Origin of the sequence: Paraburkholderia sp. CNPSo 3274, assembly GCF_024206475.1 — a bacterium.
In the GTDB taxonomy this organism is placed as follows: domain Bacteria; phylum Pseudomonadota; class Gammaproteobacteria; order Burkholderiales; family Burkholderiaceae; genus Paraburkholderia.
This window is the reverse complement of the sequence record NZ_JAMBPR010000020.1, coordinates 57672-115342: the sequence shown is the minus strand read 5'-3', so window position 1 is coordinate 115342 and position 57671 is coordinate 57672. Positions and strand designations below refer to the sequence as shown.

Annotated in this window: 44 protein-coding genes and 2 pseudogenes (2 of these 46 cut by a window edge); 19 read left to right on the top strand and 27 right to left on the bottom strand. The window is 65.6% G+C overall.

The window, feature by feature from the left end:
- The 4 genes from sdhA to M3I54_RS16145 all read right to left on the bottom strand — a co-directional run.
- Positions 1 to 1735, bottom strand: the 5' portion of a protein-coding gene (gene sdhA, locus M3I54_RS16160) for a succinate dehydrogenase flavoprotein subunit (protein WP_254337509.1). 41 nt of this gene lie to the left of the window's left edge; 1735 of the gene's 1776 nt are visible here — the first part of the coding sequence; it begins with the start codon at positions 1733 to 1735; its stop codon lies beyond the left edge, outside the window.
- Between the two features lie 4 nt (positions 1736 to 1739).
- On the bottom strand, positions 1740 to 2108 hold the full coding sequence (sdhD, locus tag M3I54_RS16155; protein WP_254337507.1) for a succinate dehydrogenase, hydrophobic membrane anchor protein: 369 nt from the start codon (positions 2106 to 2108) through the stop codon (positions 1740 to 1742).
- Between the two features lie 3 nt (positions 2109 to 2111).
- Positions 2112 to 2528, bottom strand: a complete 417-nt coding sequence (gene sdhC, locus M3I54_RS16150) for a succinate dehydrogenase, cytochrome b556 subunit (protein WP_254337505.1) — start codon at positions 2526 to 2528, stop codon at positions 2112 to 2114.
- Positions 2529 to 2678: 150 nt separating this feature from the next.
- Complete coding sequence (locus tag M3I54_RS16145; protein WP_254337503.1) at positions 2679 to 3476, bottom strand: GntR family transcriptional regulator; 798 nt, start codon at positions 3474 to 3476, stop codon at positions 2679 to 2681.
- A 602-nt stretch (positions 3477 to 4078) separates the two neighbouring features.
- Between M3I54_RS16145 and M3I54_RS16140 the strand changes: the two genes are divergently transcribed.
- From M3I54_RS16140 to acnA, 5 genes are all read left to right on the top strand, one after another.
- On the top strand, positions 4079 to 5065 hold the full coding sequence (locus M3I54_RS16140) for a malate dehydrogenase (RefSeq protein WP_254337501.1): 987 nt from the start codon (positions 4079 to 4081) through the stop codon (positions 5063 to 5065).
- A gap of 223 nt (positions 5066 to 5288) precedes the next feature.
- Positions 5289 to 6317: a CoA ester lyase gene (locus M3I54_RS16135; protein WP_254337500.1), complete on the top strand. Its 1029-nt coding sequence runs from the start codon at positions 5289 to 5291 to the stop codon at positions 6315 to 6317.
- A gap of 287 nt (positions 6318 to 6604) precedes the next feature.
- Complete coding sequence (locus M3I54_RS16130) at positions 6605 to 7129, top strand: hypothetical protein (protein ID WP_254337498.1); 525 nt, start codon at positions 6605 to 6607, stop codon at positions 7127 to 7129.
- A 19-nt stretch (positions 7130 to 7148) separates the two neighbouring features.
- Positions 7149 to 8600: a bifunctional 2-methylcitrate dehydratase/aconitate hydratase gene (locus M3I54_RS16125; protein ID WP_254337496.1), complete on the top strand. Its 1452-nt coding sequence runs from the start codon at positions 7149 to 7151 to the stop codon at positions 8598 to 8600.
- A gap of 76 nt (positions 8601 to 8676) precedes the next feature.
- Positions 8677 to 11394 carry an aconitate hydratase AcnA gene (gene acnA, locus M3I54_RS16120; RefSeq protein WP_254337493.1) on the top strand — a complete coding sequence of 906 codons (2718 nt, stop codon included), beginning with the start codon at positions 8677 to 8679 and terminating at the stop codon, positions 11392 to 11394.
- 100 nt (positions 11395 to 11494) lie between these two features.
- Here the strand turns inward: acnA and M3I54_RS16115 are convergent, their stop codons facing one another.
- A complete protein-coding gene (locus M3I54_RS16115; protein WP_254337491.1) occupies positions 11495 to 12097 on the bottom strand; it encodes a response regulator transcription factor in 603 nt (200 codons plus the stop codon).
- A 178-nt stretch (positions 12098 to 12275) separates the two neighbouring features.
- On the opposite strand from M3I54_RS16115, the gene M3I54_RS16110 reads away from it, so the two are divergent.
- The 6 genes from M3I54_RS16110 to M3I54_RS16085 all read left to right on the top strand — a co-directional run bounded on the left by M3I54_RS16110 (position 12276) and on the right by M3I54_RS16085 (position 19176).
- Positions 12276 to 13016, top strand: coding sequence for a TetR/AcrR family transcriptional regulator (locus tag M3I54_RS16110; RefSeq protein WP_254337489.1), 741 nt, complete (start codon positions 12276 to 12278; stop codon positions 13014 to 13016).
- Positions 13013 to 13963: an HlyD family secretion protein gene (locus M3I54_RS16105; RefSeq protein ID WP_375542151.1), complete on the top strand. Its 951-nt coding sequence runs from the start codon at positions 13013 to 13015 to the stop codon at positions 13961 to 13963. Before M3I54_RS16110 ends, M3I54_RS16105 begins: the two co-directional genes overlap by 4 nt.
- Positions 13960 to 14913: an ABC transporter ATP-binding protein gene (locus M3I54_RS16100; RefSeq protein WP_254337487.1), complete on the top strand. Its 954-nt coding sequence runs from the start codon at positions 13960 to 13962 to the stop codon at positions 14911 to 14913. The genes M3I54_RS16105 and M3I54_RS16100 overlap by 4 nt, the downstream gene beginning before the upstream one ends.
- Positions 14910 to 16052, top strand: coding sequence for an ABC transporter permease (locus M3I54_RS16095; RefSeq protein ID WP_254337485.1), 1143 nt, complete (start codon positions 14910 to 14912; stop codon positions 16050 to 16052). The genes M3I54_RS16100 and M3I54_RS16095 overlap by 4 nt, the downstream gene beginning before the upstream one ends.
- Positions 16053 to 16068: 16 nt before the next feature.
- A complete protein-coding gene (locus M3I54_RS16090; RefSeq protein WP_254337483.1) occupies positions 16069 to 17580 on the top strand; it encodes an efflux transporter outer membrane subunit in 1512 nt (503 codons plus the stop codon).
- Positions 17581 to 17700: 120 nt separating this feature from the next.
- On the top strand, positions 17701 to 19176 hold the full coding sequence (locus M3I54_RS16085) for an amidase (protein WP_254337480.1): 1476 nt from the start codon (positions 17701 to 17703) through the stop codon (positions 19174 to 19176).
- A gap of 60 nt (positions 19177 to 19236) precedes the next feature.
- On the opposite strand, the gene M3I54_RS16080 is transcribed toward M3I54_RS16085, so the two are convergent.
- The 4 genes from M3I54_RS16080 to M3I54_RS16065 form a co-directional block, all read right to left on the bottom strand.
- A complete protein-coding gene (locus M3I54_RS16080) occupies positions 19237 to 20076 on the bottom strand; it encodes an ABC transporter permease (protein WP_254337477.1) in 840 nt (279 codons plus the stop codon).
- Between the two features lie 13 nt (positions 20077 to 20089).
- Positions 20090 to 21367 (bottom strand): ABC transporter permease, encoded by a 1278-nt coding sequence (locus M3I54_RS16075; RefSeq protein WP_254337549.1) that lies wholly within the window; start codon positions 21365 to 21367, stop codon positions 20090 to 20092.
- 74 nt (positions 21368 to 21441) lie between these two features.
- Positions 21442 to 22485, bottom strand: a complete 1044-nt coding sequence (locus M3I54_RS16070) for an ABC transporter substrate-binding protein (protein WP_375541792.1) — start codon at positions 22483 to 22485, stop codon at positions 21442 to 21444.
- A 123-nt stretch (positions 22486 to 22608) separates the two neighbouring features.
- The gene (locus M3I54_RS16065) at positions 22609 to 23700 is read right to left on the bottom strand and encodes an ABC transporter ATP-binding protein (RefSeq protein ID WP_254337475.1); all 1092 of its coding nucleotides are present in this window, start codon (positions 23698 to 23700) and stop codon (positions 22609 to 22611) included.
- Between the two features lie 164 nt (positions 23701 to 23864).
- Here M3I54_RS16065 and M3I54_RS45345 point away from each other — a divergent pair.
- Positions 23865 to 24141 (top strand): annotated as a pseudogene (locus tag M3I54_RS45345) (GntR family transcriptional regulator); the annotation flags it as partial.
- Between the two features lie 71 nt (positions 24142 to 24212).
- A pseudogene (locus tag M3I54_RS16060) lies at positions 24213 to 25394 on the top strand (PLP-dependent aminotransferase family protein); the annotation flags it as partial.
- A gap of 51 nt (positions 25395 to 25445) precedes the next feature.
- Here the strand turns inward: M3I54_RS16060 and M3I54_RS16055 are convergent.
- A complete protein-coding gene (locus M3I54_RS16055) occupies positions 25446 to 29222 on the bottom strand; it encodes a DUF748 domain-containing protein (RefSeq protein ID WP_254337472.1) in 3777 nt (1258 codons plus the stop codon).
- Between the two features lie 328 nt (positions 29223 to 29550).
- Positions 29551 to 31005, bottom strand: coding sequence for a DUF1254 domain-containing protein (locus M3I54_RS16050; RefSeq protein ID WP_254337470.1), 1455 nt, complete (start codon positions 31003 to 31005; stop codon positions 29551 to 29553).
- Between the two features lie 308 nt (positions 31006 to 31313).
- On the opposite strand from M3I54_RS16050, the gene M3I54_RS16045 reads away from it, so the two are divergent.
- Together M3I54_RS16045 and M3I54_RS16040 are read left to right on the top strand one after the other, a co-directional pair.
- The gene (locus M3I54_RS16045; protein ID WP_254337468.1) at positions 31314 to 33797 is read left to right on the top strand and encodes a heavy metal translocating P-type ATPase; all 2484 of its coding nucleotides are present in this window, start codon (positions 31314 to 31316) and stop codon (positions 33795 to 33797) included.
- Positions 33798 to 34065: 268 nt separating this feature from the next.
- Complete coding sequence (locus M3I54_RS16040) at positions 34066 to 36093, top strand: methyl-accepting chemotaxis protein (protein WP_254337466.1); 2028 nt, start codon at positions 34066 to 34068, stop codon at positions 36091 to 36093.
- 92 nt (positions 36094 to 36185) lie between these two features.
- On the opposite strand, the gene M3I54_RS16035 is transcribed toward M3I54_RS16040, so the two are convergent.
- From M3I54_RS16035 to M3I54_RS16010, 6 genes are all read right to left on the bottom strand, one after another.
- A complete protein-coding gene (locus M3I54_RS16035; protein WP_254337545.1) occupies positions 36186 to 38609 on the bottom strand; it encodes a penicillin-binding protein 1A in 2424 nt (807 codons plus the stop codon).
- Positions 38610 to 38944: 335 nt separating this feature from the next.
- Positions 38945 to 40129: a porin gene (locus M3I54_RS16030; RefSeq protein ID WP_254337464.1), complete on the bottom strand. Its 1185-nt coding sequence runs from the start codon at positions 40127 to 40129 to the stop codon at positions 38945 to 38947.
- Between the two features lie 270 nt (positions 40130 to 40399).
- Positions 40400 to 40696, bottom strand: a complete 297-nt coding sequence (locus tag M3I54_RS16025) for a hypothetical protein (RefSeq protein WP_028202877.1) — start codon at positions 40694 to 40696, stop codon at positions 40400 to 40402.
- Between the two features lie 93 nt (positions 40697 to 40789).
- Positions 40790 to 41404, bottom strand: coding sequence for a flavin reductase family protein (locus M3I54_RS16020; protein WP_254337461.1), 615 nt, complete (start codon positions 41402 to 41404; stop codon positions 40790 to 40792).
- A 210-nt stretch (positions 41405 to 41614) separates the two neighbouring features.
- A complete protein-coding gene (locus tag M3I54_RS16015; RefSeq protein ID WP_169739096.1) occupies positions 41615 to 41770 on the bottom strand; it encodes a hypothetical protein in 156 nt (51 codons plus the stop codon).
- Between the two features lie 200 nt (positions 41771 to 41970).
- Positions 41971 to 42798 (bottom strand): hypothetical protein, encoded by an 828-nt coding sequence (locus M3I54_RS16010; protein ID WP_254337459.1) that lies wholly within the window; start codon positions 42796 to 42798, stop codon positions 41971 to 41973.
- 423 nt (positions 42799 to 43221) lie between these two features.
- Between M3I54_RS16010 and M3I54_RS16005 the strand changes: the two genes are divergently transcribed.
- Complete coding sequence (locus M3I54_RS16005) at positions 43222 to 44307, top strand: AGE family epimerase/isomerase (RefSeq protein ID WP_254337457.1); 1086 nt, start codon at positions 43222 to 43224, stop codon at positions 44305 to 44307.
- Positions 44308 to 44380: 73 nt separating this feature from the next.
- Here the strand turns inward: M3I54_RS16005 and M3I54_RS16000 are convergent, their stop codons facing one another.
- Positions 44381 to 45940, bottom strand: a complete 1560-nt coding sequence (locus M3I54_RS16000; RefSeq protein ID WP_254337455.1) for a methyl-accepting chemotaxis protein — start codon at positions 45938 to 45940, stop codon at positions 44381 to 44383.
- 289 nt (positions 45941 to 46229) lie between these two features.
- Between M3I54_RS16000 and M3I54_RS15995 the strand changes: the two genes are divergently transcribed.
- Positions 46230 to 46673, top strand: coding sequence for a PaaI family thioesterase (locus tag M3I54_RS15995; RefSeq protein ID WP_254337453.1), 444 nt, complete (start codon positions 46230 to 46232; stop codon positions 46671 to 46673).
- Positions 46674 to 46759: 86 nt separating this feature from the next.
- Here the strand turns inward: M3I54_RS15995 and M3I54_RS15990 are convergent, their stop codons facing one another.
- The 9 genes from M3I54_RS15990 to M3I54_RS15950 form a co-directional block, all read right to left on the bottom strand.
- Complete coding sequence (locus tag M3I54_RS15990; RefSeq protein ID WP_254337451.1) at positions 46760 to 47608, bottom strand: ureidoglycolate lyase; 849 nt, start codon at positions 47606 to 47608, stop codon at positions 46760 to 46762.
- Positions 47609 to 47677: 69 nt separating this feature from the next.
- A complete protein-coding gene (locus tag M3I54_RS15985; RefSeq protein WP_028202869.1) occupies positions 47678 to 48421 on the bottom strand; it encodes an SDR family oxidoreductase in 744 nt (247 codons plus the stop codon).
- 156 nt (positions 48422 to 48577) lie between these two features.
- On the bottom strand, positions 48578 to 49453 hold the full coding sequence (locus M3I54_RS15980; protein ID WP_254337449.1) for an amidohydrolase: 876 nt from the start codon (positions 49451 to 49453) through the stop codon (positions 48578 to 48580).
- Between the two features lie 3 nt (positions 49454 to 49456).
- Entirely contained in the window at positions 49457 to 50494 is a 1038-nt protein-coding gene (locus tag M3I54_RS15975) for an aldo/keto reductase (RefSeq protein WP_254337447.1), read from the bottom strand.
- A 57-nt stretch (positions 50495 to 50551) separates the two neighbouring features.
- A complete protein-coding gene (locus M3I54_RS15970; protein WP_254337445.1) occupies positions 50552 to 51865 on the bottom strand; it encodes a UxaA family hydrolase in 1314 nt (437 codons plus the stop codon).
- Between the two features lie 42 nt (positions 51866 to 51907).
- On the bottom strand, positions 51908 to 52237 hold the full coding sequence (locus M3I54_RS15965) for a UxaA family hydrolase (RefSeq protein WP_254337443.1): 330 nt from the start codon (positions 52235 to 52237) through the stop codon (positions 51908 to 51910).
- A 15-nt stretch (positions 52238 to 52252) separates the two neighbouring features.
- The gene (locus M3I54_RS15960; protein ID WP_254337441.1) at positions 52253 to 53293 is read right to left on the bottom strand and encodes an ABC transporter permease; all 1041 of its coding nucleotides are present in this window, start codon (positions 53291 to 53293) and stop codon (positions 52253 to 52255) included.
- Positions 53283 to 54794, bottom strand: coding sequence for a sugar ABC transporter ATP-binding protein (locus tag M3I54_RS15955; protein ID WP_254337543.1), 1512 nt, complete (start codon positions 54792 to 54794; stop codon positions 53283 to 53285). The genes M3I54_RS15960 and M3I54_RS15955 overlap by 11 nt, the downstream gene beginning before the upstream one ends.
- A gap of 83 nt (positions 54795 to 54877) precedes the next feature.
- The gene (locus M3I54_RS15950) at positions 54878 to 55960 is read right to left on the bottom strand and encodes a sugar ABC transporter substrate-binding protein (protein WP_254337439.1); all 1083 of its coding nucleotides are present in this window, start codon (positions 55958 to 55960) and stop codon (positions 54878 to 54880) included.
- Between the two features lie 233 nt (positions 55961 to 56193).
- On the opposite strand from M3I54_RS15950, the gene M3I54_RS15945 reads away from it, so the two are divergent.
- A complete protein-coding gene (locus M3I54_RS15945; protein WP_254337437.1) occupies positions 56194 to 57027 on the top strand; it encodes an IclR family transcriptional regulator in 834 nt (277 codons plus the stop codon).
- Between the two features lie 175 nt (positions 57028 to 57202).
- Positions 57203 to 57671, top strand: the 5' portion of a protein-coding gene (locus tag M3I54_RS15940) for a hypothetical protein (protein WP_254337541.1). It continues 77 nt past the right edge of the window; the window shows 469 of its 546 coding nt (coding positions 1-469); the start codon lies at positions 57203 to 57205; the stop codon falls past the right edge of the window.

The following is a 57671-nucleotide window of genomic DNA, read 5'->3' as shown; positions in this document are numbered from 1 at the left end:
GCGGTTGCATGTGGACCGGCTTGTATTCGAGTCGGTCGCCTTCGCTGAACCAGAGCGTATGGCGCAGCCAGTTTTCGTCGTCGCGGTGTTCGTAGTCGCTCTGTGCGTGCGCACCACGGCTTTCCTTGCGGGCTTCAGCCGAAACCATCGTTGCGCGCGCAACTTCGACCAGGTTCGCCACTTCGAGCGCTTCCACGCGCGCCGTGTTGAACACCTTCGACTTGTCCTTCAGGTGGATGTGCTTCGCGCGCTCAGCGATCTGCGCGATGTCCTTCACGCCGTCTTCCAGCAGCTTCGAGGTACGGAACACGCCTGCGTGCTTCTGCATCGAGCCGCGGATGTCGTTCGCGACGCTTTGCGCGTACTCGCCCGAGGCCGACTTGTCGAGCTCGGCGAGGCGCGAGAGCGCGAAGTCGGCGGCGTCGGCCGGCAGCGGCTTGTGATCGCGCAGTTCCTTGACGTGCTTGACGATGTGGTTGCCAGCCGCACGGCCGAACACCACGAGGTCGAGCAGCGAGTTCGTGCCCAGACGGTTCGCGCCGTGCACCGAGACGCACGAGCATTCGCCCACGGCGTAGAAGCCGTTCACGACCTCTTCGTGACCCTTCGGCGTGCCAACGACCTGGCCGTTGATGTTCGTCGGGATGCCGCCCATCTGGTAGTGGATGGTCGGCACGACCGGGATCGGCTCCTTGATACAGTCCACGTTCGCGAACTTGAGCGCGATTTCGCGGATCGACGGCAGACGCTTCATGATCGTGTCGGCGCCGATGTGCGAGAGGTCGAGCAGCACGTGGTCCTTGTGCGGACCCACGCCGCGGCCTTCCTTGATTTCCTGGTCCATCGAACGCGAAACGAAGTCGCGCGGCGCCAGGTCCTTCAGGGTCGGCGCGTAACGCTCCATGAAGCGCTCGCCGTTCGAGTTACGCAGAATGCCGCCTTCGCCGCGCACGCCTTCCGTGATCAGCACGCCCGCGCCGGCCACGCCGGTCGGGTGGAACTGCCAGAACTCCATGTCCTGCAGCGCGATGCCCGAACGGGCCGCCATGCCAAGGCCGTCACCGGTGTTGATGAACGCGTTGGTCGATGCCGCGAAGATCCGGCCCGCGCCGCCCGTGGCGAACAGCGTGGTCTTGCCTTCGAGGATATAGACGTCGCCCGTTTCCATTTCGAGCGCGGTCACGCCGAGCACGTCGCCTTCGGCGTCGCGGATCAGGTCGAGCGCCATCCATTCGACGAAGAACGTGGTCTTCGCCGCGACGTTCTGCTGATACAGCGTGTGCAGCAGCGCGTGGCCGGTACGGTCAGCAGCAGCACAGGCGCGCTGAACCGGCTTCTCGCCGTAGTTGGCCGTGTGGCCGCCGAACGGGCGCTGGTAGATCGTGCCGTCGGCGTTACGGTCGAACGGCATGCCCATGTGTTCGAGTTCGTATACGGCGTTCGGCGCTTCACGGCACATGAACTCAATCGCGTCCTGGTCGCCGAGCCAGTCGGAGCCCTTGATCGTGTCGTAGAAGTGGTAGTGCCAGTTGTCTTCGCTCATGTTGCCGAGCGAGGCGCCGATGCCGCCCTGCGCCGCCACCGTGTGCGAACGCGTGGGGAACACCTTCGAGAGCACACAAACCGACAGGCCAGCGCGCGCGAGTTGCAGCGAAGCGCGCATCCCCGAGCCACCAGCACCGACGATGACCACGTCGAACTTGCGACGCGGCAATGAATTCTTGATTGCAGCCATTCTTTTACACTCTCCAGAGAATCTGAGCGGCGTAGCCGAGGCTGCCCAGCAGCCATGCGATCGTGAGGACGTCCAGCGTGATGCGCAGGCCGACCGGCTTGATGTAGTCCATCCAGATGTCACGCACACCGACCCACGCGTGGTAGAACAGCGCGAGCAGGGTGACGAACGTGGCGAGCTTCATCCATTGCGCGGCAAAGATCGACGCCCAGCCGTCATACGAGAAGTCGTGCGCGCCGAAGAACACGACGAGCAGCACGATCGTGTAGATCGCCATGATCACAGCGGTGGCGCGTTGCGCGATCCAGTCGCGCAGGCCGTAGTGAGCGCCGACGACGAGGCGCTTCGGACCGATTCCGTTTTTAGCCGACATTTTTTAGAACGCTCCGAACAGTTTTGCCGCGAAGGCGATCGTGAGGATCGTGGAGACGATCACGACGACGAGTGAAGTGCTCTTGCCTTTTTCCTTGCTCACGAGGTCATGGCTGAAGTCCATGAACAGGTGACGCACGCCAGCGCAAAAGTGGAAGAGGAACGCCCATCCGAGGACCAGCACGACGAGCTTGACGATGATATTCGAGAGGAAGCCCTTGAAGACCTCGAAGCTGAGTTCCGAGGTGAGGCTCTGGTCAAACAGGAACAACAGGAAAGGCAGAAACAGGAACAACAGCACACCGCTGACGCGGTGGCCGATCGACACACGACCAGCCAGAGGCAGGCGGTATGCGAACAATATCTGCCCAAGCCCGATGTTCCGGTATTCCGGCCTCGGTTTTTTTGCGGCTTCTGCCATGCTAGACCCCTACTATGTGTTAACACTAATTCGCAATTTTAGCGCCTTTTTATATCGCGCTGCAGCGAAATCCACGTCGGGTACGGCTGGTGGTGCGCGCAAGCAAAGGCACTCTGGGGAAGGGCTCCGCGCCTTTCGCGCGGCCGCCCGTCAACTCAAATCATTCTGATAGTAGTACCCGGTTGTGACATACCATCCGCGGCGCACCTCGACCGGCCGGTCTCCATAGGTATAGGACACACGCTCGACCGATAGCAAAGGAAAACCTGCGGGCACCTTGAGAAGGTCGGCCACCGTAGGCTCCGCGGCCACGGCGCGGATCTTTTCGGTCGCCCGAATCATGCGCGTGCCGAATTCCGTCTCGAACATGGCGTAGAGCGGGCCTTTGTACTCGGCGAGGCGCTCGCTCGTGAGCCCGCGGAACACGACGCCGGGCAGCCAGATCTCGTCGAGCACGGTGCTTTCGCCATCGAACTGCAGGAGACGCCGGATCAGCACCACCGGGTCCGAGGGCTTGAGGTCGAGCTGGCGAGCGATCTCGGCCGAAGCGCGCAGGCGCCGGCACTCGAGCAGTTTGCTCACGTGCGGGTGCTCTGCGCCGTCATCGGCGAGTAATCTAAGAAAGCGAAACTGGGCACGCTCTTCGTTGTGCGTTGCAACAAACGTGCCCTTGCCCTGGCGGCGCACCAGCAGATTGTCGGCAGCCAGCTCGTCGATCGCCTTGCGCACGGTCCCCTGGCTCACCTTGTAACGGACGGCCAGTTCGACTTCGCTGGGGATGATTTCGCCGGGCTTCCATTCGCCGGACTCGAGGCTCTGTGTAATGAGCCCCTTGATCTGCTGGTACAACGGACTGAAGGTCGGGGACGGCGAAACCGCGGGCGCAGACGCTTGAGCCCCGCTCTCGGGAGCGGTGGAATTCGCGTTGCTGGCCGGGTTTGCACTCATGGCGCGCATTTCAACATAAACCCCCCTACGCATCAAGCATTTTGCCTGCAATAGTTATGTCTTATATAAGACATAAGATACTGTTGACTTTGACCCCCACGACTCCTACACTCCCGATCGAGCAAGGGTTTGCGGGCGGGCTGCATGCTAGTTTCAGGACATGAAACCGGCATGACGAAGAGGAGCCGCCGGCTGCATCCACCTCGTGGCGAATACGCCGCGAGCCGGCTTGCACGATGCTGTTCCCTCATGCAGTAAACGCAGTAGAGGTTTCGATCCGCCCAGCCGGCACGCGTTAGTCGTTGCGCGCCGCGCGTCTGTGGGAGAGCCCGAGCGAGCTGTTGCAGGAGTCGGCACACGCGAAGCGGCCAGCGTCTGGCGTCCCTCGAAGGGCGCCCCGTTCACCTCTTGCCATGTTGCACAGGTTACCGGCACGGCGGTCCGCGCCGGCGGCGCACGCTTCACGGCTTGTCAGTCCTTGTTGTTCCAGTGAAGCGCGCACGCCAGCGGGAAAGACCGCCTGTTTCACCTACGCTTCGTGTATCGCGCATATAGAATGGCGTTTTACCCTGGCGTCTAACGCATCTTCCTGGAGATTTTCAATGGCTAAGCCCGCAAAGCGCGTTGCCGTCACCGGCGCCGCAGGTCAGATCGCTTACTCCCTGCTGTTCCGCATTGCGAATGGCGACCTGCTCGGCAAGGATCAGCCCGTCATCCTGCAACTGCTCGACCTGCCGCAAGCGCAAGCCGCCGTCAAGGGCGTCGTGATGGAACTGGACGACTGCGCATTCCCGCTGCTCGCGGGCGTGGTCATCACCGACGACCCGAAGGTCGCGTTCAAGGACGCCGACGTCGCCCTGCTGGTTGGCGCACGTCCGCGCTCGAAGGGCATGGAGCGTAAGGACCTGCTCTCGGCCAACGCCGAAATCTTCACGGTCCAGGGCAAGGCGCTGAACGACGTCGCCAGCCGCGACGTGAAGGTGCTGGTCGTCGGCAACCCGGCCAACACGAACGCCTACATCGCCATGAAGTCGGCTCCGGACCTGCCGAAGAAGAACTTCACCGCCATGCTGCGTCTGGACCACAACCGCGCGCTCTCGCAACTCGCCGCCAAGTCGGGCAAGCCGGTGGCTTCGATCGAGAAGCTCGCCGTGTGGGGCAACCACTCGCCGACGATGTACCCCGACTTCCGTGTCGCTACGGCGGAAGGCCAGTCGCTGACCAAGCTGATCAACGACGACGAATGGAACCGCAACACGTTCATCCCGACGGTCGGCAAGCGCGGCGCGGCGATCATCGAAGCGCGCGGCCTCTCGTCGGCAGCATCGGCCGCCAACGCAGCGATCGACCACGTGCGTGACTGGGTCCTCGGCACGAACGGCAAGTGGGTCACGATGGGTATCCCGTCGGACGGTTCGTACGGCATTCCCGAAGACATCATCTACGGCGTGCCGGTGACCTGCGAAAACGGCGAATACAAGCGCGTGGAAGGCCTCGAAATCGACGCATTCTCGCGCGAAAAGATGGACGGCACGCTCAACGAGCTGCTCGAAGAGCGCGAAGGCGTGGCTCATCTGCTCGGCAAGTAAGCCAGCTGTACGAACGGAACGCGCGATTCACGCCCGTTCCGTTCTGCTTTGTGGGCTCGCGGGGCAGGCTCCGCGGCCCGACCCGCACAGCCCATTCGATGCGGGCCACCCCAGGCGGGCCCAGCTACGCCCCCGATCCGCATGCGCCTTGCCTTGACCGCCTTGCCGGCAGGACGCATCCGAATCCGGTATCTCCTACAAAACTCGACTCCCGACGCCGAAGATGCGCGCCATTCTCCCAGCAGAAGTGCTGTTTGACGGCGAAGCGCCGCCCGCCATCCTGCCCGCATGCGACCACTACGCGGGCAGTGAGAAGCTGATGCTCAAATCGCTCGCGCTGCAGCAGCAGTGGGGCCCGGTATTCGACATCACGCTCGATTGCGAAGACGGCGCGCAGGTCGGCCGCGAAGCCGAACACGCCGAACTCGTGGCGTCGTTCATCGGCGGCGAACACGACCGCTTTGGCCGCGTCGGCGTGCGCATCCACGATTTCCATCACCCGCACTGGCGCGACGACGTGCGCATGATCCTGCGCGCCGCGAAGCGCGCACCGGCCTTCATCACCCTGCCGAAGATCCGCGCCGTAGGCGACGCCGCCGAAATGACGGCCTTCATCGAGGCCACGCGCGTCGAGATGGGCATCGACAAGCCTATTCCCGTTCAATTGCTCGTCGAAACGCATGGCGCACTCGCGCGCGTGTTCGACCTCGCTGCGCTGCGCGGCGTCGAGTCGCTGAGCTTCGGGCTGATGGACTTCGTCTCCGCGCACGACGGTGCGATTCCCGACACGGCAATGCGCTCGCCCGGCCAGTTCGAACACCCCCTAGTGCGCCGCGCGAAGCTCGAAATCGCGGCCGCGTGCCACGCGTTCGGCCGCGTGCCCTCGCACAACGTGAGTACGGAAGTGCGCGACATGGAAGTGGTGGCGAACGACGCGCGCCGCGCCCGCAACGAGTTCGGTTACACGCGCATGTGGAGCATCCACCCGGCGCAGATTCCCGCGATCGTGGCCGCTTTCGCGCCGCGCGACGAAGAAATCGCGCTGGCCGCCGAAATCCTGCTGGCCGCGCAGCACGCGCAATGGGGTCCGACACGCCACGGCGACACGCTGCACGACCGTGCGAGCTACCGCTACTACTGGTCCGTGCTGCGCCGCGCGCGCGCCACGGGCCGCGCCGTGCCGGCCGAAGCGGCGCCGCTGTTCGCGCCCGGCGTCGATACGCGAGGCGAGCTGCCGCAGGAGTCGGCCTGATGTGCGCCACGACCGGACGCAGAAAACGTTTTCAACGTAGTGCGCCACGGCAACGAAGCGGATCTCGCGCCGCATAGCGCAGCGACGGCAGTCACGGACAGTTACAGGCAGTTACTTGCGAACCACGGCGCAAACAACACCGGGCCGGAGAAATTGAAGTTCATGGCGATAAATAGGTGAAAATAGCGTCCGCTGCGCGCTTTCGGGGCGCGCGCAGTGCAAACGGCGGTTACCTGTTCAACCGCGCACTGATCAACCGCTTTTAGATAGATAAAGGTTTGACACTCATGAAGAAACTGCTGATCGCCGCTCTCATCGGCACGCTGTCCTCGACGCTGATGCTGGCCGCTACCGACGCCGCCGCACAAGACACGTCGACCACGACTGCCAAAAAGCCGGCTCCGAAGCATCGCATCATCAAGCGCAAGGCCAACCCGGCCAAGGAAGCGAAGATGGATCCGATCCCGGACGGCTCGGAGCACTGGACCTGCGCTGAAGGCGCACAATTCGACCTCAAGGGCGACATGGCGCGTGACCAGATCGTCACCGTTCACTGGGCGAACAAGAATTACAACCTGCCGCGTCAGGCCACGACCACGGGCGCTGACCGCTTCCACGACGCCGCCACCGGCCTCGACCTCGTCGTGATTCCGACGAAGGCCATGCTGTTCTCGGACAAGGACAGCTCGCGTCTGGCCGACGAATGCAAGACTGTTGCAATGCAGCAAGGCGCAATGGCGCCGACGCAGGCACAAGCGCTGAGCCCGGCTAACCGCGCTCCGGCAGCCGCCAGCGGCGCCGCGGGCCAGTAAGGACCGCAGGATCGCCTCGATGTCCGCCCTGATCTCCAACGTCAGGCCGCAGCCGGATCAGGTACTGGTCGATATCGTCGACTACGTGCTGTGTTTCCGGGTCGACCGCGCGCTCGCGCTGACGACGGCGCGGCATTGCCTGATCGATACCCTCGGCTGCGGACTCGAGGCGCTCTCCTACCCCGCCTGCACCAAGTTGCTGGGACCGATCGTGCCGGGCACGATCGTCCCGCACGGCGCGAAGGTGCCGGGCACGCCATTCCAGCTCGATCCGGTTCAGGCCGCGTTCAACATCGGCGCGATGATCCGCTGGCTCGACTTCAACGACACATGGCTCGCCGCCGAATGGGGCCATCCGTCGGACAACCTGGGCGGTATCCTCGCGACCGCCGACTGGCTTTCGCGCACTGCCATCGCTCAGGGCAAATTGCCGCTCACCATGAAGCACGTGCTCGAAGGCATGGTGAAGGCGCACGAGATCCAGGGCTGCATTGCGCTGGAGAACTCGTTCAACAAGGTCGGTCTCGACCATGTGCTGCTCGTGAAGCTCGCGTCGACCGCCGTGGTCGGACAAATGCTCGGGCTCACCCGCGACGAGTTGATCAACGCCGTTTCGCTCGCGATGGTCGACGGCCAGTCGCTGCGCACCTACCGCCACGCGCCCAATACGGGCTCGCGCAAGTCGTGGGCCGCGGGCGACGCCACCTCGCGCGCCGTGCGCCTCGCGCTCATGGCGAAAACGGGCGAGATGGGCTATCCCTCGGCGCTCACGGCAAAAACCTGGGGCTTCTACGACGTCTCGTTCAAGGGACAGCCGTTCAAGTTTCAGCGCCCTTACGGCACGTATGTAATGGAAAACGTGCTGTTCAAGATTTCATTCCCCGCCGAATTCCACGCGCAGACCGCCGCCGAAGCCGCGATGACGCTGCACGGCGCGCTCGCGCAACGAGGCAAGACGGCTGGGGACATCAAGCGCATCACCATACGCACGCATGAAGCGGCAATCCGCATCATCGACAAGAGCGGTCCGCTTGCAAATCCGGCCGACCGCGACCACTGTATCCAGTACATGGTCGCTGTGCCGCTGATCTTCGGCCGCCTCACCGCCTCCGACTACGAAGACGAAGTCGCAAGCGACCCGCGCATCGACGAGCTGCGCGCGAAAACGGTATGCGTGGAAGACCCGCAGTTCACGAAGGATTATCACGACCCGGACAAGCGCTCGATCGCGAATGCGCTCACCATAGAGCTGCTCGACGGCACGACGCTCGACGAGGTCGTAGTGGAGTACCCGATCGGCCACAAGCGGCGCCGCGAAGAAGGCATCCCGCTTCTGATCGAGAAGTTTCGAATCAACCTCGCGCGCCGCTTCCCAGCGAAGCAGCAGCAGGCGATTCTCGATGTCTCGCTCGACGAAGCGCGGCTCTGCGCCCTGCCCGTCAACGAGTACGTCGACATGTATGTGATCTGAGCAATCAGGCAGGTATCAGTGACAGCAGCAAACGAGCAGTAAGCGTTATTTCCGCGATTAAACGAAGGAAAACACTATGGCCCACAATCTCCACAAAACGCTAAAAGAATTCGACAGCGGTTCCGGCAAAGGCAAGTTCTACTCGCTGCCGCAACTCGGCAAGCAGCTTGGCGTGAAGATCAATCGTCTGCCGGTCTCGATCCGTCTGGTGCTCGAGTCTGTGCTGCGTAACTACGACGGCAAGAAGATCGCGGAAGAGCACATCGAGCAACTCGCGAACTGGAAGCCGAACGCCTCGCGCGTCGACGAAATCCCGTTCGTGGTCGCCCGCGTCGTGCTGCAGGACTTCACGGGCGTGCCGCTGCTCGCCGACATCGCCGCCATGCGCGGCGTGGCCAAGCAAGTCGGCCGTGACCCGAAGGTCATCGAGCCGCTCGTGCCGGTGGATCTCGTCGTCGACCACTCGGTCCAGATCGACTACTTCCGCCAGAAGGACGCGCTCGACCTGAACATGAAACTGGAATTCCAGCGCAACAACGAGCGCTACCAGTTCATGAAGTGGGGCATGCAGGCGTTCGACACGTTCAAGGTCGTGCCGCCGGGCATCGGCATCGTCCACCAGGTGAACCTGGAATACCTTGCGCGCGGCGTGCACAAGAAGGCGGAAGGCGCCGACACCGTCTACTACCCGGACACGCTCGTCGGCACCGACTCGCACACCACGATGATCAATGGCATCGGCGTCGTGGGCTGGGGCGTGGGCGGCATCGAAGCAGAAGCCGGCATGCTCGGCCAGCCGGTGTACTTCCTCACGCCGGACGTCGTGGGCGTCGAGCTGAAGGGCAAGCTGCGCGAAGGCTGCACGGCGACCGACCTCGTGCTGACCATCACGGAAATGCTGCGCAAGGAGAAGGTCGTCGGCAAGTTCGTCGAGTTCTTCGGCGAAGGCACGGCGTCGATCGGCGTGCCCGACCGCGCGACCATCGGCAACATGGCGCCGGAATACGGCGCAACGATGGGCTTCTTCCCCGTCGACGAAAAGACGATCGACTACTTCAAGGGCACGGGCCGCACGGAAGCTGAAATCTCGGCATTCGCGAACTACTTCAAGGCGCAGGAACTCTTCGGCGTGTCGAAGGCCGGCGACATCGACTACACAAAGACGCTCGTCCTCGACCTCGGCACCGTCGCGCCGTCGCTGGCGGGTCCGAAGCGCCCGCAAGACCGCATCGAAATCGGCAACGTGAAATCGACCTTCACGGACCTGTTCTCGAAGCCGGTCGCGGAAAACGGCTTCAACAAGAAGGCCGCCGACCTCTCCGCCGAATACGCGGCGGGCGACCAGGTCAAGCTGCACAACGGCGACGTGCTGATCGCCGCGATCACGTCGTGCACGAACACGTCGAACCCGAGCGTGCTGCTGGCCGCCGGTCTGCTCGCGAAGAAGGCCGTGGAAGCGGGCCTGACGGTCGCGCCGCACATCAAGACGTCGCTCGCTCCGGGATCGCGCATCGTCACGGAATACCTGACGAAGACGGGCCTCCTGCCGTACCTCTCGAAGCTCGGCTTCGAACTCGCGGCATACGGCTGCACGACCTGTATCGGCAACGCCGGCGACCTGACGGCCGAACTGAACGAATCGATCGTCACGAACGACGTCGTCGCGGCGGCGGTGCTTTCGGGCAACCGTAACTTCGAAGCGCGTATCCACCCGAACATCCGCGCGAACTTCCTGGCCTCGCCGCCGCTGGTCGTAGCTTACGCGATCGCGGGCAACATCACGCGCGACCTGATGACGGAACCGGTGGGCAAGGGCAAGGGCGGCCGTGACATCTACCTCGGCGACATCTGGCCGACGAGCGACGAAGTCAACGCGCTGCTTAAGTTCGCGCTCGATCCGGACGCGTTCCAGAAGAATTACAGCCAGCTCACGAAGAAGGGCGACCTGTGGAGCAAGATCGAAGGCGAAGAAGGTCAGGTCTATGACTGGCCGAAGTCGACCTACATCGCCGAGCCCCCGTTCTTCGGCAGCGATTTTTCGATGACGCCGTCGTCGTCGGTCGCCGAAGTCAAGGGCGCGCGCGCATTGGGCATCTTCGGTGACTCGGTCACGACCGACCACATCAGCCCGGCTGGCTCGATCAAGGAAGACTCGCCCGCAGGCAAGTGGCTGAAGGAAAACGGCGTGCAGAAGGCCGACTTCAACAGCTACGGCTCGCGCCGCGGCAACCACGACGTGATGATGCGCGGCACCTTTGCCAACGTGCGTATCAAGAACCTGATGATCCCGGCGAAGGCCGACGGCACGCGCGTGGAAGGCGGTCTGACGATCCATCAGCCGAGCGGCGAACAGCTCTCGATCTATGACGCAGCGATGAAGTATATCGACGCCGGCACGCCGACCATGGTGTTCGCAGGCGAGGAGTACGGCACGGGTTCGTCGCGTGACTGGGCAGCCAAGGGCACGCAGCTGCTGGGCGTGAAGGCCGTGGTCGCACGCAGCTTCGAGCGTATCCACCGCTCGAACCTCGTTGGCATGGGCGTTCTGCCGCTGCAGTTCAAGGGTTCGGACAGCGTTCAGTCGCTCGGCCTGACCGGCGAAGAAACGTTCGACATTGAAGGCCTGACGGACGACTTCAAGCCGCAACAAGACCTGACCCTCGTGATCCACCACAAGGACGGCAAGGATCAGCGCGTGCAGGTGCTGCTGCGCATCGACACGCCGATCGAAGTCGACTACTACAAGCACGGTGGTATTCTGCCGTTCGTGCTGCGCTCGCTGCTCGCGGCGTAAGTACGCAGTTTTTTGCAGGTGCCGCGCCCGGCAACGGGTGCGGTCACACTTGGAGCCCGACGCAAGTCGGGCTTTTTTTTCGGCTGTGCTTTGGGTTGGGCTATTCGATCAGCTTGTTCAACGTCGCAAACTCGATCAGCGCCGCAAGTGACGACACGCCGAGCTTGTCCAGCACGCGAGTCTTATAGGTGCTGACGGTCTTATCTGAAAGCCCGAGCCGTGCCGCGATACCCTTGTTGCTCATCCCGCGCGCGAGATACTGCAGGACTTCGACTTCGCGAGGCGACAGCCCGTTGAGCGCCACGTCGCGGCCGCCGCCGCAGCTGCCCGCCGGGAAGCAGTCATAGCCAAGCAATACCGCCTTGACCACACCGCACAGTTCCTCCACGCCGCGATTCTTGTTCACATAGCTGTTCGCGCCCGCGACACGCGTGTGATTGGCCATGACCAACTCGGGCTTCGCAGAGAGCACGAGAATGCGCGCGCCGTGCTGCATCGCGCGAATGCCGCGGATAACGGAAAGGCCGTCGAGCTTCGGCAACTCGAGGTCGAGAATCACCAGATCGGGATGCAATTCCTGTACGAGGCGAAGGCCCTCTTCGCCGTCGCTGCACTCTCCCACCAGTTCGTACTCCGTATTCAGCACGTTAGCGAGCATTTTCAGCACAATCGGATGGTCGTCGATTACAACGACGCGTTTCATTTTTTGTTCCATGGCGGTGTAATTCATTTGATCCTTCAGCGTGAATCTCACAGCCTGAACGACCTGCCAGCATTTTTGTATAGGAAAGTTCTGAAACGACTCGCACCGGACTGTCGCAGGGTTAATCCCACTGCGTGCGCAGTTTGAATTTAACTAACGCGTGAATTAAAGTTGAACGATGATCACGCGCGCCCGCACCGGTGCTGCTGCTGCGCCCCGCCCACGCGGCCGGCGCCGCGCCGCCGCCGACCTCGACATGCGCGAGCAGCTGCTCGCCAGCGCCACGCAGCTGTTCGGCGAGCAGGGCATCGCGGCCACCACCATGGCGCAGATCGCCGAGGCCGCGGGCGTGACGTCCGCCATGGTTCACTACTACTTCACGAACCGCGAAAAGCTCCTCGACGCCGTGGTCGAGGAGCGCATTGCGCGCTCGATTGCTTTCGTGTGGGAGAGTGTGGATAGCGCTGGGGGCGATCTCGCGCAAGACCCTCGCGCGCTCGTCGAGGAACTGGTCGCGCGGCTCTTCGACGTCACGTCGCGCATGCCCTGGCTGCCGCCGCTCTGGCTGCGCGAAATCGTCAACGAGGGTGGCCTGCTGCGCGAACGCATGCTCAAGCGGTTGCCCATCGAGCAGTTGCAGCGCTTTGCCGCGCGCGTCAGCGAGGCGCAGCGCGATGGCAGCGTCAACGCCGAACTGGAAGCGCCGCTGTTGTTCATTTCGATTCTCGCGCTCGTCATGCTGCCGCTCGCCACTTCGAAAATCTGGCAAAGTGCGCGCGGCTTTCCGAAGATCGAGCACGAGGCGCTGCATCGGCATGTGAGCGCGCTGTTGAGCGCAGCCTTGCGGCCCGCGCCGCAGGACGAGCGCTCGCGCCAGACAACGGGCCCAACGGCGAGCCGCAAGGGGGACGCGTCATGAATCGCGGCATTGGCGGCATGTGCGTCGCGCTGCTCGTGCTCGCCGCATGTTCCAGGCATGGATCGGCCGGCTGGCAGGGCTATGCCGAAGGCGAGTACGTCTATCTCGCGTCGTCGCAGTCGGGCACGCTCACGCACCTCGAAGTGCAACGCGGGCAAACCGTGGCCGCCAATGCGCTCGCCTTCGCGCTCGACTCCGTCGAGGAAGCGGCCGCGCGCGACGAGGCGCAGCATCGCCTGACGGCCGCGCAGCAGCAGCTCGCCGACCTCCAGACCGGCAAGCGTCCGCCCGAAGTGCGCGTGAACGAGGCCCAGCTCGCGCAGGCCGAGGCGAACGCGCGCAAGGCCGCTATCCAGCTCACGCGCGACGAAGCGCAACTGCGCGCAGGCGGCATTGCGCAGGCGCAGCTCGACGACTCGCGCGCGCAGGCCGCCTCCACGGCCGCCCAGGTGCGCGAGCTGCAAAACCAGGTGCGCGTGGCGAATCTGCCGGGACGTACCGCGCAAATCGCCGCCCAGGCCGCCGACGTCGAGGCCGCGCGCGCCTCGCTTGCACAGGCACAGTGGCGGCTCGACCAGAAGCGCGTGAGCGTGCCGAGCGGCGGCCTCGTCTACGACACGTTATTTCGTGTCGGCGAGTGGGTGCAGGCGGGCAACCCCGTCGTGCAGATGTTGCCGCCGCAGAACGTGAAGGTGCGCTTCTTCGTGCCGGAAACGATAGTCGGATCGCTTGCGCCGGGCCGCAAGGTGAACGTGCGCTGCGACGGCTGCGCCGCCCAGGTTCCCGCCACCATCACGTGGATTTCGAACGCCGCCGAATATACGCCGCCCGTCATCTACAGCAACGAGAACCGCGCGAAGCTCGTTTTCATGATCGAGGCGCACCCCTCCGCACAAGACGCCGTGAAGCTGCATCCGGGACAGCCGGTCGAGGTGACGCTGCAATGAGCACACCTGATCAATCTACCGGCGACTATGCTATCGACGTGCGCAATCTCAACAAGCATTTCGGCAGCAAGCACGTCGTGAACGACGTGACGCTGCGCGTGGGGCGCGGCGAGATCTTCGGCTTTCTTGGTCCGAACGGCAGCGGCAAAACGACGTCGATCCGGCTCATGTGCGGGTTGCTCACGCCCGACTCCGGTTCGGGCACTTGCCTTGGCTACGACATCCTGCGCGAGAGCGCGCAAATCAAGCGTCACGTGGGCTACATGACGCAGCGTTTCTCGTACTGGGAAGACCTGACGATCCGCGAAAACCTCGACTTCGTTGCGCGCATCTACCAGATGCCGAACCGCCGCGAAGCCGTCGACCGCGCGCTCGAATCGCTCGGGCTCGCAAGCCGCGCGAGCCAGCTCACGGGTGCGCTTTCGGGCGGCTGGAAGCAGCGGCTCGCGCTCGCGGCCTGCATGCTGCACGAGCCCGAATTGCTGCTGCTCGACGAACCGACTGCGGGCGTCGATCCCACCGCGCGCCGCGACTTCTGGGAAGAGTTGCACCGGCTCGCTGCGCGGGGCATTTCGGTGCTCGTCAGCACGCACTACATGGACGAAGCCGAGCGCTGCCATAAGCTCGCCTATATCGCCTACGGCAAGCTGCTCACGCAGGGCACCGCCGCCGAGGTGATCGCCGAACAGAATCTCGAAACGTGGGCGATTCATGGCGAGCGGCTCAGCACACTCGCCGCACACTTGCGCAATGAGCCGGGCATCGAGCAGACGGTGGTGTTCGGCTCCGCGCTGCATGCGAGCGGACGCGATCATGCAGCGCTTGCCAGAGCGGTCGAGCGCACCGTGGAAGGCCAGCCGCTGCGCGCGGAACGCATCGACACCGGTCTCGAAGATGTCTTCATCTACCTGATGAGCCATGCCCAGGACAATTACGGAGTCACGTCGTGAGCGCGTCGTTCCCGTTTTCCGTGGCGCGCTGGTGGAGCATCGTGCTCAAGGAGTTCTTGCAGCTCAAGCGCGACCGCATCACGTTCGCGATGATCGTTGGCCTGCCGATCATCCAGCTCACGCTGTTCGGCTATGCGATCAACACCGACCCCAAGCATCTGCCCACGGCCATCGTCGTGACCGAGGACAGTGTGTTCGCGCGCAGCTTCGTCGCGGGCATGCGCAATTCCGCCTATTTCGACGTGGTCGAAACGTTTCCCGACGAAGTCTCGGCGCGTCACGCGCTCGCGCGCGGCACGGTGCAGTTCGTGCTTAGCATTCCCGTTGATTTCTCGCGGCGCCTGCTGCGCGGCGAAAGACCCTCGCTGCTTGTCGAAGCCGACGCGAGCGACCCCACTGCCATCACCACCGCGCTCGCGGCGCTGCCTGGGCTTGTCGCGCCCGTGGCCGCGAAGGACCTCACCGGCGCGCTCGCGCATCTGAACGGCACACCCGCCGCGTTCGACGTGCAGGTGCACCGGCTCTACAACCCCGAGGGCATCACGCAATACAACGTCGTGCCGGGCCTCATGGGCGTGATCCTCACCATGACGATGGTGATGATGACGGGCCTCGCCATCACGCGCGAGCGCGAGCGCGGCACGATGGAGAACCTGCTCGCCACGCCTGTGCTGCCCATCGAGGTGATGACGGGCAAGATCATTCCGTACGTGGCGATCGGCCTGATCCAGGCGACCATCATCGTGCTCGCGGCGCGCTACGTATTTCACGTGCCGTTCGCGGGCGGTCTCGTCACGCTCTATCTTTCGGCGCTGCTGTTCATCGCCGCGAATCTCACGGTGGGCATCACGCTGTCGTCGCTCGCGCAAAACCAGTTGCAGGCCATGCAGCTGACGATGTTCTATTTCCTGCCAAGCCTGCTGCTCTCCGGCTTCATGTTCCCGTTCGGCGGCATGCCGCGCTGGGCGCAGTGGATCGGCAATCTGCTGCCGCTCACGTATTTCAACCGGCTCGTGCGCGGCATCCTGCTCAAGGGCAACGGCTGGACCGACCTGTGGCCCGCGGTCTGGCCTCTCGCCGTATTTACGGTCGCGGTCATGGCGATCGCCGTGCGCTTTTACCGGCGCACGCTCGACTAGCCCGAGGCACACGACCATGAAGCGCGACGTCGCCTTTGCCTTCCTGCTTGTGCTCATGCTCACGGGCTGCACCGTCGGCCCCGATTTCCACACGCCCGCCGCGCCCGATGCCACGGGCTGGACGCGCGAGCCAGTACCGGCGTCCACCGCTAGCGCCACGGGCCCCGGCGGCGGCGCGCAGACCTTCGCGGCCGCAGAACACGCTCCAAACGCGTGGTGGACACAATATGGCAGTGCACAGTTGAACGAACTCGTCGATCAGGCCTTGCGCGCGAGCCCCACGCTCGACTCGGCGCGCGCCAAGCTCGTGGAAGCGCGCGAAAACTACAACGCGCAGGCAGGCGCGGCGAACTTTCCCTCCGTCGATCTGAAACTTTCCGGTACGCGCCAGAAGGTCGATCTCGCCGCTTTCGGCATTACGCAAGTGCCGAACCCGCCACCGTTTACGCTTTACAACGCTTCGGTCAGCGTCTCGTACGTATTCGACTTGTTCGGCGCTAACCGTCGCGCGCTGGAATCCACGCGCGCGCAGGTCGATTATCAGGCATACGAAATGGAGGCCGCGCGACTTTCGGTGGCCGCCAACGTGGTGTCCACCGCCATACGCCGCGCGTCGCTGCAACGCCAGATCGACCTCACAATGCAGCTAACGCAGACGCAGGCACGCCAGCTCACGATCATGCAAGCGCGCTACGCAGCCGGCGGCGTGGCGCAGATCGACGTGCGCAGCCAGCGCACGCTGCTCGCGCAAACGCGCGCCTCGCTGCCACCGCTCGAAACGCAGCGCGACGCTGCTGAGCATCAGCTCGCCACCCTGCTTGGCGTCGCGCCTTCGCAGTTCGCCGTGCCGCTCGACGCCCTTTCTCTCGATACACTGCATCTGCCCGATACGGTTTCGCTCACTGTGCCTTCCACGCTGGCCCGCGAGCGTCCCGACATACGCGCCGCCGAGGCGCTGCTGCATCAGGCAGGCGCGAACGTGGGCGTGGCGACCGCGAATCTCTATCCGCAGATCTCGCTTTCAGCGGGTATTGGGTCGGAGCGCACGCATATCGAGGACGTCATCAGCGGGCTGAACATCTGGAACGTAGGACTCGGCCTCACACAGCCGCTGTTCCATGGCGGTGAATTGCGCGCGAAGAAGCGCGCGTCACAAGCCGCCTATGAAGCCGCCTTCGCCGACTATCGTCAGACGGTCCTGCAAGCGTTGCAGCAGGTCGCCGACTCGCTGCAGGCGCTCCAGAACGATGCGACCGAACTGCAGGCGCGCGACGACGCCGCTCGCGAGGCGCAGGCCAACGCAGCGATCACACAAACGCGCTACAACGCAGGCGGCGTGAGCGAGTTTTCGTTGATCGACGCGCAACGCCAGGCACTCCAGACCATGCTCGACCGTTCGCGCGTTCACGCGGATCGGCTAACGGATACCGCAGCGCTCTATCAAGCCCTTGGTGGCGCCCCACTCCCAAGCACGGAGCCGCCTGTGCAAGGCAACGACACATCGGCACCCGCCGCGCCCGTTCGGTAACCTGGCCGCTCCACGCGGCAACCAGCAGCACGCGGCGGCAACCATTCGTTTCCTTCCGCTTGCGCCGCCCCTGCGCGACAATGACCCTCCCCCTGCTCCATCCGCAATCGAGAGACACGTATGAACCAGGCATCGCTGTCCCCTGCAAAACTGTCACCCAACGATCTCGTCGCCGCCGACGCGCTTCAGCTTTCGGAATGGATACGCCTGCGCAATGTGTCCTGCCGCGAAGTGATGACCGCGTTTCTCGACCATATCGAGCGCGTGAATGCGCCGGCCAACGCCATCGTCTCGTTGCGCGAGCGCGCCACGCTGCTCGCCGAGGCGGGCGTTCGCGACGCCCAGCTCGCGCGAGGCGAGCACCTCGGCTGGATGCACGGCATGCCACAAGCACCGAAGGATCTCACGGCCACAGCCGGCATCCCGTACACGCAAGGCTCGCCGCTGTTCCGCGACGAAGTGCCCGCCGCGGATTCCCTGATGGCCGCGCGCATGCGCGCACAGGGCGCGATTTTCATCGGCAAGACGAACACGCCGGAATTCGGCCTCGGCTCGAACACCTACAACACGGTCTTCGGCACCACGCTCAACGCTTACGATCCCACCCGCAGCGCGGGCGGCAGCAGCGGCGGCACGGCCGTGGCGCTTGCGCTGCGCATGCTGCCCGTGGCGGACGGCAGCGACATGATGGGGTCGCTGCGCAATCCCGCCGGCTGGAACAACGTGTTCGGGTTCCGTCCGTCGCAAGGCCGCGTGCCCTCCGTGCCTGCGCACGATCTGTTCTTCCACCAGCTCGGCTATGCGGGACCGATGGCCCGTAGTGTGCCCGACCTCGCGATGCTGCTTTCCACCCAGGCCGGCTACGACGCGCGTGCTCCGCTTTCCATTTCCGAAGATCCTGCGCAGTTCGCGGGCTCGCTCGAACGCGACTTTAGTTGCGCGCGCATCGGTTGGCTAGGCGATTACGACGGCTATCTGCCAATGGAAGACGGCGTGCTCGCACTTTGCGAAACGGCGCTGAAGGACTTCGAATCGATAGGCTGCAAAGTCGAAGCCGCGCGCCCCGACTTCGCCATGGAGCGCGTGTGGCAATCGTGGCTCACGCTGCGCCATTTCTCGTGCGCGGGCACGCTGGGCGCGCTCTATCGCGATACGGAAAAGCGCGCGCTGCTCAAGCCGGAAGCACAATGGGAAGTGGAAGGCGGCCTGAAGCTCTCAGGCGACGACGTGTGGAACGCCACGGTCACGCGCAGCCAGTGGTACAACGCGCTGCTCGCGCTCTTCGAGCATTACGACTACCTCGTGCTGCCCAGCGCCCAACTCTTCCCGTTCGACGCGAGCGAGCATTGGCCGAAGGCGATCGCGGGCCGCACGATGGATACCTATCACCGCTGGATGGAAGTCGTGATTGGCGGCAGTCTCGCTGGGCTGCCTGTCATCAGCGTGCCTGCGGGCTTCAATGCGCAAGGCCTGCCGATGGGGCTGCAGGTGATCGGCAAGCCGCAGGCGGATCTCTCGGTGCTGCAACTCGCCCACGCGTACGATCAGGCCACGCAGTGGGTCAAGCGGCGTGTGCCGACTCTGCTTCAGGCGTAACGCGCTGAAGCAAAAAGGCAGCGCCGCGGCGCTGCCTTTTTCCATCGACATCTCACGCCATCACGCCTTCACCGCGCGCGCCGCATTTCTGCCACGCAGCCATTCGAGCGCGAGTAGCAGACAGGTGGAGAACACGATCAGGATCGTTGCGAGCGCAGCGATCGTCGGGCTGATGTTCTCGCGGATGCCCGTGAACATCTGGCGCGGCAAGGTGGTCTGGTCGGCGCCCGCGAGGAAGAGCGTGACGACGACTTCGTCGAACGACGTGGCGAACGCGAACAGCGCGCCCGAAATCACGCCCGGCGCGATGACGGGCAGCGTGATGCGGAAGAACGTCGTGACCGGATTCGCCCCGAGCGAAAGGCTCGCACGCACCAGATTGTGATTGAAGCCCTGCAGCGTGGCCGCGACCGTGGTCACGACGAACGGCACGCCCAACGCCGCATGCGCGAGGATCAGCCCGAGATACGTATTGGCGAGTCCGAGCGGCGCGAAGAACAGGTACATGCCCACGCCCACCACGACCACGGGCACGATCATCGGCGAGATGAGCACGGCCATGAGCAGCGCCTTGCCGCGGAAATCGGCCTTCGTGACGCCGATGGCCGCGAGCGTGCCGAGCACGGTTGCCACGAAGGTTGCGGCCGGCCCCACGATGAAGCTGTTCTTCGCGGCCATGCGCCATTCGTCGGACATCACGAGGTTTTCATACCAGCGCAGCGACCAGCCCGGAATCGGGTAAACAAGGAACGTGCTCGACGAAAACGACAGCGGCACGATCGCGAGCACGGGCAGGATCAGATACAGCAGCGTGAGCACGACGAGTGCGCGCAGCGCGAAGTACCACACGCGTTCGACGGCCGACGTATGCGGCGCAAAAAGCGGTTTGGCGAATTTCATGGTTGCGCCTCCCTCAGCCGAGGCTCAGTTGCGTGCGCGTGAAGCGCCCGTAGACGAAATAGAGCACCGTGGTCGCCGCGAGCAGCAGCGCGCCGAGCGCACAGGCCATGCCCCAGTTGATCGACACGTTGGTGAAGTACGCCACGTAGTAGCTGACCATCTGGTCGCCCGGCCCGCCGAGCAGCGCCGGCGTGATGTAGTAGCCGATCGAGAGAATGAACACGAGCAGCCCGCCCGCGCCCACGCCGGGGTACGTCTGCGGCACATACACGCGCCAGAAGGCCGAGAACGGATGGCTGCCAAGCGATACGGCCGCGCGCTGGTAAGTCGGCGGAATCGACTTCATCACGCTGTAGAGCGGCAGCACCATGAACGGCAGCAGGATGTGCGTCATCGAAATGTAGACGCCCACGCGGTTGAATAGCAGCGTTAGGGGCTGCGAAATGAGGCCTGTGCCCAGCAGCGCCTTGTTGACGAGACCCTCGCCCTGAAGAATCACGATCCACGCGGCCACGCGCACGAGAATCGACGTCCAGAACGGAATCAGCACGAGGATCATCACGAGATTCGCGCGGCGCTCGGAGAGCGTGGAGATCCAGTAGGCGAGCGGGTAGCCGAGCAGCAGCGCGAACACCGTCACGAACACGCTGATGACGAAAGTGCGGCCGAACACGTCGAGATAGATCTGCTGCTCAGGATCGGCGGCCACGATGTTGCCGAACGCATCCTGCCGGTGGTCCAGCGATGCGAGCAGGTAGAACGGCGAATAGCGCGAGCTATTCTTCGCGATAGCTTGCCAGTAAGCGACGTCGCTCCAGCGGTCGTCGAGTTCGACGATTTTGGCGCGCGTTTGCGCGGGGGTGAGCGTGAGCGGTTTGCCGTCGTCTCCGGCGAGCGGCATGGCGCGCGCCGTCTTCGCGACCAGCGAGCGGAAGCCCGCGATTTCCACGTTCAGGCGGCGCGCCAGCGCGCCCATCGCATCGCCGTCCCGCACGACGGTCAGGTCTTGCGCGAGCGCCGCGTAGGCCGCGTCGGGCGGCGCGCTCTTGCGGTCCCAGTCGCGCAGCGCCGTGATCGTATGCGGCAGCGCCGTCGCCACTTCGGGGTTCTGCACCGCGCGAGTGAGCAGCGCGGCGATCGGCACCACGAAAATCAGCAGCAGAAAGATCGCGAGCGGCGCGATCAGCATGAGCGCCATCGTGCGCTTCTTCGCTTGCGCTACGCGCAGTTCGCGCTTCAGGCGCGCGGTCTCTTCGCGTGCGGCGCCGGCAACGTTGGTCACGGTCGTCATTGTGGTCACATCCAGTCTCCAGCCATGCAGCCAAACCGCTCCGGGGCTTGCGCCCCGGAGCGTCTACATCACTCTCACTTCGCGGCCCACGAGGCGAAGCGCTGCTCCAGCTCGTCGCCGTGGTCGGTCCAGAACGTGAGGTTCTCCTGGATGGCGGTCTTGCCGTTGTCCGGCGAATTCGGCAGGTTGGCGAGCGTCTTCGCGTCGAGCGCCTTGATCGCGTTCGCGTTCACCGGGCCATACGCGATGTGCTGCGCATACGCCTGCTGCGGCTTCGGCGAGAGCGTGTAGGCGATGTACTGCTCGGCCAGCGCCTTGTTCGGCGCGCCCTTCGGGATCGCCCAGTAGTCGAGGTCGTAGATGCTGCCGGTCCACACCACCTTGAGGTTCTTGCCTTCGCGCTGCGCGGCGTCGATGCGGCCGTTGTACGCCGTAGACATCACCACGTCGCCCGCGACGAGGAACTGCGGCGGCTGCGCGCCGGCTTCCCACCACTGGATGTTCGGCTTCAGTTCATCGAGCTTTTTGAAGGCGCGGTCCTGACCGGCCTTCGTCGCGAGCACCTTGTAGACGTCCTGCGGCGGCACGCCGTCGGCCATCAACGCGAACTCCATGTTGTAACGAGCGCCCTTGCGCATGCCGCGCTTGCCCGGGAATTTCTTCACGTCCCAAAAGTCGGCCCAGTTCGTGGGCGCGGTCTTGAGCTTGTCGGCGTTGTAGGCGAGCGCCGTGGACCACACGAAGAAGCCGGCGCCGCAGGGCTGCTGCGCCGCCTTCATGAAGTCGCCCTTGTTGCCGAGCTTGGCCCAGTCGAGCTTCTCGTAGAGACCTTCGTCGCAGCCGCGCGCGATGTCGCCGGTTTCGACTTCCACCACGTCCCAGTCCACGTGCTTCGCGTCGACCATGGCCTTCACCTTGGCCTGCTCGCCGTTGTACTCGACAGCGGTGATCTTGTTGCCGGTCTGCGTCTGGAACGGCTCGTTGAACGCCGCCTTCTGCGCATCGCCATTGGCGCCGCCAAAGTTCACGACGGTCAGTTCCGCGGCATTCGCCACGCCGAACGAGAGTGCGAGTGCGGCCGCGACCGCTACAACGCGCATGTTGCCGATCTGCTTCATGGTTGAGTCCCTTCTCCTTGGTGGTTTGTCTTGCCGGGCCCTTCGATGCGAGAAACGTGGCCCGATCGTCGAGACGCTTCGCGAGGCAACGGCGCGCGAGATTGCGCGCCGCGCCCGCACGTCTCAAGCGAACACGCGCAGATGCTCGGGCGCGAATTCGAGTGCGACCGGCTGACCGGGCGCGAAGCCGTCGAGCGCCTCGGTGCCGAGCGGCACCTTCACGAAGCACTCGTCCTGCTGTGGCAGGCCACAGCGCATGCGCACGTGGTCGCCGAAATAGATGAGGCCGCGCGCTTCTCCGGCCAGCGAGTTTGCGCCATTGCCCTTCGAGCCGTTCGCGAGCTTCATGCGCTCGGGGCGAATGCACGCGATGGCCGCGGCCCCCGCCTGCGCACCCGCCACGTTGCGGCCGGTGAGGCGCGTGCCGTCGGCGAGATGCATTTCGCAGTACTCGCCATCCACAGCGGCAATGGTGCCGCGCAGCCGGTTGCTGTCGCCGATGAAGTTCGCCACGAACTCGTTGCAGGGCGACTCGTAGAGCCGGTCCACGCTGTCGAGCTGCTGCACGATGCCCTTGTCGAACACGGCCACGCGGTCCGACATCGTGAGCGCCTCGCCCTGATCGTGCGTCACGTAGACGAACGTGACGCCGAGCTTTTCATGCAGCGACTTCAGTTCGTACTGCATGTGTTCGCGCAACTGCTTGTCGAGCGCGCCGAGCGGCTCGTCCATGAGCACGAGCTTGGGCTGGAACACGAGCGCGCGGGCGAGCGCGATGCGCTGCTGCTGGCCGCCCGAAAGCTGCGCGGGATAGCGCTTCGTGAAGCCTTCCATGCGCACCATCTTGAGCGCGTCGTTCACGCGCTGCGCGCGCTCGGCGGTGGGCACCTTGCGCACGCCTAGCGGATAAGCGACATTCTGCTCGACCGTGAGATGCGGAAAGAGCGCGTAATTCTGGAACACCATGCCTATGTCGCGCTTGTGCGGCGGCACATTGTTGAGCAGCTTGCCGTCGAGGCGGATCTCGCCGCCGGTGGGAAACTCGAAGCCGGCGAGCATCATCAGGCAGGTGGTCTTGCCCGAGCCGGACGGGCCGAGCAGCGTCAGAAACTCACCTTGATAAATATCAAGGTCAAGTTGTTTGACGACCAGCGTTTCGCCGTCATAGGTCTTGCGCACGCCGCGAAAGCTGACGATCACATCCGAGGTCTTCATCCGCCCTGTCTCCTTTGCATACTCTTTTTCCCGGCCGGCCCTTCTGACGCGATTAAATAAATCCTGGCGCAGGCGTTAACCGAAACTGACGTGCGAATTACTATAGATGGTCCCGGCTCTATTCAATGGAGCCATTTCATTATTACCGATGGAACCACTTAGCCATGGTGATCCTGTCCGAATGGCTCGCGGCGCAGCTCGACAAGGAAAGCGCCGAGCCCGCCTACCGTCAGCTGCTGCAGCTCATGCAGCAGGCCATCCTGACGGGCCGGCTCGCGCCCGGCACCAAGCTGCCCAGCTCGCGTACGCTCGCGGGCGACCTCGGCGTGGCGCGCAACACCGTGCTGCACGTCTACGACCAGTTGAGCGCCGAGGGCTACGTGATCTCGACCACGGGCAGCGGCACCTATGTCGCCGACACACGCCCCGACTCGGCCGCCGTGAGCACCGCAACGCCAGCCACTGCCCCCGCCGCCGACGATGACGACGACGCAAGCAGCGCCTCCCCGCGCGGCGACATGTCGATGCGGGGCCAACGGCTCATCGACGAGGCGGGCGTGTCCGCCAGGCAGTGGGGCGCCTTCATGCCGGGCGTGCCCGACGTGGCCGAGTTTCCGGCGCGTACCTGGAGCCGCTTGCAGGCCCGGCTGTGGAAATCGGCGAATCATGGTTTGCTTACTTACGCGCCCGGCGGCGGCTACCGTCCGCTGCGGCGGGCGCTTTCGGACTACCTGCGCGTGGCGCGCTCGGTGCGGTGCACGCCGGACCAGATCATCATCACGACCGGCATTCACCAGTCCATCGATCTCGCCGTGCGGCTGCTCGCCGACCACGGCGACACGGCGTGGGTAGAAGAGCCGTGCTACTGGGGCGCGCGCAGTGTGTTGCAGTCCTCGGGATTGAAGCTCGCGCCCATTCCCGTCGACGACGAAGGGCTCAATCCGCGTGAGCAGGACCTGCGCGACCCGCCACGCATCGCGCTCGTCACGCCTTCGCATCAATACCCGCTCGGCATGGTGATGAGCCTCGCGCGCCGCCGCACGCTGCTCGAATACGCGCGCCAGCACAAGGTGTGGATCATCGAGGACGACTACGACAGCGAGTTCCGCTACGGCAGCCGGCCGCTCGCCTCGCTGCAGGGTCTCGACGAGTCGGACCGCGTGATCTACGTGGGCAGCCTTGGCAAGCTGCTGTTTCCGGGCCTGCGCATCGGCTACATGGTCGTGCCCGAGCGGCTCGCGGCCACGTTCCGCACGGGCGTGGCGGAGCTGTATCGCGAAGGCCAGCTCATGCAGCAGGCCGTGCTCGCCGAATTCATCATGGATGGCTATCTCACTACGCACGTGCGCCGCATGCGCACGCTCTATGGCGAGCGGCGCCAGTTGCTGATCGACGCGGTCACGCGCCACTTCGGCGACTCACTGCCGGTCATGGGCGACGAAGCGGGTCTGCACTTCGTGCTCGGCCTGCCCGACCATGCCGACGATCGTGCCATCGCTGCGGCCGCCTACGATGCGGGCGTGATCGTGCGCCCGCTTGCGGCCTACTACAGCGTGCGCCAGGATCGCAAAGGATTGCTGACGGGTTACGCGTGCGTGCCGCACGAGGAAATCGCGCCGGCCTTTGCGACGCTCGCGCAGGTCATCGAGGAACACGCGTTTGCGAACCCGAAAAAGCTGCGGCGCGCCGGTTAGACGGAAGCGCGCCGCTGCGTTGAATCGCGCCTTTGCGTAGAAGCGCGCCGCTTATTTCAGCCCGAAATCCACCCGCGTCGTCGCGCCCTTATCGTCGATGCCCTTGGCGTCCAGCTTCGGCGCCACGATGAACACGCGGCTCGGATCGACCTTGCCTTCGAGGTACTGCTGCACCGCCTCCGCGCGCTGCTGCGCGAGGTTGCGCAAGGTGGCGTCGTCAACGGGTGCGTGGTCGGCTACCGCCTGTTTCATGTCGTCCACTGGCAGCGTCTTCGTGAAGCCGATCATGTTGTGCGGCTTCTTGAAGTCCGCATCTTTATAGACCTTGGTGAGGTACTTCTCGTACTCCTTGTCGTCCACCTTGACCTGCGCGGTATCCACGCTCTCGCCGTTGCCCACCGTGTCCTTTACCTTCTGAAGCCGCACGAGGCGATCCACGTACTGCTCGCGCAGCGCGGGCGTGTCCACGGCTGGATCGACGCGGCCGATCAGATCGATCTTGATCGAAGGCTTGTCGTCGAGCGCCTTCACGATCGTGTCGAGCTTCTTCTGGTCGGCATCGGTTAGCTTTGCAGTGCCGGCCGCGAATTCGACATAGCCAAGGTCTTCGCCGCCGCCTCCGAATGCGTTGGCGAGCAGCGTGAACGGCGCGGTCACCGCCTTCGCGATGAGGTTGAGCACTGCCTTCCAGATCAGGCCACCCAGGCTGAACTCGGGGTTCGAGAGCGAGCCCGACACCGGAATGTTCACGTCGATCTCACCCTTGCGGTTCTTGAGCAGCGAGATTGCGAGACGCACCGGCAGCTTGGTGGCCGTGTCGTTGTCGATGTGATCGCCGAACGTGAGCTGGTCGATGAAGATATGGTTGTTCGCCGTGAGCTGGTCGTTCGCAAGCTGGTAATGCAGATCGACGTTGAGCTTGCCCTTCGTGATCGGGTAGCCCGCGTACTTCGCCGAATACGGCGTGAGGTTCGTGAGTTCGATATCGTGCGCGCTCGCCGTGAGGTCGAGCGAAGGCTTCTCGATGAGCGGGTTCACCGTGCCCTTGATCGAGAGCGGACCGTTCGCCGCGAGCTTCGCGGAAACGTCCACGGGCGCGGGCGTCGTCGACTCCGTGCCAAACGCGCCCACCGTGCCGTGGATCTGCACGAGATCGGCGGTGTAGTTCGGCCTGATGAAGTTGTCGGTGTAGTTCACGCGGCCGTCCTGCAGCACGAGCTCGCCGAAATGCAGGCGCACAGGGTTCTTCGGCGCCTGCGCGGCCACGACCGTGGCAGGCGCCGAAGCCGGCGCGGGTGCGGAAGCCGTCTGCACGGGAGCGCTCGCCGCTTGCGGCGTGAGCGGCACCGGCTCGCGCGCGCCTGGCTTGCCGCTCGTGTCCTGCGTGAGCGACTGCGCCGCACCGGTTTGATGCGCGACCACGTCCTTGAGATTGAGCTTGCCTTGCGCGTCGAGCAGCACGCGACCATAGAAGCCGGCGAAGGTCACGCGGCTCGCGTCCACGTCGGTGCCGCGCGCGTCGTCGTAGTTCGCCTTCAGGTTCGTGAGCGCGAGCGAGCGCCAGCCCGCGAACGGGCCGGACGTGGCCTTGTCGAGCATGCGCACGTCCACGAGCGCCGCGTCGCCGCGATAGTTCGCCTTGAGCGCCTTGCCCTGCGCAACCGTTAGCTGTCCGCTCATGTTGAGCAGCGCGCTCGCAATCACCGCGTTGAGCTGATTGCCGAAGTAAGGCTCGAACGCGGCGGCGTCGAGCCGGTTCGCGTCGATCTTCAACTGCGCCGTGAGCGGCGTTGGGTTGATCTTGCCGCTCAGCGCGAGTGTGCCCTTACGGTTGACGGTCGCCTTCAGGTCGATCGGCAGCGGGTGCCTCAGGTCGTCGCTGATCTGCTGGATCTTCACGTCGAACGGCGTGATGGCGAGCTTCACCGGGCGCGGCGTCGAGCTGTCCGTGAAGTTAATCGTGCCGTTGTTCAGCGTGAAAGCGTCGATCGTGTATCGCCAGGCCGGCCCTTCCTGCACCGACTTCTGGGCCGCGTGAATCGCCGTGCGCTCGGGCACCGCCTGATGCGTGGAGGCGAGTTGCGCCAGGTCGATCTTGCCGTCCTTCTGGCGCTCGGCGTTCACCACGAGGCCGGTCACGTCCACCGAAGCGATTTGCGCCTTGCGCGCGTTGAGGTCGATGCCGCTCACCTGCACCGTGCCCTGGGCAAGCGCGATGGAAGGCTCCTTCGCGCCGCGCGCCGCGAGCTTGAGCGATTCGAGGCCGAGCGTGCTCTGGCCGACCTGCACGACAGCAGGCTGCTGCGCCCAGTCGGCCTTGAGCGTGGACGTGAGATGCAGCTTGCCGTCCAGAATCTGCGCGCTGCTCAGGTTGTCGATATACGGTTGCGCCTGCGGCAGACTCACGCGCTCGAGCGCGATGTTGGCTTCGGCGTTCTTGCCCGCGAGGCTCACCGTGCCCGAGGCCTTGATCGTGCCGCCGTCGTTCGCGTTCGTCGCAAACGTGAACGGCGCGCCCGCTTTGGCGGTCGTCGAGAAGTTCGTAAGTGTGGTGGAAAGCTGCGTGAGTTCGACATTCACCGGCCGCGCGGGCAGATCGTCAGCGACGTGCACGGTGCCGTTCGTGAGTGCGAACTGGCGGATCGAGAGGTCGAGCGGCGCGGGCTTCGCTTCCTCGGGCGCCGCTTGTGCGCTCTGGGCACCCGATGCGCCCGAGGCCGGGGCAGCGCTTGCGGCCTTGCTCGCGGCCTCGTTCGCGGCCGGCGTGCCCATCAGCTTCTCGACACTCAGCACGCCTTGTTTGTCGCGCGCGACCCACATGGTGGGCGCGTCGAGATGGATGTCGTCGAAGCGATAGACGTTGCTGAACGGTTCGAGCGAGGCCGCCGCCACGTGCAGACTGCGCGCGCCGAAGAACGGCGAGTTGGCGTTGTCGGTCGAGTCGAAGTCGTTCAGGTCGGTCGTGCCCGTCACGCGCAGCGTGGGCTTCTCGCCCGACATCACGAAATCGAGCTTGAGGTTGGTCGAGAGCTTGCCGCTCTTGACCGTGACGGGCAGCTTCGTGGGCGCGTAGGTGAGGAGCTTCGGCACGTCGAGGTCGGTCAGGCGCAGTTCGACTTCCGATTCGCGCGTCGCGGAAAAGGGCTTGGTCCTGCCGTCGATGGCGAGCGTGCTCGCCCCGTCGATGCGCGCACGCAGCATCGGCTGAACGAAGATATCGGTCTTGGAAGGCAGCGTGGCGATGAACGGAATGCCGAGCGACCAGCGGTCGATCACGTGCTTTTCGTTGAGCAGGCGATCGTCGAAAGTGATCTGGCCGTTTTCGATGCGGATGTTTGAAACCGAGAATTGCGTGGGCTTGCTGTTGGGTTTCGAGGGCGTCGAGAACTTCTCGATGAGGTCCGAGAAGTTGAAATGCTGCGCGTCGAGCCGCACGATCGTGGCGCGCGGCGAGTCGAGCCGCAGTTCGTCCACAATGGGCGCCGCCCGAAAGATCGACGACCACGATGCCTGCACGACGGCGCGCGAGACATCGATGAAGTCGCCATTGCCACCGCGCTCGCCGATATGCACGCGGTCCGCTTCGAGACGCAGCGTGTACGGATTGAGTGCGATGCGGCCGATCGTGACGGGCCGGTCGAGCTGCTTGCTCAACTGCTGCTCGGCAACATGGCGAATGATCGGCGGTGCGGCGAAGAAGCCGACCAGACCGAACACAATGAGAAAGATGACGACGCCCGTGAGGATGCGCCGGGTGCGGGGCGCACGCGCAACCGCGCGCACCGATTGCAAGGAAGAGTTGAGCGACGCTTTGTTGAGGCTTGCCATGCTTGCTTGCGGATGAGGCGGCAACAGGCCCGCCGCGGGATGTGGGTCTGATGTCGGAAATCCGGGGATGCCGACAGCCGGAAGTATAGGTCCGATAGAAGATCGGACGACGGGAAAACGCCGCAGGCGGCGCAGGTATTGCGCAACAAGAAGTAACAGCGGGACAGCGATTGCCCGGCGAGTGCGTGGTGTCCGTCGCGCGTGTTGCGCGATGCATGAAAATGCGGGCGGAGAAGCCGGGCGTTGCGCTTGAGCGGGCTTATGCGGCGCAAAAAAAGCGTTGGCGGGACAGCGTGCCGCCAACGCCTGGTTCAGCCCGGTTCAGCGGCTACTGCCGCTCGACGGCGGGCGGCTGCCAACTGCCATCGGTCGCCTGCGGCTTCGCGGCATAGAGGCGCATCACGAGGCGGAAGTCGCCATGCGGCGCCGGCACCCAGTTCGCGCCGCCGCGCGGCCGCTCCGCGCTCACGTGCACGTCGAGCGAGCCGTCGCGGTTGCGCCGCGCCCCGCTGCGGTCGCCGAACGCCACGCGCACGGGCGCGTCTGCGCCGAGTGCGCCGTCGGTCGTATAGGCCGTGATCGACCAGAAGCCGCGCACCGGCGGCAACTGCTTCGCCGTGAAATGGATTGTGTAGCGGTTCGCGCCGTTGAGCGCATGACCGTCGCTGTCCTGGCTCACGCGGGCGCGCACTTCGTCGCGGGTAGTCGGCAGACCCGGCGACGTGTACGCCGCGTAAGCGCGCAGCGCGTAGTCGGGGCCGTAGTTGCCCGCGTCGTCGCCCACCCAGAGCCAGCCGTTGCCCGCCAGCAGGTTGGTCGGCGGTGTCGCGGTGCGCGTGCGGCCATCGGCGAGACCCGCCTTTACGACCGCGGCGTCCTTCGCGCCCGAGGGCAACTGCGCCGGGTCGCCGGGATGCACGCCAATGTCGCCGAGAATCTTGAGCGCATGGGCGTCGTCCGCCGTAGGCGGGTTCTCTTCCAGCGCCAGGGCGAGCCGGTCGAAGAAACCGTTCGCGCCGAGCGCCGCGACCTGGGCGGACGGCGTGCCAGGCGCGACCGGATCGCCGCTCTGCGTGGCGCCGGTCTGCTCGCTGCCGTGTGCGCCGCGAGCGCCGGCTTTGCCGCGCGCGGCGTGATCGTCCCACCCGGAAAGCGCCGTGACCTGCAGGCCGTGCTGCAGCCGCCGCACAGCCGCGAGATCGCCGCCGCCGCGCGTCTGGATGCGCGCGAGGAACCACACATAGCGCGTCGACACATCTACGCGCTTCGCGCGCGCGGGCAGCGTGCCCTTCCATCCGGCCGGCACGAATGCAATCGTTTGCGCTTTCAGACCGCTGACACGCTCGCCGGTTTGCGCGGCGCCCGTCGACCAGACGACGTTCGTCCACATGTCGAGCGCGCGCGCGTCCATGTAGCGGCCGTGCGTGTCGGGCAGCGTGACGAGCACCGGCTCGCTCGAAACGTCGAGCCAGCCGCTGGAAGCCAGCGTGTCGAGGTTGGGTTCGGGCGGGCTCGAGGCCCCGACGGGCGGCAGCGACTGCGCGTGGCGCAGTGTGTTCGGCGCGGCCTGGCCGGGCCCGCTGCCGGTGGCGGCTTCGCGCGCCACGTCCATCAGCACGAGCGGATAGCCAAACACATAGGAATCGGAGACTTCGTCCTTCATCCAGCCGTTGCTCTTCGGCGCAACGTCGCCCGGCGCCGAGGCGCATCCGGCGATCAGGGCGAGGCAGGCAAGCGCGGAGCAGCTACGGTACGAGGAGAATGCTCGATGTATTGTTGTCATTTGTTGGTTGTATTCGGTGCGGGCGGTCCATGAAGTGACGTCGACCGGCTAGCCACTCCGCGCGCGGGCCCCCCCAGGGCCGTGGTCAAATGCGCGCGGCAAGGCGCCAATGCCGCCGGTTGGTATCGTATCGCTCGCGCATGGGCCTGAAAAGACTACAGCGTGGAATATTGCCTTACAGCCGGGCGGCTTGCTCTCAAGACTTCCCTCCGAAATGAAAGGGGCGTAGTGCCGCGCCCCTTGACCTTCCCATGATGGGAACGTAGATACTGCCTAATATCGATGACAGCCAGTGCTCGTACCCCATCATGAATGAACCCCTCGTTGCAGAGCGCACCGATACCACCGTGGCCGAACTCGAGGTCCACGGCATGACATGCGCCTCGTGCGCCATGCGCGTCGAGAAAGCGCTCGCCAAGGTGCCGGGCGTCACGCGCGCCTCGGTCAATCTCGCCACGGAAAAGGCCACCGTCGAGGCCAGCGGCGACCTCGCGTCCGCCGCGCTCGTCGCCGCCATCGAAAAGGCCGGCTATGAAGCCGTGCCCGTCGCCACGGAAGCCGCCACGTTCGCCATCGGCGGGATGACTTGCGCTTCGTGCGCGAACCGGGTCGAGAAGGCACTCGCGCGCGTGCCCGGCGTGGCCGGCGTGAGCGTGAACCTCGCCACCGAGCAGGCCACTGTCAACACGCGCTCGCCGCTCACGGGCGAATTGCAGGACCTGCTCGTCGCGGCCGTCAAGAAGGCCGGCTATGAAGCCACGCCGCTCGCCGCCGACGAAGACACCGCCACCCCGGCGAAAAGCGCCGCCGCCAGCGACGAGGCGCGCCGCGAATGGCGCGCCGTGCTGATTTCGGCCGTGCTCACGGCCCCGCTCGTGCTGCCGATGTTCGGCCACTGGCTGGGCCTCGACTGGATGCTGCCCGCCTCGGCACAGCTCGCGCTTGCGAGCATCGTGCAGTTCGTGTTCGGCGCGCGCTTCTACCGCGCCGCGTGGAAGGCCATGCGCGCCGGCGCGGGCAACATGGATCTGCTGGTCGCGCTCGGCACCTCGGCCGCGTATGGCGTGAGCGTCTATGCGATGCTCGCGCACCCCGGCGACATGGCACATCTGTATTTCGAGGCTTCGGCAGTGGTCATCACGCTCGTGCGCTTCGGCAAGTGGCTCGAAGCACGCGCGAAGCGCCAGACCACCGACGCGATCCGCGCCCTCAACGCGCTGCGGCCCGATCGCGCGCGCATCCGCATCGATGGCGCAAGCGGCGCCAACGCAGAGGAGCGCGAAGTCCCGCTCGCCCAGGTTCGCGTGGGCACCGTGGTGGTGGTGCGCCCCGGCGAGCGCCTGCCCGTGGACGGCGTCGTGCTCGAAGGCCGCAGCCACATCGACGAATCGCTCATCACGGGCGAAAGCCTGCCGGTGCCGAAAGCGCCCGACGATCCCGTCACGGCCGGCTCGATCAACGGCGAAGGCGCGATCGCCGTGCGCACCACGGCCATCGGCGCGGAAACCACGCTTGCGCGCATCATTCGCCTCGTGGAAAGCGCGCAGGCCGAAAAGGCGCCGATCCAGCGTCTCGTCGACCGCGTGAGCGCCGTGTTCGTCCCCGCGATTCTCGTGATCGCGGCCATTACGCTGGGCGGTTGGCTGTTCGCGGGCGCGAGCGCTGAAACGGCGATCCTCAACGCCGTGGCCGTGCTCGTGATCGCCTGCCCGTGCGCGCTCGGCCTCGCTACGCCTGCCGCGATCATGGCCGGGACCGGCGTGGCCGCGCGCCACGGCGTGCTCATCAAGGACGCCGAAGCATTGGAGACCGCCCACAACGTGAGCGTGGTCGCCTTCGACAAGACCGGCACGCTCACGCTCGGCCAGCCCTCGCTCACCGCGTTCGAAGCGGCCGGGGGGCTCGAGCGCGGCGAGGCGCTCGCGCTCGCCGCCGCCGTGCAGCGGCAAAGCGATCACCCGCTCGCGAAGGCCGTGGTGCAGGCGTATGAAGCACAGGCACAAGCCCTGACGCCAGGCGCGGCCGCTTTGGCCGTCGCCACCCATGCGCGCGCGGTGCCCGGGCGCGGCGTGGAGGCCGAAGTGAACGGCCGGCGCCTCGCGATCGGCAGCGGCCGCTGGCTCGACGAATTGGCGCTTGCCGCGCCGCCCATGCTCGCGGCCCGCGCGCGTTCGCTCGAAGAGGCGGGCAATACGGTGTCGTGGCTATTCGAGCCGCACGGCGGCGTCCTCGCCCTGCTCGCTTTCGGCGACACCGTGAAGCCCACGGCGCGCGAAGCCATTGCGAGCCTCAAGGCGATGGGCATCCGCAGCGTGCTCGTGACCGGCGACAACGCGGGCAGCGCGGCGGCCGTGGCCGCGCAGCTCGGCATCGGCGAAGTCCACGCGCAGGTACTGCCCGACGACAAGGCGCGCACGATCCGCGACCTCAAGATCCAAAGCGGCGGCATCGTCGCGATGGCCGGCGACGGCATCAACGACGCTCCGGCGCTCGCCGCCGCCGACATCGGCATCGCGATGGCCACGGGCACCGACGTCGCCATGCACGCGGCAGGCATCACGCTCATGCGCGGCGACCCGGCGCTCGTTGCCGCCGCAATCGATATTTCGCGGCGCACGTGGCGCAAGATCCAGCAGAACCTGTTCTGGGCGTTCGTCTACAACCTGATCGGGATTCCGCTCGCCGCCTTTGGTCTGCTCAACCCCATGCTCGCGGGCGCGGCAATGGCGTTTTCCAGCGTGAGCGTCGTGACCAACGCGCTGCTGCTCAGAACGTGGCGGGGCCGCCGCTAACGCAGAAGTTTACAGCGCGACGTATCGCGTGAAACATAACGAAAGGGCGCTTCATGCGCCCTTTCCCTTGTGTCGGCGTTATTTTTGGATTCCGAAATATCCCACAATCTGCATACCGAAATGGCATGACTGATCGGTAATCTTTACGTGGCTGTAAGGTTTTTCACGCCACCCCCTAAAGGATCGCTCGCGCGCGCCGTAATGCGTCATGCCAGCGCCTCGAAGGCGCAGGTTCCTTCCTTACAAGCTCTATTCCGGAACCGAATACATGCTTTCACGCTTATCAAGCCGCGCGAGCGTCGGCGTGCGCCTCGCCTTGCTATCGTGCGTGCTCGTCGCAGCCATATTTGCAGCCTTCACGTGGGCGATCACGCATTCGGCGGCGACGCAGGTCGGCGACCAGGTGCGCACGCGCATTGCCGAAAAGGACCAGTCGGTCGCCTCGTCGATCTCGCTCATCGACGGCGCGCTCGCAGCCGAAGTCGACCGCGCCATGCAGCTCTTCGAGAGCTTCCTGCCCGGCGCCTTCACGCTCGACCCCACGCAAACGGTCGACATTGGCGGCAAGGCCACGCCGGTCTTCAAGTCCGGCGATCACGTGCTGAACCTGGACTTCACGATCCCCGACCAGTTTCTCGCGCGCAGCGGCGAAATCGCGACCGTTTTCGCGCGCAGCGGCGACGACTTCGTGCGCGTGACCACGTCGCTCAAGAAGCAGGACGGCTCGCGCGCGATCGGCACGCTGCTCGACCGCAACGGCCCCGCGTATGGCCCGGTTGTGGCCAATCGCACCTATACCGGCCTCGCCCAATTGTTCGGCAAGCAGTACATCACGCAGTACAAGCCGATTCTCGACGCGAGCGGCCACGTGATCGGCGCGCTCTTCGTCGGCGTCGACGTGGGCGCGCAGATCGACGCGCTCAAGAGCGAGATCGCCAAGCTCAAGATCGGCGAGAGCGGCTATTACTTCGTGATGGACGCTTCGAACGGCCCGACGCGTGGCACCTTCCTCGTTCATCCGGGCGCCGTCGGCAAACACTACGACGACGCTGACGCGCCCTGGTCGCGCATGCTCGAAGCGCGCGAAGGCACGCTCGACTACACATCCGCCGACTCGACGCGCGACGAGCGCGACGCGCGCGCGAAGTTCGTCTCGTTCGTGAGCGTGCCGCAGTGGCAATGGCTCGTGGGCGGCGTCGCCGTGCGCGACGAGATCATGACGGAAGTGAACGCCACGCGCGACCGCTTTGCGGCCATCGGCCTCGTGCTGGTCGCGCTCTTCGCGGCGCTGTCGATCTACGCGGCGCGCCGCCTCGTGAGCCAGCCGCTCGACGCCGCCGCGCGAGCCGCCGGCCAGCTCGCCGCGGGCGACCTCACGGTGCGCATCGGTAACAGCAGCGGCAACAGCAGCCGCAGCAACATCGGAAATGGCCACGCAGCGGACGCGCAGGGCACGGCGGGCGCCGACGAGATCGGCCGCCTCACGCGCGCCATCGACGGCATCGGCGTGGGCCTCGCGCAGATCGTCGCGCAGGTGCGCAGCGCCACGGCGCAGATGAGCGAGGACACCTCGCGCATCGCGCAAGGCAGCGGCGAGATCGCTTCGCGTATCGCGAGCCAGGCGAGCAGCCTGGAGGAGACGGCGGCGAGCATGGAAGAGCTCACCTCCACCGTGCAGCAGAACGCCGACCACGCGACGCGCGCCAACACCGTCGTGACCAGCGCAGCCGAAGCCGCGCTCGACGGCGGCCGCGCCGTGAGCCGCGTCGTGGAAACGATGAACGACATCAGCCGCGCGTCGCAGAAGATCGCCGAGATTACGGGCGTGATCGACGGCATCGCGTTCCAGACCAACATCCTCGCGCTCAACGCGGCCGTGGAAGCAGCGCGTGCGGGCGAGCACGGCAAGGGCTTCGCGGTAGTTGCGAGCGAAGTGCGCGCGCTCGCGCAGCGCAGCGCGGCGGCCGCGAAGGAAATCTCGGCGCTGATCACCGAATCGTCGTCGACGGTCGAGACGGGCTACCGTATCGCCGGCGAAGCGAGCACGACCATGCGCGGCATCGTCGCGCGCGTGGATGAAGTGCGCTCGATCATCGGCGAGATCAGCATAGCCTCGCGCGAACAGTCGGGCGGCATCGAGCAAGTAAATATCGCGGTTTCGCAGATCGGCGCGGCGACGCAGCAGAACGCCGCGCTCGTAGGCGACGCCGAGCGTGCCGCCGCCGCGCTCAACGATCATGCGGCTGCGCTCGCCGAACTCGTTTCCGTGTTCAAGGTGCGCGAGTCACGCGCGTAGCACCTTCAGGGCATGATTCGCAGTGCCCAGCAAACAAAAAAGGCAGCGTCTTGTGACGCTGCCTTTTTTTTGCTAACGGCGCGACGCCGCGCTCATTGCCCCTGCGGCTGCGCCACGGGCGGCGTGTAGCTCGCGCTCGCGCCCGGCGTGTCAGGCTCCGCCTCGTCGGGCGTCGGGGTCGGCGCAAGCGCCGGCTCCTGCGCCGGATACGACGGCTGCGGGGCTTGCGCCGCCGGCGCGCTGGACGGCCCGATGATCGGCGGCAGGCCCATGATCGCGCGCGCGGCGGATTCTGCGGCCGCCGCCGAAGCTGCAGACGGCGCCGAGGCCGCAGAAGGCGCCGATGCCCCCACCTCCGAAGCTGCAGCAGGCACAGATGCAGGTGCAGGCGCAATCACGCGCGGCGGCGGCGCGTGCCGCACCGGCGCGCTTTGCGGCGGCTGCGCCTCGTGCGTGCCGAGCAGCTTGTCCATCCACGCCCGCAGCTTCTCGCGGAAGGTTTCGAACGCGCCCGGCGTCACCTCGGTGTCGAAGCGCGCACGCGGATCGACGACGCGCGAGCGCAGCGCACGCTGGAAGAAGTCGCCGACGATCGGCAGCGCACTGCGCGCGCCCTGCCCCCAGTAGTCGTCGAGCGTCACGCGGCCGTCGTCGAAGCCCACCCAGGCGCCCGCCACGAGTTGCGGGTCCATCAGGATGAACCAGCCGTCCGTGTTGCCCTGGGTCGTACCGGTCTTGCCCGCCACGTCGCCGCGAATGCCGAAGCGCGTGCGGATGGCCGCGCCCGTGCCGCGGTTCACGACGTCACGCATCGTGTCGAGCAGCGTGCGGTCCGCCTCCGCCGAAAGCGCCCGCTCCGGCGAAGCGCTCTCGAACTGCGCGAGCACGTTGCCCTTGTGGTCCTCGATACTCGTGACCATGCGCGGCTCGAGGTACTCGCCGTCGTTGGCGATGGTGCTGTACGCGGAGACCATCTCCTTCAACGTGACCGGGCTCGTACCGAGCGCGAGCGACGGCACCGGGTCGAGCTGGCTGTCGCGCACGCCCATCGCGCGCGCGAGCCGCGCAACCTTGTCCGGGCCCACCGTCTGCATGAGCTGCGCGGTGATGCGGTTGCGCGAGAACGCGATCGCGTCGCGCAGTGTCATCGGGCGATTGCTGGGCGGCACGTCGTCGGTCGGCTTCCAGATTTCGCCGCCCGCCAGCGGAATCTCCACCGGCTGGTCGATGAACGTGTCGCTCGGCTTCGCGCCCGCCGCGTAGGCCGCGCCGTACACGAACGGCTTGAACGTCGAGCCGGGCTGACGGCGCGCCTGCTGCACGTGGTCGAACGGCTCGTCGGTAAAGTCGCGGCTGCCCACCCACGCCTTGATCTGCCCGTTGCGCGGGTCGATGGCGAGGAAGCCCGCCTCCACCGCGGTCTTGCTCTTGCAGAGGTTGCGCATGAAGGTGCGGTCGCCAGCGAACTGCTTGAGCGCGGCGGCGTCGTTCGCGCCCGCGTCGCGTGCGCTCTTGTAGTCCTGCGTTTCGCGCATGAACGTCGCGAACAGGTCGTTGCCGGCCACACAGCCGTTGCGTCCGCTCCATGCGCCGTTGGCGATGCCCTGGAGCTGGTTCGTGTGCTGGCGCAGCGCGGCGGTTGCCATCTGCTGGAGGCGCGAATCGATCGTGGTGCGCACCACGAGGCCATCCGAATAGATGTTGTAGTCGTTGCGGTCCGCCCACGAAATCAGCCACTTGCGCAGTTGCAGCGCGAAGTGCGGCGCGGGGCCGGGCGGCTCGGTCTGACGCTCGAAGTCGAGGCGCAGCGGCTTCTTCGAGAGCGCGGCGTACTGCGCCTCGCTGAGCTTGCCGTACTTCACCATCTGGCCGAGCACGGTGTTGCGCCGCGCGAGCGCGCGCTCGGGGTTGATCACCGGGTTGTAATAGGCGTTGCCCTTGAGCATGCCGGTGAGCGTCGCGGCTTGCAGGATGTCGAGCTGATCCGCCGAGACGCCGAAGTAGGTGCGCGCCGCCATCTCGATGCCGTAGGCGTTGTAGAGGAACGGCACCGTGTTCAGATATGTCTCGAGAATCTGCTGCTTGCTATACACCGCCTCGATCTTGAACGCCGTGATCGCTTCCTTGATCTTGCGCGTGAGCGTGGGCGCACGGCCAATTTCATCGGGATAGAGATTGCGCGCGAGCTGCTGCGTAATGGTCGAGCCGCCCTGGCGCTCGCCCGAGAACGTGTGCAGCGCCGCGCCCGCCGTGCGTTTGAAGTCGATGCCGTGGTGCTCGTAGAAGCGGTGATCCTCGGTGGAAATCAGCGCATCGACCATGTGCGGCGAGATCTGCGCGAGGGGCACCCATTCGCGGTTCGAGGGCTTGAACTCGGCGAGCACCTTGCCGTCGGCGGAAAGAATCTGGGCCGGTTCGTCGACCCGCGCCTTGCGGATGTCGCCAATGCTCGGCGTGAACGGAATCAGCACGAGCACGTAGAGCACGACGAGCGCCGGCAACGCGCCAATGGCCATGAGCACGCCGCGCCGCGTGGGACGCAGATGATGGCGCGCACGCGCCCCCAGCGGGCGAATAAACCCGCCAAGCCGCGCGGCGGCGGGCTTCAGGCGGGACAACGACAGCGCGATTCGATCGCGGATCAACGGCACGTAACGCTTCACGCGGCAGGTAGGGTCGGCTGGCAAAGCGTGAATCGTACCAAACTCGCCGGTCGCCCACGCCGGAAAAAAGCCCGCCGAGGCGGCGGGCCAATGACGTACCTTGTAGCAGACTGCGATCCACCGACTGCCTCGCAGTCCTGCTGGAACGATCCACCCATACAGCCACAGGATGGGGTTCTAGTCGGCGCTTAGAAGCGGGTCAGCATGCCGACCGCGCCCATCACCTGATTGCTCGTCGCCGAGAAACCGCCGGCGTTGTACATCACTGCGACGTTGTTGCCGCCGATCGCGCGCTGGTACATCGCTTCACCGTACACTTCCGTGCGCTTCGACAGCGAGTAGCGCGCAATCGCGTTGACCTGGTTCCACTTCGGATCGGAGCTGAAGTTCGACTTGCTCACACCGTTCAGATGACCGTCCGTGAAAGTATCCATGAGGCCGAGAGACAGCGCCGGCGTGAGTGCGTACTTGACGTTCAGTTCATAGTTGTCGAAGTGGGTTGAACCGCTCACCGGGTTCAGGCCGAACGCGGACGTGTTCTGATACTGGCTGTGCGTGTAGACGAAGTTGACCGCCGCCGGGCCGAACGTATAGCCGATGCCTGCACCGACCGTGCGCTGCACATCCGCGGTCAGGTTGCCGCCGCCCGCGGTCGACTTGAACTCGCTCGGGTCAGCCGCAACGCTCTGGTTCACTGCTCCCGAAGGGTTGCTCGCTGCTGCCGAGCCGTTGATCTGGAGGTAGGCAGCGGCCAGTCGCAGCGGGCCGTTGTTGTAGCTCGCGCCTGCGCTGTACGCACGATCGACGGCGAAACTGGTGCTGTTGCTGAACGCGTACATGCCGCCGAATTTGAAGCCGGCGTAGTCGATACTCGAGAACTTCACCGAGTTGCTGAAGCGCACAGTATGTTGCAGGTTGTCGTTGTCGTACACGTGTGCGAAGCCCGCGTCGCCGAACGAGCCCGCCGTGCCGGACAGCGGCGCGACGAAGTCGACCATCGAGTCATACTGGCGGCCCATCGTGAGGGTGCCGTATTGATCGGTGCTCAGCCCGACAAACGCTTGACGGCCGAACATGCGGCCACCCTGGCCGAGCGCGCCGTTGTTGACGTTGAAGCCGTTTTCGAGCACGAAGATCGCATGCAGACCGCCGCCCAGGTCCTCGCTGCCGCGCAGGCCGAAGCGGCTGCCGCTGATATTGCCGCTTGCGAGTGCGACGCGCGCGCTGCCGTGGTTGGCGGCGCCATTCTGAACGTTGTTCGTGTAGGCGATGCCCGCGTCGACCAGGCCGTAGAGGGTGACCGAGCTCTGAGCGTGGGCAGCGGACGCTGCAAACGCTGCGCAAACGGCAGCGGCAATGGAAATTTTCTTCATGAAATAGCCCGTGTTTGCTTGTAATGAAGGGAAACGCGGCGCTAGTTTAGGAGCGCAAAAGCCAGCCCGCTAAGAATGGTCTTTTCCTGGGAGTGGGACAATATTTCACAAAGTTGCAGCAATTGCGGTGCGATGCGGCCTTGAGCGCGTGCGGCGAAATCGATAACAAGCCTGATGGGTTGCTTGAGTTGCGCTCCCGCAACAGCAATCACCAGCCCAACGGGTGTAGCCAGTCACAGGCGGGTGCATTGCTCGCGTTCGATGCGCGCGCTACAGCACGAGCGATAGCGCGATCGACACCCACACGGCAGCCGCGCCGCAGAGAAAGGCGCGGCGCGCCATCAGAAAGCGCGACTCGTCGTTGGGTTTCGCGGGCGAGGTGGCGAGCCAGGGCACGCTGCCGAGGCACGCGAAGCCCGCGAGCGCGATGCCGACGACCACCCGGTCGCCGATGCGCCAGGCCGACGGCTCGTGCAGCCCCCAGTAGCCCAGCGCGATCAGGCCGATCGAAAACATCGTCGAGGCGGCAGAACTGAGCGCCACCACCGATCCCGTCGGAGATTGCATGGATTGCCTCCCTGCGCGCCTCGCGCTGTCGGGCCATTATCGGCGGGCGGGCACGACGCGGCAACGCCGCGACCTGCTCACGCCCGTACCGGATTACGCGCTCGGTCGCACCATCTGGAACATCTCGCCGATCTGCGCGTAGTCGGCGCGATAGCCCGCGCGCATCACGGGCTGGGCGGCGTGCGTGTCGAAGAGGCCGTCCTTCAGGAATTCCTCGCGAATGTGCACGCCCACCACCTGCCCCAGCGCGAGCCAGTTGTCCATGGGCGTGCCGTCCAGCGCGTTGAGCCGCACGACCTGCAGCAGCTTGCATTCGAGCGCGGCCGGCGACTCAGCCACGTGCGGCACCGCGACGCTGCGGCCCGGCGCGGCCGTGAGGCCCGCGAGCGCGAATTCGTCGACGTCGGCGGCGACCGGCGCGGAGGTGCGGTTCATCTGCGGCGCCAGCGCCTTCGACGTGAGATTCCAGACGAACTCACCGGTCTCTTCGATGTTGCTGATGCTGTCCTTGCGGCCTTCGCTGCAGAAACCGATGATCGGCGGAAATGTGGCGAACGCACCGAAGAAGCTGTAGGGCGCGAGATTGAGGACGCCGCTTTTTGCGCGGCTAGAGATCCAGCCGACCATGCGCGGCGCGACGATCGCCTTGAACGGATCGTGCGGCAGGCCATGGCCCTGGGCGGGGTCGTAGAAGTAGGTATTGGACATGGATGAGACGTAGCGATTTCGAAGCGGCATCACTATGACATGAGCCGTGCGCAGCTGCCGTTACGCCAGACGAAGCGACTTCGGCTTGCAGCCGCCCCAAACGCAGCAAGGCCGGCTCTCTTTCGAGAGCCGGCCTTGCTTGAAGACCTGGCGGTCTGACCGGAGAAACGCGTTGGACGGCACCTGCCGTCCGAAGCGCTTCAGCTTCGATCAGTCACGCGGCATGCCGAACGGCATGTAGTGCGAGCGGCGAACGCGCTCAGCTTCGCGGTGACGCGCTGCGTACGAATATTCCGAATCCATCGGCAGATACGGCGACGCGAAGAGATCGCTGACCTTTTGGAACAGTGCAAAGATGAAGCTCATGGCGACTCCCAGTTAGGCTGCAATTCAGGGTTTTCCCTAAGACAGAATGAATTATAGGGTTTTCCCTATGGCAACGCTAGTGCAGCGCAGCAAAAAAACTGCGACGCGCCGCCGCACGGGGTCGAGCGCAATCGATGCGTTGCAGCAAAACAACGCATCGAGATTTCGGATACAGGGGCTGGATCGCGTGGCGAAGCCGGTCAGTGCGTGGCTTTCTGGGCGCTTTTAGCGTGAGCCGCACGCGTGGAATGCGACGCTGCATGGCGCGCGGGTGCGGGCGGTGCCTTGGCGGGCGCCGCCCTGGCCGACACGCGTGCCGAGGGCGCCGCCGGGGTTTCCGCGGCAGCGGCCGCAGCAGCCGCGGCGGCAGCGGATTGCGCGGCAACGCGCTGCGACAGGTCGTCGAGCGTGGACTGCTGCTTCAGGATGAACTGCTCGAGGCGCGCCTCATCTGCGCGGGATTCGTTCGCGAGGCTGTCGAGCCGCACCGACTGCGCGATCCCGAAACCTGCGGATGCGAGCACCGCCGCTGCAGCGGCGGCGAGCACCCACTTGAGTTGCCGCGACGAGGCAACCGCCATACGGCGCTGCTCGGCGAGCGCGCCCTGGAGCGCGTCGAGGCGCTGCGTCAGCGCGTCCGGCTCGGTGGCCGCCTGAGCCGCTTCGGACGCGAACCCAGTGGGTTCGACACGCTCGGCATGGTCGGCGGCAAACGACGGCTCGGCGACGAAGGCGGCAGCAGCCGGGTCCTGCACCTCTCCAACGCCCGGCGTCACCGCTTCGGCCACGGCAGGAGCAACGGCACGTTTCGCCCGCGGCGCGCGGCGCGCAGTCGTTGCACCCGCAACGGGACTCGCCGCGTTGGCCTCGTCGACGGGCGCCGCCACCGCTAGAGCAGCCTCGGGGTTTTCGAAGCCGCTCAGCGTGCCCTGACGCACGGCGGCATCCGCTTCGGCAACGGCGGCGAGCTCCTCGCCCTCCAGCGCGTGCGGAGCATCGGATTCGACAGCAACCGGGGATTCAGTCACGTTGGACGACGCAGATGTCGCGCGGGGCTGCCACGGCGCGTTGCGTTCGGGATGCGAAGAGCTCAAGGATGCGGTATCTGCGTAATCAGCCATGGGTCAGCGATGCGGTTCGCGTCGCGCGCCGGCCGGTCACGGCCGCTTGGCGACGTCCTCGTGTTCTGGTTCGAACGCGCATTGTCGCATGCCGGAACGCGCCGCCAGGGGCTCTTCCCCGACTTACCCAGCCGGCATTGACCCAACACCCGCGCCGGTCAACCCGGCGCGCCGTCCTCGCGATATTCCTTCACGTCGGGCAAGCGGCGCAGCGTTGCGCAAATACGCGAGCGCGCTGCGGCAGACTGGAATGTCCCGCGCACTTTGCGAATGCGTACAATCGCCGGCATTGCTCTTTTGAAGTGACGCGCTCCGCCGCACCTTTTCGCCATGAACACACCCACGAGCGCAGCCAGCCTGCGCGAGCATTTCGACCGCATCGTCCTGCCGATGTGGCGCGGCCCGGGCTTCAATGCCGAACTGCGCCTGCCCTACGAGGCGCTCGATGCGGCCGGCGCGAAGCCGCTGCCCGTCACGCGCTACCGCGCGATGGCGTGCGCCCGTCAGCTCTTCGTCTTCTCCCAGGCCGGCGACGCCGCGCACGCGCAAACGCTCTTCGAAACCCTGCGCCACACGTATCAGGACCCGAAGCACGGTGGATGGTTCTATAGCGTCGACGCGGCCGGCGCGCCGCTCGACACCACCAAGGACCTCTACACGCACGCCTTCGTGGTGTTCGCAACCGCTGCCTACGGCCAGCGCTTCGGCGCTGCCGAGGCGCTCGACGTCGCGCGCGAAACGTCCTCGCTGATCGTCGACCGCTTCGCGGCCCGCGACGGCCTGCTCAACGCAGCGCTCGACGCTGCCTTTGCGAGCGTCACGGGCGGCCCGTTGCAGAATCCGCTCATGCACCTCACCGAAGCCTGGCTCGCGGCGAGCGAGGCGACCGGCGACAGCGCGTTCGACACGGCGATCACGCGTCTCGTCGAGGCGCTCGCGCGCGGCTTCCTGCACGAGGCGACGGGCTGCATCGCCGAATTGCCGCTCGGCGCGGCGGACAACCGCCTCGAGCCCGGACATCAGTTCGAATGGTTCTGGCTGGCAACGCGCGCGGGCGCGCGGTTGGGCGCGTCGGGTCTGGACGAAGCGCTCGCGCGCGCCTTCGCCTTTGCACAGAAGCACGGCGTAGACCCGGAAACGGGAGCCGTGGCGGCTGCGCTCGACGAGCACGGTCATGTGACTGATGCGACGCAGCGCATCTGGGCACAAACGGAATACTTGCGCGCGCTCGCCACGCACGGCGACGCCGCGGTGCGCGCCGCGCTCGCGCCGCAGATCGGGCGCTTCGCGCCGCGCTTTCTCACGCCGCAGGGCTGGGTGGAATGCCGCAGCGCAAACGGCGACGTGGCGCGCGCGGACATGCCGTCCACGACGCCGTATCACCTCTTGACCGCCTACCAGGGCATGGGCGTCTGAGGCGCAACAACGCGAAACGCCTACGCCGGCGGGCGCAAGCCCGCCGCCGAAGCGCTCAGACCGCTCAAGTCACTTAAGCCGCCAGCACGGCCGGCGAAATCTCGAATGCGGCCACGGCCTCGGAAAGCTGGCGCGTCTGCTGATGCAGCGAAGCCGCGGCAGCCGCGGCCTCCTCGACGAGCGCCGCATTCTGTTGGGTCATCTGGTCCATCTGCGAGACGGCCTGATTCACCTGATCAATGCCCGTGCTCTGCTCGAGCGACGAGGCGCTGATACCCGCCATCATCTGCGTGGCCCGCGAGATCGAGTTCGACACCTCGCGCATCGACTCGCCCGCGCGCTCCACCAGTTCCGAGCCGCCGCGGATCTGCGAAACCGACTCGCTGATCAGCGTCTTGATCTCCTTGGCCGACTGCGCGCTGCGCTGCGCAAGCCCGCGCACCTCGCCCGCCACGACCGCGAAACCCCGGCCCTGCTCGCCCGCGCGCGCCGCTTCCACTGCCGCGTTGAGCGCGAGAATGTTGGTCTGGAACGCGATGCCGTCGATCACGCCGATGATCTCCGCGATCTTGTCCGAGCTTTGCGCAATGCCGCGCATGCGCTCGACCACCTCGCCCACCACGGCGCCGCCGCGCGCGGTCGCGTCGAGCGCCGCCTCCGCCAGCGCGTTCGCCTCGCGCGCGTTCTCGGCCGTGTTGCGCACGGTGCCCGTCAGTTCCTCCATGCTCGCCGCCGTTTGCTCCAGCGACGCCGCCTGCGATTCGGTGCGCGCCGAAAGATCGGCGTTGCCGGTGGCGATCTCGTCGGCGCCCACGTTGATCGAGCCCGCCGTTTCGCGCACGGTGTGGACCGTGCGCGCCAGGCTCGCCTGCATCAGCGAAAGGCCCTGGAACAGCCGGCCGATCTCGTTCTCGCCGCGCGCGGCGATGCGCTCGTCGAGACGCCCGCGCGCGATGCGCTCGAAATGGCGGCCCGCTTCCTCGAGCGGCTCCACCACGCCGCGGCGCAGCGCGAAATGCACGCCGGTCGCGAGCGCGATCAGCAGGACCAGGATGAAGATGCCCACGCCCTGGAAGAGCGCGAGACGCGAGTCGATCGAATCAAGCGAAGCGCGGCTCGCCGCGGCGCTGAACTGCGCGAAGGCGTGCAGTTCAGCGAGATAGGCGTCCTGGTACGACTGCGTCGGCTGGTCGAGAAAGGCCTGCAGATTGTTGCCGTTGAGGTCGTCGATCAGCTCACCGAGCGCCTTGCGGTACACCTGATAGCGCTCGCCGAACGCGGCGACGCGCGTGCGGTTGTCGTCGTTGATCGGCGGCACGGCCATGAGCGCCGCGAACGTGGTGTCGGCGGCGGCCAGCTGGTCGCGCGCGTGATTGACCATATCGGTCGGCACCGTGCCGCCGCGGACCATGCGCGTGCCCGCGCGCGAGAGATTGATACGGGCGTCCATCAACTGCTGGGTGATGACGTTAGCGGCGCTCGCCTGCCGCAACGCCACTTTCGAGAGGTCGGCCACGTCGTCGTGCGTGCGCGTGAGCGACCAGTAACCAAGTCCTGCGGTCACGAGCTGCAGTACACAGAACGCGACGAGGACACACAACAGGCCGGATGCGACCTTGATCTTGCTGAACATCGGGACACCTGGGATGGCAGTGAATGAGTGTGGCACGAGCATGTGATCGCTCGGGCCCGCACTGCGTTTACGGCCGCGCAAACCCTGTTTTTGAGCCCTAAACCGTGAATAAACCGTGAAAAACCGCCCCAAAATGCGCAACGGATCATTTCAGCAATGGTTGTGCGGCCATTCCCTGCATTTCTCGCAACAATAGATTGCCGACTCGGTTCGATTCACCTTGACTCGACGCTGAGGCTTCCTAGAGTGGTTAGGAAACCACTCGGGGATAGACCCAGGGAACGCGACGATGACAGATCTTGTGGACCGCGCGCGCGGCGCTTTGCATGCCCAACCGTTCAGCGTGCTGCTCGGAACCGAACTGATGCACGTGGGAGCCGACGAGCTGACCCTGCGTCTGCCCGTACGCGACGACCTCAAGCAGCAGCACGGCTACGTGCATGGCGGGGTGATCAGCTATCTCGCCGACAACGCGCTGACCTTCGCCGGCGCGCTGGCGCTCGGGCCACGGGTGGTGACGGGGGAATACAAAATCAACTATCTGCGCCCGGCGCTCAAGGGCACGCTGATGGCGCGGGCGCGCGTGGTGCACGCCGGGCGGCACCAGGCCACCTGCCAGTGCAGCGTGTATGTGTTGGAAAACGGCGACGAAAAGCTCGTGGCGCTCGCGCAGGGAACAGTGAACCGGCTGCAGGAAGGCAATGGGCCGGAAGAGAAAAGTCCGGCGAACTGAAAGGCCTGCGCCATAAAACAAAGCGCGCGAGGCGAAGCGGGTCTGTCCCGCCTCCCCTCGCGCGCTTTTTCGTGCTTCAGGCGCGCTTACTCTGCCGCGCGCGTTTTCTGCTGCTGCTCGCCCAGGCCCTCGATGCCAAGCCGCACCGTCTGCCCCGCCTTCAGGAACACGGGGGTCGGCTTCACGCCCATGCCCACGCCCGGCGGCGTGCCGGTGGAAATCACGTCGCCCGGCTGCAGGCTCATGCACTCCGAGAGATACGAAACAAGCTTCGCGACAGTGAAGATCATCGTGCGCGTGCTGCCGTTCTGGTAGCGATGGCCGTCCACTTCGAGCCACATGGAGAGGTTCTGCGGATCGGCCACTTCGTCGCGGGTGACGAGCCACGGGCCGGTCGGGCCGAAGGTGTCGAAGCCCTTGCCCTTGTCCCACTGGCCGCCGCGCTCGATCTGCCATTCGCGCTCGGACACGTCGTTGATCACGCAATAGCCCGCCACGTAGTTGAGCGCGTCCGCCTCGCTCACATTCTTCGCGTGCTTGCCGATCACCACGCCCAGCTCCACTTCCCAATCGGTCTTCTTCGAGCCGCGCGGGATCTCGATGTCGTCGTTCGGGCCGACGATGGCGCTCGTCCACTTGTTGAAAACGACCGGCTCGCTCGGCACCGGCATACCCGACTCGGCAGCGTGATCGGCATAGTTCAGGCCGATGCAGACCATCTTGCCGATATGGCCCACGCAGGGCCCGATACGCGGATTGCCTTCGACGAGCGGCAGCGTTTCCGGATCGATCGTGCGCAGTTGTGCGAGGCCGGCGTCCGAGAGCACGTCGCCCGCAATATCGGCCACGTTGCCCGAGAGCGCGCGAATGCGGCCTTCGGCGTCGAGCAGGCCTGGTTTCTCGTGGCCCTTCGGGCCATAGCGAAGCAGTTTCATCGTCTGTGTTCCTCGTCTGTCTGTGCGTTGCAGTCGGTCAGAATCGCCTGAGGCGAATGTTGGGGCTAACTAGTTAGACCATCCGCCGTCGATCACATGGGCCTGGCCGGTCGTGAACCCGGATTCGTCGGAGGCGAGGTAAAGCGCGAGCGCCGCGATTTCCTCGGGCTTGCCCACGCGCCCCATCGGCTGGCGCGCGACGAACGCGGCGCGCGCCGCGTCCACGCTCGTGCCCTGCGCCGCCGCCTGCGTGGCGATGCGCTCCTCCAGCGACGGCGACGACACCGTGCCCGGGCAAATCGCGTTGCAGCGGATGCCGCGCGTCACGAAGTCCGCGGCCACGGCCTTCGTCAACCCTATCACAGCGGCCTTCGAGGCGCCGTACACGAAGCGGTTGGGCACGCCCTTCACGCTCGACGCCGCCGACGACATGTTGATGATCGACCCGCCGCCCTTCGCCAGCATGCCCGGCAGGAAGGCGCGGATGGTCCGGTACATCGCCTTCGCGTTCAGATCGAACGCGAAGTCCCAGTCTTCTTCGCTCGCTTCCAGTATCGAGCCCGCGTGCACGAAGCCCGCGCAATTGAACAGCACGTCGATCGCGCCCAGTTCCTGCGCGAGCGCCGTGATGGCCGCGCCGTCGAGCACGTCGAGCTTGCGCGCCTCGACCGGCAGCGCCGCAAGCGCGTCGATGCGCAGGTCCGTGGCGATCACGCGTGCGCCTTCGCGGGCGAACAGTTCGGCGGCCGCGTAGCCGATGCCCTGGCCTGCCGCGGTGATCAAGGCCGTCTTGCCGGCCAGTCTTTGTACCATCTGCCACTCCGGTTGGAAGCGCGGCACGGCGATACCCCGTATTGCAGCAGGCCCCCATGCCGCGATCGAGCGATGAAATCGCGGGAAGAAGTTGGGATGACGCAAACGGCCATTATGGCGACGCAGGCGCGCCTCGTGGCGTTCGGCGGACGTTTTCTAACCGGCTGGATGGTCTCCGAGCCCGGTTTTAAGCCGATAGAAAGCCGCCGCGTTGCCGCCGAATACGGCGGCCTGCTCGTCAGCGGAAAGTGTCTGTGTGAGCTGTTGCGCGCTCGCGTGCCAGCGTACGTAATCGGCATTGAGGTTCAGCACCGGCCAGTCGCTACCCCACATGAGGCGTTGCGGCCCAAACGCGGCAAGCAGATGCGCGACCCACGGCGCGAGCGTGGCGTCGTTCCAGCCAGGCGCGGCTTCGGTCGCGAGCCCGGAAAGCTTGCAGTGCACTTGCGGAAATCGCGCGAACCGCGAGATGGCCTGCGACCATGGGGCGTAACCGTTTTCGCCACCGTCTGCAATTGGCGGCTTCGCGCCATGATCGATCACGACGCGCAGCGCAGGATTGCGCGCGAGAAAGGTCGCAAGCGCATGCGCATGGCGCGTGAAAACGAGTGCGTCGAAGGCTAGATCGTGTGCGATGAGCGCTTCCACGCCTCGCGCGGTATCGGCATTCTCGATCCAGTCGTCGTCGGGCAGGTCTTGGAGCATGGGGCGCACACCGCGTAGCTTCGGCTCGCGCGCGAGTTCGGCGATCAGCGTGGCGACGTGCGGGTCGTCGAGCGGCACCCAGCCCACCACGCCCGCAATCGAGGGCTCGTTGCGCGCAAGATCGAGCAGCCAGCGCGTTTCTTCGACAGTCGGCGCGGCCTGCACGACCACCGTGCGCGCCACGCCGCACGACGCACGCAGCGGCGCGAGATCGGCAGGTCCGAACGTACGATAAAGCGCGGTCATCGAAGGCGTGAGCCAGCCGTAATCGCCGCGCGCGGGGTCCCAATAGTGCTGATGGGCGTCGATCCGTTCGATCGTAGCCATGGCTCAAGCCTGCGGAAGCGGCGCGCGCGGATCGAGGAGACCCTTGTCGCGCAGCGCGAGCCACAACTCGCGGGGCAAAATCGTCTCGAACGAGGCGGCGTTCTCGCGCACCTCTTGCGGGCTGCGTGCGCCGTTGAGCACCGTCGCCACCGCCGGGTGCGCATAGGGAAACTGCAGCGCCGCCGCCGCGAGCGGCGCGTCGTAGGTCCGGCAGATCGTTTCGAGCCGCGCCACGCGTTCGACCACTTCTTGCGGCGCATCGGCATAGTTGAACTTGAGTTCGCCGAGCAGTCCGTGCGCGAGAATGCCCGAATTGAACGCGCCGCCTAGCAGAATGCTCACGCCCTTCTTCTCGCACTCAGGCAGCAGGTCGTCGAGCGGCGCCTGCTCCAGCAGCGTATAGCGGCCCGCCAGCAGCGCGCAATCGATGTCGAATTCCTGCATTGCCTCGCGTATCACCTCGCGCTCGTTCACGCCGAAGCCGATCGCCTTGATCACGCCCGCCTTGCGCAATTCGTCGAGCGCCTTGAAACCGCTGTCGCTCAGTTGCCGCCAGTAGTGCTCATTGCGCTCGCCGTGCGTGTACCGGCCAATATCGTGCACGAGCAGGATATCGATCTCGACGAGGCCAAGCCGCTGCTGGCTGTCCTCGAACGAACGCAGAATGCCGTCGCGCGTGTAGTCGAAGATCGCTTCGAAGGGCAGCGGGTTTTGCCAGCCCTCGCTGCCGTCGTACGGGTGCGTGCGCGGCACGAAATGGCGGCCCACTTTCGTGGAAATCACGTACTCGTTGCGCGGATAGCGCCGCAACGCCGCGCCCAGCCGGTGCTCGGCCTTGGTGTGGCCGTAGTGCGGCGCGGTATCGAAGAAGCGGATGCCGGCTTGCCATGCGGCGTCGACAGTGGCTTGCGCCTCATCTTCGGACAGGTCGCGATACAGGCCCCCGAGCGGCGCGGTGCCTAGACCCAATGCGCTCACTTCCAGCGCCGTGCGGCCGATACGGCGCGTATGCGCCACCCTGGGATGCTGTTCCTGCGCCATGGCTCGTCACCTCCTGGAGATGGTTGTTCCCACAACGAAATCATCCGACTGCGCGTTTCAGTTCGCGGCTTCAACAATCGGCACGCGCGCACTGGCGGGCAGGCATGCGGGACCGACTGGCTCGAAAGTCTTGTACGTGAGGATAAACTCCTGGTGCCCGAGCATTTCCGACTTCGAACGCTCGCCGCCCGCCACCGCCAGCGTGCGGTCGAACACTTCGCGCCCCACTTCGTCGAGCGTCGCGCGCCCTTCCAGAATGCGACCCGCGTCCACGTCCATGTCGCCGGCGAGATTGCGGTAGGTCTGTGGGTTCGCGCACACCTTGATGACGGGCGCAAGCGCCGAACCCACCACCGAGCCGCGCCCCGTCGTGAACAGGATCACGTGCGCGCCGCATGCGATCAGCTCCGCGATTTCCGCATTGTCGCTGATATTCGGAAAGCCGAAGCGCGGCTCGCCATCGGGCACCACGTCGAGCAGATAGAGACCACCCGTGGGCGGCACGTCACCCGGCTTCACGATGCCGACGATCGGCGAGGCGCCACTTTTCGCATACGCACCGAGCGACTTTTCTTCCTGCGTGGTGAGGCCGCCGTCCGCATTACCGACGGCGAACGAACCGTGGCCGAGTATCGAGTAATAGCGCGCCGCCTTGGCCACGCTCGCGACGATCTCTTCGCCCAGTTCGGGCCTGGCCGCCCGGCTCTTCATGTGGAATTCGCAGCCCACCAGCTCGCCGGTTTCCTCGAAAATGCAGGCCGAACCCGCTGCAATCAGCTGATCGAAGGCACGGCCCACAGCCGGGTTGGCGGTGATGCCACTCGTGCCGTCCGAACCGCCGCATATCGTGCCGACCACGAGTTCATCGAGGCGCATCGGCACCTTCTGTTGCGCGGCAAGTTGCGCACGCGCTTCGCGCACCCAGTCAAGACCGTACTGGATCGTGCTGCGCGTGCCCCCCTTTTCCTGAATCGTCAGGACCTCTACCGGACGGCCGCTGGCGCGCACCTGCTCCACGAGATAGTGCTTGTTCATGCTCTCGCAGCCGAGCGAAACGAACAGCACCGCGCCCACGTTCGGATGCGTGGTGAGCTGCTTCATCATCTTCTCGGCGTAGCGGTTCGGAAAACAGCCCGGAAAACCGATCAGATGCACCGGCGGCTCTTTTGGCTGATGCAACGTGTGCGGATCGTCGAAGGCACCAAAGGGCTCGCGGTACTGCGCGACGATTTCCTGCGCCACATGGTGCGCGCATTCCACGAGATAGGCCACCGCAACCACGTTGCGAATGCCCTTGCGGCCGTCGTTGCGCAGCCAGCCTTCGAGCATGGGCGCGGCGGCCTGTGACGTGGTGACGTTGCTATCGCTCATAACTTGAATCCTGCTCGCGGCGCGTGCCGCATCATGGTGGCGTTACTTGTGCGGCACGAACTCGTGCCCCGCGTCGTGCGTATAGGTCGGCAAGTAGTCGCTTTCCAGGTTGTGCGTGTGCAGATGCTCACCGCGCGCCACCGGCTCGTTCACGTGGCCGATGCGCGCGCCATAGCGCAGCACCTTCTCGTCTTTCGCGAGCGCGCGGCGCGCCACTTTGTGACCGAGTTCGATCGTCTTCGCGAGCGACACGCGCTCGCCTTCTATCTCTACCGTCTCGCCCGCCGCCAGACGCGCCGCCGCGATCAGGCAGTTGTCCTCAGGCGCGAGCAGAATGAGGCGGGCGTCGGTATGGGGTGGGTTGCCGTTCACAAATAGTCTCCGCTTTTAGTTCTGTGCCTCGCCGCCCGCGAGCCGCGCCACCATCAGCGAGCCGAGGATGATCGCCCCGTAAATCGCCTGAATCCAGAACGATGGCACCTGGGCGAGTGTGAGCAGGTTCTGCACTACGCCGAGCAGCAGCACGCCCGAGAGCGCGCCGAGCATCGTGCCCTTGCCGCCATCGAGCGAAATACCGCCGATCACGGCCGCCGCGAACACCGTGAAGATCATGCCATTGCCCTGATTCGCGTTGATCGCGCCCACGTAGCCGGTGACGATCAAGCCGCCAATCGCGGCGAGCACGCTGCCGAGCACGAACACGCCCCATGTGATGCGCTCCACGCGGATGCCCGCGGCGCGCGCCGCATCGGGGTTGCCGCCGATCGCATAGAGCGCGCGCCCCACGCGGTGATAGCGCAGCATGAACGCGGCGATCGCGAACGCGGCAGCGGCAAGCCACACAGAAACCGGCAAGCCGAGCATGATCGTGGTGGCGAGCGCGAAGAACGACGAAGGCATGTCGAATAGCGTGCCGCCTTTCGTTGCGCCCACCAGCATGCCGCGCAGCACGATCAGCATGGCCAGCGTGACGATGAAGGCGTTCAGCCGCAGCCGCACGACGAGAAAGCCGTTGACGAAGCCGATCAGCGCGCCGACCACCACGATGGCGGCGAGCCCTGCAAAAGCGGGCCATTGCAGGCCAAAGCCTGCCGAAGCGGCCGGCATGACGAGCATCGCGCCAACGGCGGGCGCAATGCCCACGGTCGATTCGAGCGAAAGATCGAACTTGCCGGTGAGCACGATGAGCGATTCGGCGAGTACCACGAGCGCGAGCGCAGCGGATGCCCCGAGCACACTGATGAGATTCGCGCGCGTGAGAAAGCTCGGGCTCACGAACCCGCCAATCACGAGCAGCAGGACGAGCGCAGGCAGCAGCGCGAAATCGCGCAGGCGCGCCAGCTGGATGCGCGGACGCGCACGGCGGGCATTCGCGGCCGCATCGGCCTGCGCCGCCGCGAATGCGGGCGTCGAAACACTATTCTTCATGGAGATCGACTCCTTCAATCGATGCGATCAGTTCGTGGTCCTGCCATCCGGCCGCCATTTCGGCGACCACCTCGCCGCGAAACATCACGAGCACGCGGTCGCAGGTGCGCAAGTCGTCGAGTTCGCTCGACACCACGAGCACGGCCTTGCCTTCGTCGCGCACGCGATCCACGACCGAGAGCAACGCTTCCTTCGACTTTACGTCCACGCCCGCCGTGGGGTCGATCAGCACGAGAACGTCAGGATTGCTTGCCAATGCGCGCGCCATCACCACCTTTTGCTGGTTTCCGCCCGAAAGCCCCGAAACCACATGATCCGGGCCTTGCGCAACGATGCCGAGCGCCTCGATCATGCGCTTGCCAAATGCCTGCTTCTTCGCCGGCGGTGCGAAACCGAAGCGCCCGAGCAGGCCCGCAATCGTAATGGAAGCGTTCTCGGCCACCGACTGCGTGAGCACGAGCCCTTCGCGATGGCGGTCCTTCGGCACGCAGCCCACGCCGCTCGCGAGCGCCGCGGGCACGTCGCCGGGCGTGAGCAGCGCGCCTTTCACGCGAATCTCGCCCGCGCGCTGCGCCGAGAGTCCCGCAACCGCCTCGCCCACGCTCGTGCGGCCGCTGCTCGTCGCGCCCGTGAGGCCCACCACTTCGCCACGCTTTAGCGTGAACGACACGTCGCGATAGTCATGACCCGTGAGCCCACGCACTTCGAGCGCGAGCGGCGCGTTGGCGGGCAGCGCCGCGCGCGCCGCCGCATCGGCGACATTCAGGCCGCCGCGCTCGCCCGTCATGGCTTCGATGAGCCGCTCGCGCGGCAATTCGGCCACGCTCGCGCTCACGATGTGCCGCGCGTCGCGCAGCACCGTGACGGCCTGGCAAATCTCGTACACCTCCTGCAAATGGTGCGAAATGAACAGGAACGTCACGCCGTCGCGCTGCAATTCGTCGATACGCCGGAAGAGGCGCTTGATTTCCTCGCCGTCGAGCTGCGCGGTCGGTTCGTCGAGGATGATGAAACGCGCGCCATACGAAAGCGCCCGTGCGATCTCCACGAGCTGGCGCGCTTCGACCGTGAGGTCGCCCGCGCGCGCGTCCTCGCGCACGTCGATGCGCCAGTGGTCGAGCAGCGCACGCGCGTCGCGGCGCATGGTTGACCAGTCGATCACCCCGCGCCGCCTTGGCTGGCGATTGATGAAGAGGTTCTCCGCGACCGTGAGATCGCGAATGATCGTCGAATGCTGATACACGCAGGCCACGCGCTCGCGCCATGCATCGCGATCGGAGATGGCGGGCGCCGCCTCGCCGTTGAAGCGCACGCTGCCTTCGTCGGGCTTGCGCAGGCCGGTGAGGATCGAAACGAGCGTGGACTTGCCCGCGCCGTTACGGCCCACCAGCGCGTGCGATTCGCCGGCCATCACGCGCAGGCTCACGTCGGCGAGCGCCGCGGTGGAGCCATAACGCTTCGTCACGCCGCTCGCCTCGACTACCGGCAGGCGGGCTCGCATGGCCGCCTCGCGGCTGCCCACCGATAGCGCACCGCCCCACGGCGGCGCGCTATCCGCTACGGCCCGATCGCTCGTTCGATCGTTCATTTGACGGTGTTGCCCCACAGGTTCTTGTCGTCGACGTTTTGCTTCGTCACGAGCGGCGCCGGTAACTGGTCTTCGAGAATGCCGGACTGCAGCTGGATGATGGTGCTGTCGTGATCGGTCTTGCCCGGCTTGAACGTCTTGCCTTCCAGCGCGGCCTTGATGTAGTAGAGGCCGTACCTCGCATAGAGGTCGGCGGGCTGCGATACGGTCGCATCGATCTCGCCCTTGCGGATTGCTTCGAACTCCTGCGGAATGCCGTCATTGGAAACGATCACGATGTGCTTCGGATCGCCCGCCGGAAAGAGCAACTGCTTGCGGCGCAGCGTTTGCAGCGTGGGCGAGAGATACACACCGCCCGCCTGCATGTAGATGCCCTTCACGTCGGGGTTCGCGGTGAGCAGGCTGTCCAGTGCGCTCGCCGCTACGTCGCCCTTCCAGGCAGCCGGAATTTCGAGCAGCGACAGATTCGGATAGTGCTTCAGGCACGCGCGGAACGCTTCCGAACGGTCGCGGCCATTCACCGAGGCCAGGTCGCCCATGATCTGCACGACCTTGCCCGACTTCACGTGCTCGCCGATGTATTTGCAGGCCTGCTCGCCGTACGCGCGATTGTCGGCGCGCACGACCATCGCCACGTTGCCCTGCGTGGGCGCGACGTCCACGGCCACGACCTTCACGTCTTTCTGCGCCGCGTTGCCGAGCGCGCGGCTGATCGCCGCCGAATCGATCGGCCCGACCACGATGCCCTTCGCGCCCAGATTGATCATGTTGTTCATGTCCGTGATCTGCTGGGCGGGATCGTTGTTCGAGTTCACGGGCGCGAGGATGTCGATGCCGTCCTGCTTCGCATAGACGCCGAGGTAGTTGTTGTACGACTGCCAGAACGGCGAGGTGAGGAGCGGCAGGCCAAGGCCAACCTTGCCGAGTTCGGCTGCGTGGGTTGCACCCGACGCGCCGAACGCCGCAGCACAGGCCGCGGCGACGCACAGCGTCTTTGTGGCGGCGCGGGCGAAGGCGCCGCGCGCCTGGTGAATTCCGGTGGAGCGGCGGGCCTTCGAGAGCCCGGATGCGAACGCCATGTGTGTCTCCTGTCGACGCGCCTCGCGCGCCGATTCTGTCGTTGATGAATCGCATGTGTTTGCCGCGCCCACGTGGAATGCTCGAAGCGCCGGCGACCCGTTGCAACTGCCTCTTCCTTACCTGACGACGCTGGTTTTTATTCACCAGTGAACGTATTATTCATATACGCACATCACAAGGTCAAGCGATGTGCAGTGCAGCATGGGTCCGTGATTTCCCTGGGGACGATCGAATGGAAAAGAACGCGAAAAGAGGCCAGATGGACACCGTGCCCGAAGAAGCCGACGAGAAAGACGACGCCGATCGCTATCGCGCGCCTGCGCTGGACAAGGGGCTCGACATTCTCGAACTGCTTGCGGAGCAGCGCGCCGGCCTCACGCGCGCCGAGATCACGAAGGCGCTGGGTCGTAACGCGAGCGAGATCTACCGCATGCTCGAGCGGCTGGTGGCGCGGCAATACGTCATCCGTTCGGAAGGCGGCGACCGCTATGCGCTGAGCCTGAAACTCTTCGCGCTCGCCCATCGTCACCCGCCCATGGAGCGCCTGATCTCGGAAGCGCTGCCGCTCATGCAGCGCTTCGCCGACGAAGCCGAGCAGTCCTGCCATCTCGCCGTGTACGACCGCGGCAACCTGCTCGTGATCGCACAGGTGGACGGACCGGGCACGTGGGGCATCGCGGTGCGGCTGGGTTCGCGCGTGGGTCTCGTCGATACGAGCTCGGGCCGCACGCTCCTCGCCTGGCAAACGCCGGAGCAGCGCGCGCACATGCTCGCGGAGCATACGAAGGTGAAGGGCGAGGTGGCGATCGACCACGCGGCGCTGGAAGCCGCGTGCGAGCAGGTGCGCGAGGCGGGCTTCTCGCGCAAGGACAGTCAGCAGATTTTCGGCGTGACGGACGTGACGTTTCCGGTGCTCGGGCCCTCGGGGCAGGCGATCGCGGCGCTCACCTGCCCGTTCCTCAAGCGCATCGACGACTATGTCGCGCCCTCGCTCGACGAGGCAACGCAAATGCTGAGCGCGACCGTGCAGACCTTGTCGATGTTTCGCGAGGACGGCGCGCCCTGACGCACAGCGGCGCTCAGTACGAAACTTCGATGTTTACCCGCCAGGCGCGCGCATGCAAGTACGCCATTGCGCAAATGGAAGCCGGCCACGCAAAACGGTTAGAATGGCGGCCCTCTCAAAGAACCTGTGCGCCTTGCATGGCGGCCGCACATTCGAAACCCAGTACTCCAAACTCATGGCGAAACTCCTGACCGATCAAGAATTCCAGCGCTTTTCCGAGCTTCAGCAGAAACAGGCGAGCTTCACGATCACGCCCGACGAAGCCGACGAGCTGCGCGACATCGTCGCGCGCGCGCAGAAAAAACGCGACGACCGCGCCGACGCGATGAAAACCGTCGAAACCGCCATCGCGCAATTCGAGATCGCCCCTGAGGAGCTTTTCACGGCCGAGCAGATCGCCGAAGCCGCGCGCAATTTCGGCCTGATTCCGGCCACGCGCAAGGAGCGCGTGCTGCCGCCTTCGCTCACCTTCAACGGCAAGACGCACCAGTGGACCACGCGCGTGCTGCCCGACGAAATCCGCACGCCGCTGTTCGAGGCGTTCCAGGGCGGCCAGTCGGTGAAGGCGTTCATCGCCACGCCCAAGGACAGCGCGCGCTGCGCCGCGACCATCGCGCGGCTGGAGAAGGAAACCGGCGCGCAGT

Coding starts and splice junctions, on each gene's coding strand:
- M3I54_RS15975 (WP_254337447.1), bottom strand. CDS start 50,494: ATGGCGCAGGAACAGCATCCCAGGGTGGCGCATACGCGCCGTATCGGC.
- M3I54_RS16110 (WP_254337489.1), top strand. CDS start 12,276: ATGATCACGCGCGCCCGCACCGGTGCTGCTGCTGCGCCCCGCCCACGC.
- M3I54_RS16140 (WP_254337501.1), top strand. CDS start 4,079: ATGGCTAAGCCCGCAAAGCGCGTTGCCGTCACCGGCGCCGCAGGTCAG.
- M3I54_RS15985 (WP_028202869.1), bottom strand. CDS start 48,421: ATGGTACAAAGACTGGCCGGCAAGACGGCCTTGATCACCGCGGCAGGC.
- M3I54_RS16020 (WP_254337461.1), bottom strand. CDS start 41,404: ATGTCCAATACCTACTTCTACGACCCCGCCCAGGGCCATGGCCTGCCG.
- M3I54_RS16145 (WP_254337503.1), bottom strand. CDS start 3,476: ATGAGTGCAAACCCGGCCAGCAACGCGAATTCCACCGCTCCCGAGAGC.
- M3I54_RS16070 (WP_375541792.1), bottom strand. CDS start 22,485: ATGAAGCAGATCGGCAACATGCGCGTTGTAGCGGTCGCGGCCGCACTC.
- M3I54_RS16125 (WP_254337496.1), top strand. CDS start 7,149: ATGTCCGCCCTGATCTCCAACGTCAGGCCGCAGCCGGATCAGGTACTG.
- M3I54_RS15970 (WP_254337445.1), bottom strand. CDS start 51,865: ATGAGCGATAGCAACGTCACCACGTCACAGGCCGCCGCGCCCATGCTC.
- M3I54_RS16135 (WP_254337500.1), top strand. CDS start 5,289: ATGCGCGCCATTCTCCCAGCAGAAGTGCTGTTTGACGGCGAAGCGCCG.
- M3I54_RS15995 (WP_254337453.1), top strand. CDS start 46,230: ATGACAGATCTTGTGGACCGCGCGCGCGGCGCTTTGCATGCCCAACCG.
- M3I54_RS16025 (WP_028202877.1), bottom strand. CDS start 40,696: ATGCAATCTCCGACGGGATCGGTGGTGGCGCTCAGTTCTGCCGCCTCG.
- M3I54_RS15980 (WP_254337449.1), bottom strand. CDS start 49,453: ATGGCTACGATCGAACGGATCGACGCCCATCAGCACTATTGGGACCCC.
- acnA (WP_254337493.1), top strand. CDS start 8,677: ATGGCCCACAATCTCCACAAAACGCTAAAAGAATTCGACAGCGGTTCC.
- M3I54_RS15955 (WP_254337543.1), bottom strand. CDS start 54,794: ATGCGAGCCCGCCTGCCGGTAGTCGAGGCGAGCGGCGTGACGAAGCGT.
- M3I54_RS16105 (WP_375542151.1), top strand. CDS start 13,013: ATGAATCGCGGCATTGGCGGCATGTGCGTCGCGCTGCTCGTGCTCGCC.
- M3I54_RS16000 (WP_254337455.1), bottom strand. CDS start 45,940: ATGTTCAGCAAGATCAAGGTCGCATCCGGCCTGTTGTGTGTCCTCGTC.
- M3I54_RS16005 (WP_254337457.1), top strand. CDS start 43,222: ATGAACACACCCACGAGCGCAGCCAGCCTGCGCGAGCATTTCGACCGC.
- M3I54_RS16130 (WP_254337498.1), top strand. CDS start 6,605: ATGAAGAAACTGCTGATCGCCGCTCTCATCGGCACGCTGTCCTCGACG.
- M3I54_RS16085 (WP_254337480.1), top strand. CDS start 17,701: ATGAACCAGGCATCGCTGTCCCCTGCAAAACTGTCACCCAACGATCTC.
- M3I54_RS16045 (WP_254337468.1), top strand. CDS start 31,314: ATGAATGAACCCCTCGTTGCAGAGCGCACCGATACCACCGTGGCCGAA.
- M3I54_RS15960 (WP_254337441.1), bottom strand. CDS start 53,293: ATGAAGAATAGTGTTTCGACGCCCGCATTCGCGGCGGCGCAGGCCGAT.
- M3I54_RS16090 (WP_254337483.1), top strand. CDS start 16,069: ATGAAGCGCGACGTCGCCTTTGCCTTCCTGCTTGTGCTCATGCTCACG.
- M3I54_RS15945 (WP_254337437.1), top strand. CDS start 56,194: ATGGAAAAGAACGCGAAAAGAGGCCAGATGGACACCGTGCCCGAAGAA.
- M3I54_RS16080 (WP_254337477.1), bottom strand. CDS start 20,076: ATGAAATTCGCCAAACCGCTTTTTGCGCCGCATACGTCGGCCGTCGAA.
- M3I54_RS15950 (WP_254337439.1), bottom strand. CDS start 55,960: ATGGCGTTCGCATCCGGGCTCTCGAAGGCCCGCCGCTCCACCGGAATT.
- M3I54_RS16075 (WP_254337549.1), bottom strand. CDS start 21,367: ATGACGACCGTGACCAACGTTGCCGGCGCCGCACGCGAAGAGACCGCG.
- M3I54_RS16050 (WP_254337470.1), bottom strand. CDS start 31,005: ATGACAACAATACATCGAGCATTCTCCTCGTACCGTAGCTGCTCCGCG.
- sdhC (WP_254337505.1), bottom strand. CDS start 2,528: ATGGCAGAAGCCGCAAAAAAACCGAGGCCGGAATACCGGAACATCGGG.
- M3I54_RS16065 (WP_254337475.1), bottom strand. CDS start 23,700: ATGAAGACCTCGGATGTGATCGTCAGCTTTCGCGGCGTGCGCAAGACC.
- M3I54_RS16100 (WP_254337487.1), top strand. CDS start 13,960: ATGAGCACACCTGATCAATCTACCGGCGACTATGCTATCGACGTGCGC.
- sdhD (WP_254337507.1), bottom strand. CDS start 2,108: ATGTCGGCTAAAAACGGAATCGGTCCGAAGCGCCTCGTCGTCGGCGCT.
- M3I54_RS16040 (WP_254337466.1), top strand. CDS start 34,066: ATGCTTTCACGCTTATCAAGCCGCGCGAGCGTCGGCGTGCGCCTCGCC.
- M3I54_RS16055 (WP_254337472.1), bottom strand. CDS start 29,222: ATGGCAAGCCTCAACAAAGCGTCGCTCAACTCTTCCTTGCAATCGGTG.
- M3I54_RS16015 (WP_169739096.1), bottom strand. CDS start 41,770: ATGAGCTTCATCTTTGCACTGTTCCAAAAGGTCAGCGATCTCTTCGCG.
- M3I54_RS16030 (WP_254337464.1), bottom strand. CDS start 40,129: ATGAAGAAAATTTCCATTGCCGCTGCCGTTTGCGCAGCGTTTGCAGCG.
- M3I54_RS15990 (WP_254337451.1), bottom strand. CDS start 47,608: ATGAAACTGCTTCGCTATGGCCCGAAGGGCCACGAGAAACCAGGCCTG.
- M3I54_RS16115 (WP_254337491.1), bottom strand. CDS start 12,097: ATGAAACGCGTCGTTGTAATCGACGACCATCCGATTGTGCTGAAAATG.
- M3I54_RS16035 (WP_254337545.1), bottom strand. CDS start 38,609: ATGGCCATTGGCGCGTTGCCGGCGCTCGTCGTGCTCTACGTGCTCGTG.